General features: G+C 37.0%; 40 protein-coding genes and 1 pseudogene. 33 read left to right on the forward strand and 8 right to left on the reverse strand.

Translation table 11 applies throughout. The features are described from left to right. Positions 1-402 precede the first annotated feature (402 nt). The gene (locus tag GQY27_RS18555) at positions 403-1,224 is read left to right on the forward strand and encodes an HNH endonuclease (protein WP_160036745.1); all 822 of its coding nucleotides are present in this window, start codon (positions 403-405) and stop codon (positions 1,222-1,224) included. Between the two features lie 636 nt (positions 1,225-1,860). Here GQY27_RS18555 and GQY27_RS18560 read toward each other — a convergent pair. Then, positions 1,861-2,733: a hypothetical protein gene (locus tag GQY27_RS18560; RefSeq protein ID WP_160036746.1), complete on the reverse strand. Its 873-nt coding sequence runs from the start codon at positions 2,731-2,733 to the stop codon at positions 1,861-1,863. 1,251 nt (positions 2,734-3,984) lie between these two features. On the opposite strand from GQY27_RS18560, the gene GQY27_RS18565 reads away from it, so the two are divergent. Both GQY27_RS18565 and GQY27_RS18570 read left to right on the forward strand, forming a co-directional pair. After that, positions 3,985-4,437, forward strand: coding sequence for a hypothetical protein (locus GQY27_RS18565; RefSeq protein ID WP_160036747.1), 453 nt, complete (start codon positions 3,985-3,987; stop codon positions 4,435-4,437). A gap of 172 nt (positions 4,438-4,609) precedes the next feature. Continuing rightward, positions 4,610-4,837: a hypothetical protein gene (locus tag GQY27_RS18570; protein WP_160036748.1), complete on the forward strand. Its 228-nt coding sequence runs from the start codon at positions 4,610-4,612 to the stop codon at positions 4,835-4,837. A 704-nt stretch (positions 4,838-5,541) separates the two neighbouring features. Here GQY27_RS18570 and GQY27_RS18575 read toward each other — a convergent pair. Further along, entirely contained in the window at positions 5,542-5,910 is a 369-nt protein-coding gene (locus GQY27_RS18575; protein ID WP_160036749.1) for a hypothetical protein, read from the reverse strand. Between the two features lie 181 nt (positions 5,911-6,091). Between GQY27_RS18575 and GQY27_RS18580 the strand changes: the two genes are divergently transcribed. The 3 genes from GQY27_RS18580 (at position 6,092) to GQY27_RS18590 (ending at position 7,731) form a co-directional block, all read left to right on the forward strand. Then, positions 6,092-7,249 carry a hypothetical protein gene (locus tag GQY27_RS18580; protein WP_160036750.1) on the forward strand — a complete coding sequence of 386 codons (1,158 nt, stop codon included), beginning with the start codon at positions 6,092-6,094 and terminating at the stop codon, positions 7,247-7,249. Next, positions 7,236-7,472 carry a hypothetical protein gene (locus GQY27_RS18585; protein WP_160036751.1) on the forward strand — a complete coding sequence of 79 codons (237 nt, stop codon included), beginning with the start codon at positions 7,236-7,238 and terminating at the stop codon, positions 7,470-7,472. The genes GQY27_RS18580 and GQY27_RS18585 overlap by 14 nt, the downstream gene beginning before the upstream one ends. 103 nt (positions 7,473-7,575) lie before the next feature. After that, positions 7,576-7,731 carry a hypothetical protein gene (locus tag GQY27_RS18590; RefSeq protein WP_160036752.1) on the forward strand — a complete coding sequence of 52 codons (156 nt, stop codon included), beginning with the start codon at positions 7,576-7,578 and terminating at the stop codon, positions 7,729-7,731. 269 nt (positions 7,732-8,000) lie between these two features. Here GQY27_RS18590 and GQY27_RS18595 read toward each other — a convergent pair whose 3' ends face one another. Beyond that, on the reverse strand, positions 8,001-8,867 hold the full coding sequence (locus GQY27_RS18595) for a hypothetical protein (RefSeq protein WP_160036753.1): 867 nt from the start codon (positions 8,865-8,867) through the stop codon (positions 8,001-8,003). Positions 8,868-9,160: 293 nt separating this feature from the next. On the opposite strand from GQY27_RS18595, the gene GQY27_RS18600 reads away from it, so the two are divergent. Beyond that, positions 9,161-10,159, forward strand: coding sequence for a site-specific integrase (locus GQY27_RS18600; RefSeq protein WP_160036754.1), 999 nt, complete (start codon positions 9,161-9,163; stop codon positions 10,157-10,159). Between the two features lie 491 nt (positions 10,160-10,650). On the opposite strand, the gene GQY27_RS18605 is transcribed toward GQY27_RS18600, so the two are convergent. The 3 genes from GQY27_RS18605 to GQY27_RS18615 form a co-directional block, all read right to left on the reverse strand. Next, complete coding sequence (locus tag GQY27_RS18605) at positions 10,651-12,597, reverse strand: SH3 domain-containing protein (protein ID WP_160036755.1); 1,947 nt, start codon at positions 12,595-12,597, stop codon at positions 10,651-10,653. Between the two features lie 4 nt (positions 12,598-12,601). Then, positions 12,602-13,174, reverse strand: coding sequence for a hypothetical protein (locus GQY27_RS18610; protein WP_160036756.1), 573 nt, complete (start codon positions 13,172-13,174; stop codon positions 12,602-12,604). Between the two features lie 621 nt (positions 13,175-13,795). After that, positions 13,796-15,094: a hypothetical protein gene (locus tag GQY27_RS18615; protein ID WP_160036757.1), complete on the reverse strand. Its 1,299-nt coding sequence runs from the start codon at positions 15,092-15,094 to the stop codon at positions 13,796-13,798. Between the two features lie 984 nt (positions 15,095-16,078). On the opposite strand from GQY27_RS18615, the gene GQY27_RS18620 reads away from it, so the two are divergent. The 3 genes from GQY27_RS18620 (at position 16,079) to GQY27_RS18630 (ending at position 19,521) form a co-directional block, all read left to right on the forward strand. Next, entirely contained in the window at positions 16,079-16,930 is an 852-nt protein-coding gene (locus GQY27_RS18620) for a hypothetical protein (protein ID WP_160036758.1), read from the forward strand. 1 nt (position 16,931) lies between these two features. Beyond that, on the forward strand, positions 16,932-18,416 hold the full coding sequence (locus tag GQY27_RS18625; RefSeq protein WP_160036759.1) for a hypothetical protein: 1,485 nt from the start codon (positions 16,932-16,934) through the stop codon (positions 18,414-18,416). Positions 18,417-19,341: 925 nt separating this feature from the next. Then, a complete protein-coding gene (locus GQY27_RS18630) occupies positions 19,342-19,521 on the forward strand; it encodes a hypothetical protein (protein WP_160036760.1) in 180 nt (59 codons plus the stop codon). A 7-nt stretch (positions 19,522-19,528) separates the two neighbouring features. Here the strand turns inward: GQY27_RS18630 and GQY27_RS18635 are convergent, their stop codons facing one another. Further along, positions 19,529-20,782 (reverse strand): helix-turn-helix domain-containing protein, encoded by a 1,254-nt coding sequence (locus GQY27_RS18635; RefSeq protein WP_160036761.1) that lies wholly within the window; start codon positions 20,780-20,782, stop codon positions 19,529-19,531. Positions 20,783-20,908: 126 nt separating this feature from the next. On the opposite strand from GQY27_RS18635, the gene GQY27_RS18640 reads away from it, so the two are divergent. The 16 genes from GQY27_RS18640 to GQY27_RS18715 all read left to right on the forward strand — a co-directional run bounded on the left by GQY27_RS18640 (position 20,909) and on the right by GQY27_RS18715 (position 36,587). Continuing rightward, a complete protein-coding gene (locus GQY27_RS18640; RefSeq protein WP_160036762.1) occupies positions 20,909-21,145 on the forward strand; it encodes a hypothetical protein in 237 nt (78 codons plus the stop codon). A 128-nt stretch (positions 21,146-21,273) separates the two neighbouring features. Next, entirely contained in the window at positions 21,274-22,206 is a 933-nt protein-coding gene (locus tag GQY27_RS18645; protein WP_160036763.1) for a 3-oxoacyl-[acyl-carrier-protein] synthase III C-terminal domain-containing protein, read from the forward strand. Positions 22,207-22,225: 19 nt separating this feature from the next. Next, complete coding sequence (locus GQY27_RS18650) at positions 22,226-23,623, forward strand: preATP grasp domain-containing protein (protein ID WP_160036764.1); 1,398 nt, start codon at positions 22,226-22,228, stop codon at positions 23,621-23,623. Further along, on the forward strand, positions 23,620-24,906 hold the full coding sequence (gene lysA, locus GQY27_RS18655; RefSeq protein ID WP_160036765.1) for a diaminopimelate decarboxylase: 1,287 nt from the start codon (positions 23,620-23,622) through the stop codon (positions 24,904-24,906). Before GQY27_RS18650 ends, lysA begins: the two co-directional genes overlap by 4 nt. Before the next feature lie 30 nt (positions 24,907-24,936). Next, positions 24,937-25,197: an acyl carrier protein gene (locus GQY27_RS18660; RefSeq protein ID WP_160036766.1), complete on the forward strand. Its 261-nt coding sequence runs from the start codon at positions 24,937-24,939 to the stop codon at positions 25,195-25,197. A gap of 4 nt (positions 25,198-25,201) precedes the next feature. Then, positions 25,202-26,032: a hypothetical protein gene (locus GQY27_RS18665; protein WP_160036767.1), complete on the forward strand. Its 831-nt coding sequence runs from the start codon at positions 25,202-25,204 to the stop codon at positions 26,030-26,032. A 25-nt stretch (positions 26,033-26,057) separates the two neighbouring features. Further along, positions 26,058-26,996, forward strand: coding sequence for a 3-oxoacyl-[acyl-carrier-protein] synthase III C-terminal domain-containing protein (locus tag GQY27_RS18670; protein ID WP_160036768.1), 939 nt, complete (start codon positions 26,058-26,060; stop codon positions 26,994-26,996). A gap of 15 nt (positions 26,997-27,011) precedes the next feature. After that, on the forward strand, positions 27,012-27,740 hold the full coding sequence (locus GQY27_RS18675; protein WP_160036769.1) for a hypothetical protein: 729 nt from the start codon (positions 27,012-27,014) through the stop codon (positions 27,738-27,740). Continuing rightward, positions 27,737-28,894 (forward strand): acyl-CoA dehydrogenase family protein, encoded by a 1,158-nt coding sequence (locus GQY27_RS18680; RefSeq protein WP_160036770.1) that lies wholly within the window; start codon positions 27,737-27,739, stop codon positions 28,892-28,894. The genes GQY27_RS18675 and GQY27_RS18680 overlap by 4 nt, the downstream gene beginning before the upstream one ends. After that, positions 28,887-29,846 carry a hypothetical protein gene (locus GQY27_RS18685; RefSeq protein ID WP_160036771.1) on the forward strand — a complete coding sequence of 320 codons (960 nt, stop codon included), beginning with the start codon at positions 28,887-28,889 and terminating at the stop codon, positions 29,844-29,846. The genes GQY27_RS18680 and GQY27_RS18685 overlap by 8 nt, the downstream gene beginning before the upstream one ends. A gap of 31 nt (positions 29,847-29,877) precedes the next feature. Further along, positions 29,878-31,134, forward strand: a complete 1,257-nt coding sequence (locus tag GQY27_RS18690) for an MATE family efflux transporter (RefSeq protein WP_236570656.1) — start codon at positions 29,878-29,880, stop codon at positions 31,132-31,134. 14 nt (positions 31,135-31,148) lie between these two features. Next, positions 31,149-32,243: an arginase family protein gene (locus GQY27_RS18695; protein WP_160036773.1), complete on the forward strand. Its 1,095-nt coding sequence runs from the start codon at positions 31,149-31,151 to the stop codon at positions 32,241-32,243. A gap of 25 nt (positions 32,244-32,268) precedes the next feature. After that, a complete protein-coding gene (locus GQY27_RS18700; RefSeq protein ID WP_160036774.1) occupies positions 32,269-33,243 on the forward strand; it encodes an LpxL/LpxP family acyltransferase in 975 nt (324 codons plus the stop codon). A 37-nt stretch (positions 33,244-33,280) separates the two neighbouring features. After that, positions 33,281-34,600: an insulinase family protein gene (locus GQY27_RS18705; RefSeq protein WP_160036775.1), complete on the forward strand. Its 1,320-nt coding sequence runs from the start codon at positions 33,281-33,283 to the stop codon at positions 34,598-34,600. 3 nt (positions 34,601-34,603) lie between these two features. Continuing rightward, positions 34,604-35,857, forward strand: a complete 1,254-nt coding sequence (locus GQY27_RS18710; RefSeq protein ID WP_160036776.1) for a M16 family metallopeptidase — start codon at positions 34,604-34,606, stop codon at positions 35,855-35,857. Positions 35,858-35,885: 28 nt separating this feature from the next. Beyond that, entirely contained in the window at positions 35,886-36,587 is a 702-nt protein-coding gene (locus GQY27_RS18715; RefSeq protein ID WP_160036777.1) for a 4'-phosphopantetheinyl transferase family protein, read from the forward strand. A 300-nt stretch (positions 36,588-36,887) separates the two neighbouring features. On the opposite strand, the gene GQY27_RS22105 is transcribed toward GQY27_RS18715, so the two are convergent. Continuing rightward, on the reverse strand, positions 36,888-37,109 hold the full coding sequence (locus GQY27_RS22105) for a helix-turn-helix domain-containing protein (protein ID WP_160036784.1): 222 nt from the start codon (positions 37,107-37,109) through the stop codon (positions 36,888-36,890). Positions 37,110-37,635: 526 nt separating this feature from the next. On the opposite strand from GQY27_RS22105, the gene GQY27_RS21940 reads away from it, so the two are divergent. From GQY27_RS21940 to GQY27_RS18750, 7 genes and pseudogenes are all read left to right on the forward strand, one after another. Further along, the gene (locus tag GQY27_RS21940) at positions 37,636-37,770 is read left to right on the forward strand and encodes a hypothetical protein (protein WP_268893044.1); all 135 of its coding nucleotides are present in this window, start codon (positions 37,636-37,638) and stop codon (positions 37,768-37,770) included. A 663-nt stretch (positions 37,771-38,433) separates the two neighbouring features. Next, the gene (locus tag GQY27_RS18725; protein ID WP_160036778.1) at positions 38,434-38,910 is read left to right on the forward strand and encodes a DUF6843 domain-containing protein; all 477 of its coding nucleotides are present in this window, start codon (positions 38,434-38,436) and stop codon (positions 38,908-38,910) included. Between the two features lie 684 nt (positions 38,911-39,594). Next, complete coding sequence (locus GQY27_RS18730) at positions 39,595-40,326, forward strand: Fic family protein (RefSeq protein ID WP_160036779.1); 732 nt, start codon at positions 39,595-39,597, stop codon at positions 40,324-40,326. Between the two features lie 707 nt (positions 40,327-41,033). Then, a pseudogene (locus GQY27_RS22110) lies at positions 41,034-41,272 on the forward strand (MFS transporter). Positions 41,273-41,324: 52 nt separating this feature from the next. Then, positions 41,325-41,444 carry a LacI family DNA-binding transcriptional regulator gene (locus tag GQY27_RS18740; RefSeq protein WP_160036781.1) on the forward strand — a complete coding sequence of 40 codons (120 nt, stop codon included), beginning with the start codon at positions 41,325-41,327 and terminating at the stop codon, positions 41,442-41,444. A gap of 379 nt (positions 41,445-41,823) precedes the next feature. Beyond that, on the forward strand, positions 41,824-42,141 hold the full coding sequence (locus GQY27_RS18745) for a PadR family transcriptional regulator (protein WP_160036782.1): 318 nt from the start codon (positions 41,824-41,826) through the stop codon (positions 42,139-42,141). Next, positions 42,138-42,866 (forward strand): DUF2812 domain-containing protein, encoded by a 729-nt coding sequence (locus tag GQY27_RS18750; protein ID WP_160036783.1) that lies wholly within the window; start codon positions 42,138-42,140, stop codon positions 42,864-42,866. Before GQY27_RS18745 ends, GQY27_RS18750 begins: the two co-directional genes overlap by 4 nt. Positions 42,867-43,072 lie beyond the last annotated feature (206 nt).

Consider the following 43,072-nt stretch of genomic DNA (forward strand, 5'->3'; position numbering starts at 1 on the left):
TAACTTCATTCTACAAGAAAAGGTCTTCCTTTTTGCTATTTATCTATTTACACAAGATATTTTACGCTCTCAGAGTTAAAGCAAGAAAAATAAAAAAGCTAATTAAGGTTTTAGTGTATATATTAATCTTGATCAACAGTACATACATATAGGAGAATATATCATAGTAAAATTAAAGGTTGTCCTATCTGTGTAATATTCCTAATCTAAAATTGAACGACATTTAAGACAGAGATTACATGGTGATTGTGATATTCACAAGTTTATCATTTAGGTTGAGCGACGACCAAGCATTGAAATTACTAAATAAGTCGAAAGACGTATAAGAATAAGATCATTAACTGACATATCTCTCAAGTGTACTTATAATAATTGTAAATAAGTGTATAAGAGGTGTGCTGAATGTATGTTGAGAACTTGGATCAGCTAATAGCAAATATTGAAAATCTTCATAGTTGTAGAAGCACTGATAACCCAGAAGAGCTAGTTTTTTTTAAGAAGCTTATAGGGAAGGGAATATGTTTTGTTGCTTGCAAAGTTGATGGAGAAATAGTCTTTTCTCCAAGCCGTTTTGCGGGATATTTCAATAATAATTACGAAGTTCATAGTCAAGTAGACATTGAGAAAAATGGTGGGGGCACCAACAATGCTATAAGAAAATTGTTGGGTACAGAACTGCCAGACTTTTACTTAGAGGACTTATACCTGGAATATTGCGCCAAGTATGATATTAACCCAGACAAAAGACAGCGTAGGTATTGGAATATAGATATAGCGACCAAAAATGATGTGGAGATATTCCAGGAAATTAAAGATGCTTTAAATATAAATGTTAAATCAGAAACTCAGCAAGAAAGGATAATTCAAGAAAGGTTAGGACAAGGTGAATTTCGTAGAAATCTAATAAGATATTGGAAGGGCTGTGCAATTACGGGGATATCGAAATTGGAATTTCTTAGAGCATCTCATATTAAACCTTGGAGAGATTGTGATAATTTTGAACGTCTTGATCCATTCAATGGGCTATTATTGACTCCTAATTATGACGTATTGTTTGATAAAGGGTATATAACTTTCGATAATGAAGGTGTCATTAGAATTTCCAACTCGATTAGTAAAGAAGAGCGTATGATATTTGGAATAAACGAGAATGTATCAATAGAAATTGATGAGAAGCATGAAAAATACATGCAATATCATAGAGAAATCGTTTTTCAGGGCTGAGCTTATTACTCAGTTCTTCATCAATAAGATTTTCACAAAAGAGAAACAGCCCTTAAAGGTTCGCTTTACTTTTGTTAACAAAAGAAGGATCATTCGCAAGTGCAGATTCATATGATTCTAAAAAAGGAGTTACACGGAAAATTGAGTTATATATTTCATATACTGATAGTCTAAAAGATCAGTCTACAGATAAAATCGCCACAAGAGATTGCAGGACTTTACAGAAAGTGATCTTGAATTATATTAATGAATTAAATCCAGATTAAGTTAGTATGGAAGAAAATTATTATCGAGTTTCTGCAGAAGAAGGAGAACGGGTAATAAGCAAAGAAGAAGCGCTTTCGGAGGCGGCTTAACATGTAATGAATGGTTTGTTTATACTAGATACCAAGTATTTTTAGTAGTCTTAAAATAGATCCTATTCTATCAGAATTCATAAAAATACTTATTATTAACTAAAAGATTTTTAGCTTTTGGGAAAAAACAAAAAGATGATGTGTATAAAAGCGTAATTTTGGAATAAAAAACTATTCACAGCACCTTGGTACTCAATGTGTGAATAGTTGATAGGTAAGACTTATTTATCTAGGTCTGAAATCTGCACCATGGTCAAGTAGCTGTATACCAGAATTTAAATCAGTTATAAGCAGTAATAGACCCAACACCATGATGGTTGAAAGAATGGCCTTTTTCATTGGGAAGATCTCCTTTCATAATGATATTATTTAGAATATCATAGCATGTTTTAAGCTGAGAAATACTACCAAAACTTCTAAGTATTTCAAATAAAGCAACTGCTTTTTTAAAATATTTATCATTACTCAGTTTGTCTGCAGAAACAAGAATGTGAAGAGTAATGTCTATGGCAGTTTTATGATCCATTTTCTTATGGTTATAGAGAGCAAGCTGGTATTGGTAAGATAGATATTGTGAAGCTCTTACTTTGTCTGTATAGACAGCATAATCATCTTTTACATTCCTAGAAAGATGATCAACTACGGAATCGACATTATAGTCGAACTTATTAGCAGAGCGAAGGATGTTAATTAAACCTGGGATTGCTTGATCTGTGTTTTTATCTAGGAATTCTATATATTCTGAGAGCCTTTCCTTTTTACCCTCTAAGATATCAAGTTGCAATTCGTTTGCTGATGCAAAAAATTTGAAACTTTCAATGATATACTTACTTGTTTCTGACGAATCGGTAAGCCAATCTAGATTAGCATAAAATGATATGTACTCTCTAGATTTATCAAATTCGCCCAATTTTTGATATGATAAACCATTCATAAGATGACTATATCCAAAATAATAAACGATATGATCTTTAAAGGAATGAGTAGTAGTCCCCGTTTCAACAAGTTCTTTGTGAATTTTTTTTGCTAAAGTCATTAGCTCATCTGACAAGGATAAAACCATTTCCCAGTTTTCTACTGCATAATTTATTTGCATCAAATTCACAATAGTGTCCAAGTCTAAGGGCTCTTTATAGGGATGATGTACATTCATTAATGTCTCTCCTCGTCAATTTTATAGAAATATTTACTATATTTTACAGCGAAAACTGATAGATGGTCAATAAATTATAGAAAGGACTATGAAATTGTGACGAAATGGTTATAAGGAGCTACTAGCCACGGGTCTGAAATTAGTGTATTCAACCTCCAAAACATATGATTTATACAATATATGAAAAATTCATAATAGAACGCACACATATATCGCATACGAATTGAACTTAACCACACTTTTGAAGTCTCTCCATACGTTAGAGTGGAAAAAGGATCGTAAATAAGCTCCGGTATTAGTTTATCTATTCTACATATTAAGGCAAAGATATAGACAGTATTGGTTATGGGAGAGACTTGTTAAGTAGCTGGGGGATTTTAAATATATGAAGAGTTGATATATAAGGGAAGTAAAAAGAGTTAGCAGCTTTAAGATCATCTCTACATAAAGAGTGTGAAATATTAAGAGGGAGTGGAATAAAGCAGCTAGTGGTAGCTTTCCTCTTTTGATCTTTTGAAGAAAATTAGTCTGGATAATTCATTTCGTTTATTTCACTAAGTAATTAGTGAAGTGGGCTGATGCTACCCGCTCTAAAACGGCTACGCCGCTAAAGAGCGGATACGCACCGCTGGCGGGTTACTTCAGTCGATAACGAGAGCGCCTAAGCCGGAAAGTCGTCTTGGCTAAAGCGCTCTAGGTTCCTGTCTGTCGCTTAACACCGCGCCACGGAGCCAAAAAGCTAAGGGATTTTGAGGGTAGTTCAGAGAAGGCATGGCTGCATCATGAATGTTCCGCGCTGCTCCACTTATCATCAAGCAGCCACGCAAGGTGAAGCACCATGATCCGCTGCGCTCCTTCATCGTGCAAAGGATAAGAGATATAGAGAAGGAAAAGGGGAGAACCGGCAGCTGCCGGTTCTTTTTTTGCTCTAGCGTTTTACGCCTTTTGCCTTCCGCATGGTAACAAGGGCAAAACGACTAACCTTCCAGGAGGCCGAGCCTCTGGCTTCACCTCTCCACCTCCTGAAAGCTAAGTCGCTAAAGCGGCATGTTCAAGGGGCCGAAAAGTTTTTTCTTTTTCTACAAGAAAATGCAGATGAAAAAACTTTTCGGCTGAAACCCTTGATCATATCGCTATGCCCTTGTTTCCAAGCTACGCGTCAAAAGGCGAAAAAACGCCCTTTCGGGACCTGATCCCATGCGGTAGGCAAAAGAGTGAGTGCTACGTAGCACAAGAAAAGGAGAGGTGAAAATGATATTTAATAATGACTCCGTGAAATTTTCTAGTTTGTATCAGACAGTTGAACGCACCTGCGAATGTAATTCAGCAGAAGACTGTCCGATCTGTGAGGGAGAAGGGAAGGTTACAGTACTGGATGGGAAAGAAGAGTCTCAGTACTGGCACAGGATGCAAGAGGAATTGGTATACCGATTAGAGGCTGATTTTTATGAATCCAATTTCGTAACGGACATTTACCGAAAGGAAGACAAGCTATGTATTACTTATGTAGGCGGGGAATTTCATCCAGCCCAAACGTTCTGGTTTGATATTAAGTTTTTAAATAAACTAGCATGCCACAGTGAAAGTCAAGTACATCTATGGACGGTTACGATGGGTGAAATACATGCTTTGTCTTCTGATGTGTATAACGAGGTCATCGTTCCTTTTTTTAAAGATGAGTTAGCAGGAATAGGACATTTATAGAGTTTTTATATTTCACGATGGATGAGCTGAATGGATTCGCCTGGGGGGATGCTAGCTATTGTTGGGCGTAAGACGCTGTGATTTTTCGTCTAATAACGAGCCGCAGGTAAAAACTTTGAATTTAGTGCATTTAAATAGATTATCCAACTAAATGAAGAGAGGGAGAATAGAGATGAAGGAAAGACAAAAAGGTTATGCACGAAAAGCGCTGGATAAAAAGTTTGTTCAATTAGTGCCCGATGAGGAAGAGCAGCTAGATATCGGGTTTGCAGACGATATTGAAAGAGAAGATAGTTACAGCTGGGTATATGAGTATAAAGGCAAGTGGGTGATGCTCACTTACCATTTAGCTACAAAGGAAGTTATGGTGTCGGTAGCAAAAACTCGCCAGGCATTCTGATGAGTTTTATGCTAAAAAGATACCCCGCCTCTCCTGTAGAGTTTTCAATAATGATTAGAATTTTAATTGATTTAAGGAAGGCTCTTTTTAGCCCGTAACTCTTGACTATCGCTACTTGTAGTTCTAAAATGAAGTTAAGTTAGTCATTACTAGCCGAGTACTAGTCATTGTAAACTTAAAGGTAATACCGGGAATTCCCGTTATCTTCATATTTTTTCCAAGGCGAAAAGAACCCTAACGGCCAAAGTAAGGGTTCTTTTTGTTTTGTATGAATTATTCAGGTTAAGTGTAGAATAAGAATATAAAAAAGCCCCGGCAGGGGCATTCCTAGCTTACAGTGCAGCGGTCATATTTATGGCGGTCTTTTATACCTAGCTTAACGGCCAAGTAAAGCTAGGTATACGGCCGGACTTGCCTTTTCTGCCGAGTCTTTCTTATCTTACAGTGGGAATCCTAGTAGCAATGCAAACAACCGGATACCCCAGTAAAGTCCATAAAACACTGGTCCAAGTATAGCCACCCATTTGATGATCTGCTTTCCAACAGTTCGAATGGGGGCTATTTTGGTTTGTATCCAATTTTTTGCTTTTTTCGTTATCTTCTTCATATTTTTCCCTTGAAGCTTACGCTGTAAGCCCTACCGCCAGTTATGATTATACTAGATACCAAGTATTTTCAGTAGCCTGGATAGGAAATTTTTGTACTTATAGAATCTCGTAAAGCTGGTCAAGAGTACAATCCGCGGCCGTCTTTTGATCATCGCTTTGTCGTAGAAAAGCCTGATCCTGCAAAATTGGATAAATTATACAAACATAAATCTGAACTACTGATGAAACCATACCCAAGGTCTTATAGAAACATAAAGACTTCTCATTGGACAATCCCACATTCTCACAGTAGTGGGCCAGTAAAATCGTCATCAATCCAATTCCCGCTGCGATGATACCGGGAAGACTCACTACAAGCACATACAGAATGGCATATGTATTATCTGTAAAGATAGAGGGAAGACGATGTATTATCGATGATGAGGAAGTCTTCATAATAGAATAATGGATTTCAAGTATGTTCAATTACAGAGATCCTGAGAGAAGTAGACCACTTATCTTTTCTATTAAACAGCCCATTACAAAAGTTAAATCTCCATGGAGGATCTTTGTTATCTGTGTAATTAGTAGAGTTCAAAAAATCAAGCTGTGATTTATAAGTATATGCTACAATATGGTAGATTTTAGATTAAGGGAGGTACTATCTTTGCCTGGTGAAGATAAAGATCCAGAAAAACGAAGCGAGATGCTTTTTTGGCTAAATTTAATCGAGAGAAACTTTGATGCTCCTCTTTTAAAGGGCCGTAATCGTTTTAGTGAAGCCCAGGGATGGGTTGGAATTTGGTTGATTCGATCACTAATCGGAACAAGCTATAAAAAGGTTCCGGAGGATAGTGTAAATACAGTATTCTCTTTCTTCTCGAACCAATGGCAAACATGGATTACATATTTGGGTTTAATCGGTGTATGGGGTATTTCCGGAACGTTAAATCTGCAATTACCCGCTTGGCAGCCCGCAATAGCTTATGGAGTTATCGCCATTTCTTTGTTAATGTCGATGGTCGCAAATTTGATGCGTATGCTAAACCTTAATGATCCCTATTTTAACTCAAATGCATACAAGCTATTTAAGCGTCAGGAATACAACATGTTTCTTCCTTACTTCAAAGAACATAAGTTAACTTTTAAAGATGCTCAAGAATGGGTAAAGCTCATGTACAAAGAGAATAACCTTGATGAAGTGGTCGCTGAACACAAAGATATGAACAGACGATATCGAGGTATTATAGAAGATCTCAAGGTTTCCGTACAATCAAGTGATGATAATTTAAAAGAAATGGAAGAGCGGATAAATGAGCTTGACCAGCAAATCAAGCTTCTGCAGCGGCTTGCTAAGGTCAACGAAGATGGTTTTAATAACGCGATTAGCACGATATACCGCCTTCGCACTGAGGACCGATTATTCAACACTTCTGATCTTAGAGTGGTGACAGACTTTTCTTTATTTGAGTTAGAAGAGACTTTATTACGTAGACTTTGCGAGCTGGGGACAACCGAGACCCCAAGAGAAATAGACATATATGATTCAGATTATGAACATTACTCTTCTATTAAATTGGTACAAGGAGAAAACACAATTGAATATGCAACCAGTGATCGTGAAGGCAGGACTGTTGCTAGTTATTGGATTGAGTTGCCATCAAAAAGAATACTGATATATAATTTTCACTATGAGTCTACAAATATGAATATGAATGATATAATAGAGACAAAAGAGATGTATCGCTATATTAAAGGAATTTGTATGCATCTAGATGAAAGAGGACTTATAAATAAGGAGGGACGCCGCCATGTTGCAAACTAATGTTTCAACTAAACGCTCGACTCAAGGACTCAAAGCAAGTAATGAACGATTGCAAGCCATTACTAAAAATATTAACCGAATCCAAAAACAGAGCGCGCGGGCATGGACTTCCGCAGAAATGAATATGATCCGTACAAAAGAACTGCGGGAAGACTTGGATAAATTACTAATTGAACAAGAAGAGAGTCTTATCAGACTTACAACTCTTGCAGGTAGATCATAAATAGTACCATTTAAACAAAAAAGGAGCCTAGTAGGGCTCCTTTTTTGTTTAGTTTTCATAAATTCGTAAATACTGATCCTATTACCATAAAGGGGTAGAGATCATGAGGACGAAAAATAATAAGGTAATTCGTGGTAAGTTTCGATTAGGTGAAAATGCCTTTCCTTCCTCAAAAGAAAAAAGGGAGAAAATCGAAAGTGAAATCGCAAGTATTAATAAAAAGATAGCATCCATTAGAAAACAAAAAAGTAAGGAATAACAACAAGCTATATCTAATGAACAACTTTACTTTGAGGCTCTTGAGTTAAGAACAGCTAACTATGTTGATCCGCTGCCACTCTTCTATTCATGGGTCAATATTTACTTATCTCCATAGTAGCATTTGATTTCTAACTCCACACAATGCTTTTGGAAAGATTTCAGGCGTTCGCAGTCATCAGATTCTAGCATTTCTTGTATTCTCGCTTTAAATGAATATGAAGTTCGATAACAAATCATAGTGTGGATTAGATCTAATGGAACAACTCATTAAGCCTCATTTGTTTCTTCCTTCCCTGTTATTGCTTCATTACTATTTTCTTGTTTCTTTACATTATTTAATTCATATATTTTTTGAATTTTTTCTTGCCAATTCATTTTTTCTTCTAATATGGCTTCTTTCAAAGATAAAGCATGTTCTCGTTTTAAGTTCTCCGTAATTTGTTTGAATTCAAATTCCTTCCGGTCTAGTTTCTCTTCAGCCTCTCTAATTTGCATCTCATATTCTTTTTTACTTTGATTAAATTCCTCTTTTTGCTTACTCATGGTTTCCTCTAAAGACTTCATATCCTCTATATGTTTATCCTTCAGCTTCTGCATTTCAACTCTCATTTGCTCATTCTCTACTTTTAGTCCCTCATATGACTCTACATCTTTTTGCAGCATACGATTTTTATCAGTTAAAAGACGGTTCATTACTTCCAAGGTTTCTGCTGCTTTAACATGCTGATTCATTTTCACCTGAAGATCTTTATTCTCTAAAATAATCCGCTGTAACTCCTCAGTATATTTCTTGTTCTCTTTTGTCAGTTCTGCTACCTCATCTTTAAGGTCATTCAATTCATTTTTTGAAGCCTCAACTAACTTTTTAGCTTCCTCTTTACTCTCACTTACCGCCGTATCTCCGCGCTGATAAACCCTGATAAATAAATTGAAAATAATATTCATGTGTTTTTCTAGATCTTTTAAATCGTACTCCAGCTCTGGATTCGTTTCACGAATGTTATGGAGTGTTTCTAAAGTCATAAGTGTTTTGAGCCACTCAGCGCCTTCCATACCTGATTCTGCGATCTTCTCATTTACTAATTTTTTAAAATCACTATTCATTTTAAATGATTTTACATCATCTTTAGCCATCCTATATTCTCCTTTTGGTAAACCGGTAAACCCTTGATATATCGTATAGTTTACCGGTTTACCGTTATATTTAGTATAACTATATCATAAAAAATGAGGTGGATATAGCATGAAATGCGCGTTGAAAGATGGTATAATAACGATAGATTTCTAAGTTCCGATAAGATAAACGTATCGGAACTTAGGATTGAAAGAAAAAAGAGGGAGAAGAGAGAGAATGAAATGATGAAGAGGTAAGAGAAGTAATAATAGTAAAGTAAAAGATGAATGAGAGAAATAAGAGGTGATAAATAATGAACGACAATATACATAGTAATGGTTTTTCCTTAGCCAGAGATCAGGATAGCAGAATACAAGAAGCAAGCGAGGTATTGCATGCTCTTATGGATGAGGCAAATACATATGTCTCTAATGCAAAAGCGAAAAATACTGTGCGTTCTTATCAATCCGATTGGAGACATTTCACATCATGGTGCGAAAACTTTAGATTACCTTCGTTACCTACTACAGAGGAGGCTTATGCGCTCTATCTTACGAGTCTTGCTAAAGACGGATATAAAGCAAGCACAATCCAAAGGAGGATAAGCGCAATTACCCAAGCCCACACGGCTGCGGGTTATGAGTCGCCTACTAGCAATAAGATTCGTTTGGTTTGGGCTGGTATTAAACGTACAATCGGAACAGAAGAGAAAGGAAAAGATCCTATAATCCTAGATACACTTAAGCAGATTCTGGAGGTAATACCTGATCGGCTTTTAGGTATAAGGGATCGAGCATTACTTTTACTTGGATTTGCAGGTGCTTTTCGGAGAAGTGAACTTGTAGGTATTGATGTAAAGGATATTAAACCGGTTAAAGAAGGAATTGTGATATCTTTGAAGACTTCAAAGACGAATCAAGAAGGAAAAAAAGAAGTAGTAGCTATTCCGTACGGAGAGAATCAAGATACCTGTCCAGTTCATGCTATTAATAAGTGGTTAGATGCAGCGAATATATCCGAGGGTGCTATTTTTAGATCTATTAATAGACATGGGCAAGTTTCTGAAAAAAGATTATCTGATAAAGCAGTAGCTATTATAGTGAAACGATATATTGATGTAGTAGGTCTTAATGAAGAAGATTATTCAGGGCATAGTTTACGTTCTGGGTTTGCGACAACTGCAGCCATGCTAGGAAAGAGTGAAAGATCGATAATGAAGCAATCTCGTCATAAGTCGGATTATATGGTTCGTAAATATATTAGGCACACTTCACTGTTTGAAGAAAATGCAGCAACAGATATTGGGCTATAAAAGGAGCATTCTAAGATAGTAGTTTGCGTTCAAATAGACTATTTATAATACTCTATTTAAATACTTCTAGTAGCAATGCAACTAATAGGATAATCCAGTCGGATATCTTATTAGTTTGTATAACCACGTTAGTCCCTCTTATTTTTATGAGGCTTAGGAGTTCTTTCCTTACCTAGGCCGACTCGGTTGGTGCATAGCGTACGTTAAGACTTTCTTAGAACCATCTTCACGAGTCCCCCAACTCGCAATGTGTCGCATCTTAATAGACGCAAACATAACGCTTTGTTTGTGTACGCTTCATGTAAGCTTTTGCGTGTTCCACCATAATCTCTGTCATGATAAAGAAAAAAAGATCTCGCCATCGTTACTTCAGAAGTAACATGGCGAGATCTCTTGCTAATTATAAGATTTATTTTATCGTTTATCGTCAGTGAAGACTTTTAATAATAGAAATTACAGGGAACATGATTAGAAAAGGTCTATAACGTTTATTAATTCCACTGCACCGTTTTGCTGCTAATCCACCCAATTCGTCCATCAAGAAGAAGAACTTTATACCATAGGCGCCCATCAATATCTTGATGCTGCTCGTCTACATACTCAAGCTGATCCTGCTGATTAAGGATATAGAGGGACTCTGAATCAAGGGAAGGGTCAGACCGGACGTTGGCTTGAGATGTTGTTATCGTTAGATAACGAATTTCAGCTTTTTTGATAAATACTGAAGGAAAATCTTTCACAGTTTGCTTAAACGAAGTCATTCCCGATTGTATTTTCTCATGCTGTGAATACCCTAACCCTCCCACTAATATAAGAAGAAGGACAGCAAGTATGATTCCTCTTGTTTTTTTGTTATACAGAGGCAATAGTGAAATTTTTATTATTCTAACTGTTCTTCCGGCTATAAGTGGAAAGAACACTTTTTTAATATAACTATGAAATTTATCATTACGCTTAAATACAGTATATCTTCTTTCCATTTCCCTTAAAGAAGAAATACTTGGGGCATACTTTATTTCTAGATATAACTCCATTATGGGATGTGTATAGTGCTGTTTTTCTTCTACGAAAGTAGTAAGTATATATAATATGATTTCTAAATCAATTTTACAGTTCTCTCTTGTAAGCTCACCACTAAAAAACTCGTATTTTAAAATTCGTCCAAACATAATTTGTCCATAATCTAAAAGAACCGTAAGTTGATCTTCCTTGTTGTGTTTGAAACAAAGCTGAATCCATTCTAAAAGAATATCTGTCTGCTCTGTAACACCAAGTGCTTTTAAGTCTTCGTCATGGACCATATATGGCATTTGCTTATAAACTTCGGTAATCATCCCTAAAAATGAAAGTTCGTTTTCTGATTTAAGTTCATTAGCCTTCAGAACAAGTGCCGAATACTTGTATAGGTTTGCTAGATAAATCAGACTAAATTTTTCACCGAATGCCACCATTTTAAGAACAGGATTGTTTTGAACAACCTGGTAAAACTTATTTGAGGCTTCGAGTGCTTTAGTCGTGTCTTTCTTTGCTATATAACTTTTGATTTCATGAATAGAACTTTTAGCCCAAAGTTTTACTTCCTTAAGCTGTTGCTCTCTTAAACAGATCGTGAAGTTAAATTCAAGCATATTAAGTTGATTGATATATAAATTCGCCGACCGTATTTCTCTCTCGTAGTGCAGCAAAGTTCCACCAAATAACGTGGCAACCGTATGTAAATAGGCATACTCAAAATTTACTAGTAGATTGCTAAGTGTATTATCGTATTCATCATATTTATTTGCTATGCGATCTGTTGAACGAATAATTTTGTCCTCATCGCTCATTAATAAAGAGGCGATTCCTCTAGCAGCGAGAGAGCCAGCAATTCCTCCAACACTTCCGCCAAGAATAGAAGCTCCTATTTTAAAAAACCTTTTTTCTCCTACACTGTTCCTTATCCTATCAAGTAATGCTGCAAAATCCTCTACTGATTTTGCATATTCCTTAAGTACTCTTAAAGGCTCATCAGCTAATTTATATATTTCTGATTTAAGAAAAAGTTTCAAATGCGGATCAAGCTGATATTTTAAAAGAGCTTTGCCATATTCTTTTGAACCTAACCTCTTAATAAATCGTTCATACTCGTCAAATAACTGATCAAGGGATAACATTTTCTCCAGGTCTTTTGCTAAATCATTCGGTTTTAGTTTTTCAATGAAGAGCATGAATCTCGCTTTACGGTCTAACTTGGGATCTCCTTGTTTAACTAAATCATTTATCGGTCTAATTCGATTGTTTATTAGTTCCTCGATTAAGTCGAATTTATGATTTCGCATTTTGTAAACAAATGCACTGATCTCACTAGATACATCTGGTAAAAATTCTTTGTCAAATAAATCGAGTAATTCATAAAACTGTTCACGTGGTGAGTTATCTGTCTCAGCAATCGTACTCATCTACTTAAATCCATTCTGTAATCATATCTAAAATATCTGTAATCGTGTCTCCACCATCTACAGCAGTATCCAAACTTAAATCATATGTTTGGTCAACTAGAGAAAAGTCGGGAAATACAAAGTCAGATACATTTGTATCTAGAGAGGGGGTAGAGAGTGAGAAATCCATGGTTCCAAACTGATCAGGATTAGATATATTTGCAACTTTTTCATAATTCCCATTAAAGAAATCCATTCCGCCATCGATAGGGCTGGGCTTTGTATAACCAACCACGTCAGTATAACTATTGAAATTTTCACCACCATATATATTATCAACACTATTAATTACATCTGTACCCCCGAAATCAATTTTACTACCACCCATAACGTTCTCTGTAATGGTTGCTGTTTCATTACCTAGTGACATTTCATATTGTCCTGGATAAACACCACTATGAATTTCGCCAAGTACTTCTCCATTACTTTCTTTAAATTCCATGTCACCTGTTGCACTCTCTGATACGTAAATAGGTTGCGTAAACTGTTGATTACGTCTTAAGAACATTTCAGTTAAACCAGTAAATAATTCTGACATTGTTAGCCCTCCAAAAGCACATTTATGTAGTGGTCAATACTAAGATGATAGATTCAAAAACTAAAATTACCTATATAGGCATTTTGAACCAGAAAAGAAAAAGAATCAAGCTGATTTTAGAGAGAATTCTCAACCCCCCGTGATTATGTAAACTTCTTATCGAAGTTTCTAATAACTACTTTTAGGCGATAAGATCCCCTTAAAATACTCTCCGCAACAATTGATTTAGCACGTTCAGTTGAACCTATGCAAAGAGTCACACAGCTTACAAGACCTAATTATGAAACTTTTATTTTTAATGTTTGGAAGGAGTGGCAACTAAGGCGGAAAGTTCACTGCCAAGTCGTCTTGTTTCTGTCCGTCGCTTACACCTCACAGGAAGTAAAACGATGGAAGAGAATTGAAAGGATTCTAAGGCTACATACGAAGGATTCATCAAGAGACCTGCAAAGATAAATGGACCCATCGCGGTGCCAGAGTTTTGTCAGTTGCTACCAAAGAAGAGGGCCTACCTATCGAGCTAAAGTTTTGCCATGCAATTTAATTTATTGTGTAATGACATAGAGCATAAAACCACTATTTTTCGTTAAGACTTATAATTTATATTTCTTCATCTCTCTTTCAAAGTAAGGCCAGCTCGATCATAGCCTGTCGCAAACCTGGAGAGATTGGGTTCGGATTTCGGATAGGACCCATTACTAATCTGGCTTTATGCCGAATTTTCTCGATGCTTTCTTTTGAAAGGCGAGCCTTACTCACACGTAAAATCTCAATAATCTCCTGTGCTAGCTCAACCGATATACCGTTTGAAATTTCATCAATTAAAGATGAAAGGTCCTCAACAGAAACTAAAGCAGTGTTGGCTTCATATTTATGTTTGCTAGAAGTTGCTGCAACCACAAGTTGAGAATCTGTATGATTTTCTTCTTGAAACAGCCCACTTTTTTGCTCAACCTCATGCTGATATTTTATACTGAGTCTGTTCAAACACAAGCTCATAGCCTCGGATTCGTCATCTGCCCACCACTGAAATTCATTTCCTTCCTTTGAAAGAGAAACAGCCTTTTCCAAGGGTATTGCTGCACAGTATATGCTATAACCAAATTTATTATTTGAAGGAGTAAACCTTTGAATCCATGCTTTTCCTTCAGTGGGGTCCACATAAGCTAAACTAAACACTTTATAATTCTGAACCATAGACGTTTTATTATTTACACCAAACATTTCACGAAACACAAAAGACTCTCCAAACGTTTCTATAAACTCATTAACAAATTCACTCCAGTCTTGATCGATAGACGAGTGGACTTTCATTTGACTTTCTGCCAGATACAACGAAATCATTGATCGGTTGGGTACCTCTGCTATCCAAGATGCATCTATAAAATAATATGGTTTAAAGCCAGCAGCCAGGTAAGCTACTGTCCGTTTCTGAATATAGTTGTTATAAGACTCATCTTCTCTAGATCCTGTCACATAATCGATAGCCCACTTCTCTCCAGAAGGAAACACCAATATATAATCCGGAACAATATTAAGAATGGATCGATACATATATCCGTCTTCAACGCGAACTCCATGAGTCTTTACTTGTCCTTCGAGATAGGTACGAAGAATCGTGCGACCTATTCGATGTATTTGAGTACTCTCTTGTTTATTAACACGACGGATATACTTCTCGTAGTTGTCCGCACTAGGACAGCGTTTGCCTTCATGGCGAAAATGAGGAGACTCTTCTCGAAGGACTAAAATGACCTGCTGACTACAACACTGACAACTAAAGCTTTTCTTACGAGAATGAATACGATATTTTTCTTCTAGTAAATGAAGGATTGCACTCCTAGAAGATCCTTCTGCTTCTTCTTTTCTCCATTCCTTAGCGATATCTATCTTCTGATCAAATAGAATGGCAGTTTCCATAGAATCCTCCCCAGTAACATTTTATGCCCATTACTTCCTTATCGTCATATTAAAATCCTTTTATTAAGCAGTTAAGTAGCTTTCAAATAAAAATCAAGTTAAGCATAAATATTCACTCTAGTCATTTTTATGCAAGGTAGCTTTTATGTTTATGAAACAATGAGAGACAGAACTTTTTATGCTTTTTTCTATAATAGTAAGCAAATAACAAGTTCATTTTTTTATAAACTAACAGATAAGGATGATCCACTACTCAATCTATACGTTATGATCTGCAAGGCCAGTCTAAGGTTTCGTTAACCAGTCTATTCCTTGATTTACGAAGAGTTTTTGGTTCGAGAAAACACCGCTGCACATCGCCATTAATGCTAGATGTAATCTCCTATCAGTACCCTGTTCAAACATTTTAAATAGATACCTTGATCGTGGTAACGAATTTGCATAATTTTATGAACTAGAAGGTTGAATATGCTCAAGGAAATATCCTATGAACGGGAATCGGACTTGGATAAGTTAACTTATCTAAGATTATGCACCTGAGAGAATAGTCTTAGAACTGTAAGTTTTATTATGAGAGAAAAAACAGCCATTTTAAGTGGAATGTTTTTTTCTTAATTATAACTAATTACAGAGTCAAACAAATCAACAGAGAAGAAATATTACACCAATTAGACAAGCTTTGTCCTCCTCTATTGCATTTAAATTCCAGATACTTTATTCATAATTGACAATAGTTATATTTATTGATAATTTGTTCTAGGCGGATAGGACTATTGTCGAGATTCACCTCTAGCCCTAAATACCCACTCATTAGATGCGTTTATTTTTTTAAATGGATGACACTTATATAGACACACTCATATATAATCATCTTCTATAAGCATTTCAGAATTTAGGAATCCAAGATACTTACACGTCTTACAGATTTAGTATATAAACTCTGTCAATCTAGGGTTTGTCTAATTATAAAATTGAGGTGATTGTATGTTGAACAGTTCATTAAAAAAAGAGGCAGTAGTAAGATTAAAAAAAGAAGTAGTAAATTATGAAAAAACACAGAAGAATGTACAAGAAGTTGCGCTAAATCTACATAATTCCCGAACGTCGGCACTTGAAGTTATCCAGAATGTAGAACGCTATATTAACTCTATCGCTAATACACCGAAAGAGTTTGACAAGAAATTTGATGCTATTCGCATTAATACTGATAGTTTTAAAGCATTAAGTGAAATTAAATACGATGAGAAATTAATGATTAAAATTGCAGGAGGTGGATCGGCAGCCGGTGTAGCAGCTGGTGTAGCTACTGCAGCATTTGCACCAACAGCAGCAATGGCGATAGCTACTACTTTTGGAACAGCTTCAACTGGTGCAGCTATATCAGGATTATCAGGTGTAGCTGCAACAAACGCAGCATTGGCTTGGCTTGGTGGAGGTGCATTGGCGGCTGGTGGTGGAGGTATGGCTTCAGGTAGTGCGTTATTAGCATTAGCAGGTCCCATTGGTTGGGGCATAGGTGCTGCAAGTTTAGTAGCAGGTGGCGTATTCGCAAACAAGAAAAATAAAGAGGCTGCAATAAAAGCTGATAAAGAAAGATTAGAAATTATAAAAGAGCGTCGCAAAATTGAAGCCATTCAATACGAAATCGTTGAGTTAACTTCTATAACTAAAAAGTTGACGAGTGAATTATATAGAATGATCACAAATTTTAAGAATGTTGCAGAAAACATTACTTCGTTCGAACAATATTCATCAGACCAAGGGAAAGAGTTAATAGCAATAATTAATAATACTTCTTCCTTATCAAAATTATTTATAAAGGAAATAGGGAAGTAATATGACTGTTTGGAACGATTCTTTCATTGCAGCAGGCGTCGGGGGATTTAATCTTTGGAAAAGTCAATCGGTTGCTAAAGATTTAGAATATATTATAAGTAACTCATTAAAAGAGAAACAAATTCAAAATGAGAATTTTGAAAATGCATTACAAAATTATGCGAAAATACGCCAAATATTAAATTCACCTGAAAACATCCTAGGCTCTAACAAGACAAAACATGGCGAAATAGCTGAGTACCTTGAAGTATATATCCGGAACGCCAAAGCAGCTTTTAATGGTCAAGCGGAAGTCGCAACTTTCAATGGTGTAGGGAGGACAGCAGCCACAGATTTTTTTCTAAAAGGAGTAAAAACACAATCCAAATTCATTAATGGAGCAAGTAAATCACTGTCGAGTGTATTAGAACATTTCAACAAATACCAAGATAAGACAATAGACTATATAATTCCAAAAGATCAATACGATATCATACAAAGTTTAAGCAATGGTCAAAACCCTACAAATCTAAGTGAAAAGTCAATAAGATCTATATTAAAAAAAATAGACACAATTGAAGGTTTAACTGGACGTCCATTTAATGATGTTGTAAAACAATCTATCTCAAATTACGATGAAGTACAGATAGGAAAAGTACACGATACTCTTCAAAAAAACCAAGAACAAATGGTACATGACAATCAACAAATATTAAATGAGATTGATGAGAAAGCTGATCAAAATAGAGAATCAGTACATATAAATGCTGCTCCTTCATTTAGAGAAGGAATGAAGGTAGCGGGTACTGCCGCAGTAATTAGTACAACTGTGAGCGCTTGTGTGAATATATACTCAAAAGTGAAGTCTGGTACGAAGCTGTTCGATTTTACAACGGAAGACTGGAAAGATGTCGGTTTAGAATCAGTAAAAACGGGTACAAAAGCCGGAGTTACTGCTGCTTCAATTTATGGTATGACGAATTTAACTTCGCTTTCGGCTCCATTCGCAGGAGCAGTTACGAGTGCCGCAATGGGAGTTACTTCCCTTTTAGTAAATTACCAAAAATGTAAAATTGACTTAGATGAAGTTGTAACACAAGGCCAAATCTTATGTTTAGAAGCAGGTATTGCCGCAGTTGGTGGTGCAATGGGCCAAACACTTATACCAATCCCTGTACTTGGAGCAATTATCGGTACAGTAACCACAAATTTAGTTTGGGGTATAGCTAAAGGAAAACTAGGTCAGAAAGAAGAGGCATTCAAGCGTCATATGGACGATTATATGGCAGGATTATTAGCGAAAGTAGATAGTGATTATTATAAGATAATCCAAAAAATTGATAAGGCATATGCAAGGTTTAATACGCTAATTGATGCAGCGTTTGACGTTCATGCGAATAAAGCAACATTGGCTGCTGCTTCAATTCAATTAGCACGAGAAATTGGTGTTGAAGAACATAAGATTCTAAAAAACAATGATGATTTAATGACATTTTTCTTGAATTAAGTTTTATTTAATTCAGTTGGCAATCGTAGCTCTTTTGTTTCTTTTATCATACTAACTTGGCCGATATCTTAACGTACTATAATCAGTGCTTGTGCAGTTAAGGGAAAGTTTCATCATGTATCTGCTAATGGTTATGATGTAACTGTTACTTATGAAGAGGATTGCATCAACGCATATATTAGTGAAGTTAAATAAGAAAAGTTTTTGAGCTTAAAAGATTTTATCTGATAAAGCGGTTGCTATTATAGTGAAGCGATATATTGATGTAGTAGGTCTTAATGAAGATGAATTCGGGACATAGTTTACGTTCGGGGTTTGCGACAACTGCTGCCATGCTAGGAAAAAATGAAAGATCGATAATGAAGCACTCTCGTCATAATCTAATTATATGGTTCGGAAATATATAAGGCATACCTCACTGTTTGAAGAAAATGTTGAGAAGAACCCAAAATTTATCAGTAAAACAATACTAGCTAAAAACACAAGGACCTTCACAAGTCCTTGTGTTTTATATTTTTTCATATTATTTAACATATGCATATAATTCGGACTATGAACTATATGATAATAAAACATAATATTTCAGCATTGCGAACTTATATTGAGATAGTGATGATGCAGTCAGAATATTGAGAACAAATTTATAGCAAGTGAGTCAAAATAGTCAAGAGGGCATATCTCTTTTTCAAACAGTGGAGAGTGTTTTAGGTGAAGTTGATGATCATATTCAAAGACAAATGAATTTGCCTTGAGATCAACGTATGAATGACGCTGACAGAAAGAATAGCCAAGTCTGTCAACATATTATAATTTATAGAATTTTCCTTTTACCTAAAGGGTAAAAAGGGGTAAATGAGAATTTACAACTTCATTTAATATAGTAAAACATATTAAACTTAAGAAAAAGAGTAAGGAGTGAGATAGCATGAAAAAAAGTAAATTGCTTTCTTTAAATAATTTTGTATTGGCGATAATTATTGGATTGACAGTAAATGCAGGAAGTTCCTTCTTTTATCTTAGTAATGAAAAAATAGACAGTTTTGGTATAATAAGTTGCATTGAGAAAAATGATTTAAACTCTCCTAGACCCAAATACTGTAAATAATTGATCATTACTTTAAATATTGATTGTAATCATAATAACCCATGGCATCTTTGCGCTCGCTGAGCTCTAGAAGCTTATAGCTTGATTCTGCCTCACTTCCTGCATTTAACCTTTTTAAAAGATCGTAACTCATTCTAAGAAAAAAGTAAGCAAGCTCTGTGTTGGTCTGCTCATGGTATATGGCTCCCATTAACCTATATAGACGAGCGCGCTGTACTCCGTTATCTGTTATATCAAGCAAACGAATCGCTGTTTTGCACACCTGTTCAGCTTCTTCTGTTTGACCTTCCTCTAAATGCAACTTACTAATTTCCTCAAGTATAGAAGCTTTCTTATCCGGCATGTTACGTTCATCATAAATGGATGCACAGTCATGGAGGAGACGAAGGGCTTCTTTTTTTTCGTTTGAATTTAGCATAATAACGGCGAGATTATGTAACGCAAAAACATAAGATTCGCTGTCCCCTTGTTTAAGGCAGTCTACGGCCTTTTTTGTCCAGTAGAGACTTTCAGAGGACATCGGATCCGCTCTAAAATACGCCTTTCCTAACCCCATTGCAATTTCGCCGTAGACTTCAAGGTTTCCCGCCATTTTTGCTTCTTCTTCTGCTTTAATATATATTTCTATTGCTTGTTGAACTTCACCAAGTTCTAGATGTGATGTAGCTAAGAAGGTAAGGGAAGCAATATGTTCATCCTGCAAATTTTTAAGTTTACTGCTATAGGTATATGCTTGTTGATATAGCTTACGAGCCTGAACATAAGACTCCATATAAATTGCCGCTTTGCCCATCTCAAGATAAAAGAGTGTAAGTAGTTTGCGGTCACCGGAGCGAGTAAACAAAAATTCAGAAGATTCCCCATATTCGAATGCTTTAGAATATTGTTTACTTCTATTGTAGCTTTTAATAATGAGTAAATATGCCTCTGTCTTAACTTGATCTGATCTGGTTAATGTAAGCAGATGTTTGGTCATTCTGATGCAGGAATCATAGTCTTCTTCATTAAAACGTAGTTGCGCTTTGTCAAGTAAAGCCTCTGTAATTTCTTCTTGAACCCCGCTTACCTCGCTTTCATTACCAAGGAAGTACTCCACAGGCTTTCCTAATCTTTTAGCTATTATACGGAGCATGCGTGAAGAAGGAATGGCTCTTCCTTTTTCTATAAGGCTTATGTATGCCCGCGTCATTTCTTCACCGGCAAGTTGTTTTTGGGATAACCCTTTTTGTTCTCGGATTTCTCGTATTTTTTGTCCTAGCATGTTGATCAGCTCAGCCCTTTCAAAAATTCATTTGCGATGGTTTATAACCATTTACCCCCATTTACAGTTTAAAAAGTAAAAATAAGGATGTACAATGGGCCTATCACACGAAAGGAGGAGATAAAAATGGAAATCAAAGCGACACCGATTACACTTGAGCAGTTGAAAAACAAAGAGCGAGAGGTTGAGTCTCGCGCAGATGTAGCTACTCGTGCAGATGTAGCCACTCGTGCAGATTTTACTACTCGCGCAGATGTAGCTACTCGCGCAGATGTAGCTACCCGCGCTGATTTAGCTACCCGCGCTGATTTAGCTACCCGCGCTGATTTAGCTACTCGTGCTGATTTAGCTACTCGTGCCTAAGCATTATACTTCAAATATTAATACCAGGTTTCTTTATTGTAGTAGGAGGGAGAGCTTTACGGAGAAAAGCTCTCCCTATCCTCCTCATTACTTCTTCTGGCCAAGTGCTACGAGGTGATAATCGTAACATGATATTTATCAAAAAAATTTGGACATATATACCAGAGACAACATTGGAGATTCAGCAACTTAATGAACACCTCAGTTTAAAAAAAGCACAAGTTAAGGTGCTTGAAAAAATACACGGATTAAAACAAATCCGTAAAGATCAGCAAGGTAATCTCTTTTTTTTGTTAGACAGGATTTTTGAACAAATAACCGTTGACCCGGATTTAGACTTAACTTCCATAAAATATATAATTTATTGTCACACCATTCAGGAGATATTTCCTTATAACGTGAATGTAATCAGAGAATTAAAAATTAAATATGATCTTGAACATGCTGTCATCTTTTCACTTACACAGCAAAATTGCGCAACGGGCATTATGGCAATCGATATTGCTAAACGTTTACTCAATTCCATGTCAGAAAACGAACACGTATTATTGTTAACAGGTGAAAAAACATTCAGTCCTGTGGTGCAATTTATACCGAATACTACGGTAATGGGTGAAGCCTCTGCAGCCGTATTACTTGGTTTAAAAGATAAAGGAAATCAGCTCGTACACAGTAAACACCATACAATCGGAAAGTTTTGCAATGTGTTGACAGGTGATGAAGAGACATTGAAGGAATTTCAGGAAATATATGTTCCTACTTTATGTAGAGTCATTGAGGATACCTTGCAAGAAGCTGGACTGTCCATCCAGGACATTTCCTGGATCATTCCACATAACGTAAACATTTCATCATGGAAAAAAGTTGCAACGACACTCAGTTTTCCTTTAGATCGAATTTATTTAGACAACGTCGCTACGTTAGGACATTGCTTTTGTTCCGATCCATTCATAAATCTCCAAGAGGCCTTACTTCAGAGCAAAATACAAAGAGAAGATTATTATTTACTAGTATCCGTTGGACTAGGTGCAACGTTCAGTGTAGCCATTATGAAAAATTAATACAAAGGTGGCAGTACCGATGAGCAAGATGACACAAGAGTTAACGCACAACTTCTCGGTTAAGCTTAAGCAGGCGCTGACAGGTAGCCCTGAATCTGTTTTCATCTATATCAACAATTTTGAAGTAGAAGAGCAATGGAATCAGGATAATACCTTAAAACTACCTTCGATTTCTGTGGGTAACTCTACAGAGATTGTCAACCGCATGGAAGAACTAGGGGTTTTTCTAGCGGGTCAAGGTGACTATGTATTATTAAAAGAAAAACCTGATCCACACCTAATTGCAGATGCTCAGGATATTGGATTTGGGTACTCACTGCTTTTAACAATGGAAAATAACACCCCTAAGTTAAATATAACAGAAAATATATTAAACTGTGAAGCCACCTTGAAGAGGCTTCGGGAAATTGGAGAGCATGGAAAGGTTTATTTAGTTCCTTTCGGCGTTTCATCCAAGGAGGAGGAGCTTTCTCAGCGCGTTGGTATCCCGCTTGCAGTTCCTAGCTCTAATGTTTTTCAGCAGGTCAATGATAAAGGATACTCTCGAAGGCTTAACCAGCAACTTGGGATACGTCAGATTTACGGTAAGGAATGCAATACTATTGATGAGCTTAAGGATGGGTTTAATGAGATGTCTCATTTGCTCGATCAAGGTAATCTCATTGTCATGAAAGATGCACTTGGAGTTTCAGGAAAAGGGATTACCGTAATATCAGATAGACAGCGTTTCGACAAGGTGCTGAAAATGTTGGAGCGGCAGGCTAGTAAAAAGGGAACCCGAAAAATAAATTATGTTTTGGAACAGTGGATCGATAAAATCTGTGATTTGAACTATCAGTTTCTGATTGACCGTAATGGACAGGTTGAGTTCATCTGCGTTAAAGAATCTCTGGTCAAGCAAGGAGTACATCAGGGGCATGTCATGCCTTCTAGGTTGTCAAATAAGCAGGTTCAAACGCTAAAAGAATCAGCAGAGGCTATTGGGATGGCCATGTATAAAGATGGTTATTTCGGGATGGTAGGTGTAGACGCTATTTTAGACCTAGATGGGAATTTGTACCCCAATCTTGAGATTAATGCTAGGTTTAATATGTCAACATACCAAATTAATATCCAGAATCAATTGATTGGTCCAGGGAAATGGGGACTTGCTAAGAAATATACGATGAAACTTAAGGATTATCTCCCTTATGACAAATTGAAAAAAATGCTCTCTACTCTAAATTATAACCAAATGAAAGAACAAGGGCTTTTAATAAATAATTTTGCAACAGTAAATGCGGCCTTTAAGGAGCCAGGGGCCCTTTTCACCGGTAGATTGTATGGCATGCTGGTGGCGGATTCTCTGGAAGCACTATTTGAACTGGATGCATCAATTGAAAGTAAGCTGAAGGAATGGGAGGCAGAAAAGCATTGAGTCAGGAATATACCGTTCAAAACCATACAATTTCAAGTATAGCAAGTAAGTTCGGAACTCCATTTTATTTATATGATGCAAACATTCTTGAGGAAGTATATTTAGAGCTGCGTCAAGCAATTCATGATTCAGTAGAGATATTCTATTCCCTTAAGGCTAATCCAAACATTTCAATCTACAACTATTTGAGGAATTTGGGTGCATGTGCCGAAGTATGCTCTCATTCTGAACTATTAACAAGCATTAAGGCCGGCACAAGTCCAGAAAATATCATTTTTCTCGGACCAGGGAAAAGTGAGAAAGAAATTAGGGCTTGTCTTCAACACAACATATACGCAATTGTTTGCGAGTCCTTTCAAGAGCTCGAAATAGTTAATGACTTAGCGCAAAAATACAATCTTAAACCAAACGTTGCTCTTCGTATCAATCCCGCATTTTCGGTCAAAGGATCAAGACTTACTATGGGGGGGAAACCTCGGCAGTTTGGTATCGATGAAGCAGCTATATTAGACAATCCAGAATTGCTGTCCAAGTATACTCATATCAGAATTATGGGCATCCATGTATACATGGGTACGCGTATGCTAGAGATAGAACCAATAGTAGAAAATACTAGCCAAATTCTTAATCTGGCAGAGCGAATTGAGGAAGCATTGGGAATAAATCTCGAAATGGTTGATTTTGGCGGGGGACTAGGCATTCCTTATTTTGAAGGTGAGGAATCACTCAATATTATAGAGCTAGCCAAATGTTTGAATCCAATCATCTCATCCTTTAAAAATAGTCATCCTAAAACACGCCTCATTATGGAATTGGGAAGGTATTTGGTGGGAAAATCAGGTTTATTGGTAAGCAAAGTGCTTTATTTAAAAGAATCCTATGGGGAAACATTTGCTGTTACTGATGGAGGAACAAATTGTCACATGGCAGCTGTAGGGATAGGTTCCTATGTAAAACGCAATTTCCCAATTGCTGTACTGAACCGATATGGGGAACAGGTAACAGATGTCTATAACATTACCGGGCCACTGTGTACACCAAATGATGTCGTTGCTAAGAAAATCTCTCTCCCCAAATTGTTTCCTGGGGATTTGATAGGAGTGTTCCATTCGGGAGCATACGGACCAACAGCTTCACCCACACATTTCTTAAGCCATGGATATCCGGCAGAGGTCCTTGTGATGAGCGAAAAGGCACATCTTATCAGAGATAGGGATACGCCTAGTGACCTTCTTGGAAAGCAGCATCTTGTTGAAGTCCAACAAGAGTTTCCTGTTGTATAAAAATATATTTTAATGAGGAGGAATTGATCAATGAACGCAAACAATTTTTTAGATGAAATTAAAGGTGCATTAAGCGAAGTTCTTAATACTAAAGAGGAACTCCAGATCAATCTTACGACATCTCTTTTTGATGAACTGCACCTGGATTCGACCTCAGTACTAGAGTTACTGATGACCTTGGAAGAGCGGATTGAGGGATTGGAAATCGACCCTGATGATCTGGATCCCGATGTATTCAATACAGTTGGCTCATTAACAAATTATATTGAACGACAGCTAGTCGTGGTTTAATCAGATGGTTCTTGGCATCCAGCAGTTATCCGTAAAGGAGTTTGATTTAAAGCATCCCCCCTTTGAACACCCTGAACTAGAACAATTTCATTATGATTTATTATCAGGATTTGAAATGGTTCCTGATTATGAGCGGTTAAAGAAAGGAAACAATAATTCATACCATATTATGGGTGCTGCATTACTTGATGAGGAAAGATGGCAGCAAGTAATAAATGAGGTTGATCTATTTGTTATGGCGTATAGTTTCCCTAATATTAGACCTGATATTTCCATCGTTAATTATTTAATGGATCGATATGGGGGCAATTCTTTAAACTTTGCCATTAATGACATGGGGTTTGCTTCTCCTTTTATGGCCTTGCACATTATTAGGCAATATTTGGAGGAGCATCTTTTCCAGAAAGCTATTCTTCTTGTAATGGATCAAACCTCTTTAGCATACAAAATGGATGAGTTGCAGGGAGTAGATTGTGTGGATACTGGGGCTGTACTATTAATTGATAATCATCAGGGAAGCAAAGGAAATATTCTAGATATCCATATGGGTCATATCGGAAGCTTGGATAAACACAAACTTCATGCCAACGTAGATGAATTTCTAAAGGAAAAAGGGGTATCGGTCCAGGATGTTTTATTTCTTGCTCATCCTTCCCTTGCTACTTTTATTGACTCGTCATATGAGGTCATATACTACGAGAAGACCAGATGGAGTGCTGCTCCTTTTCTTGCTCTATCAACTTTAATGAAAAGTCACATTCCATTTGATCATGTATGTGTGCTTCATTATGAGAAAGATGACGACTATCTTTATAAACTGTTGCTTCGGATGTAACAATAATAGAAGGAGAATGAAACCGATGGGCCTTGCAATTAAGGATATCATTGTTTGTCTTCCGGAGCGTATTGAATCCCCAAGCTCACTCCTTGAAGATCAAGGATATAGCAAAGGAGAAATGCATTTATTGAGCAAATATCATCGGTTAAAGGGAATCCCAATAAGGGAAGAGCGGCAGACACTGGATCAATCTCTAATTGAATGTGTTCAGATTCTAAAAAAGAAGCAATCCCTTGATCAAGTTGATGTCGTGCTTTACGCACATTCTTCCCATGTTCAGGTTCCCGGGGATTACGGCTTGATGTATAACGTTCTAAGTCATTTTGGCATGGAACATTTACCCTCATATGGCATCTCACAGCTGAATTGCGCATCGTCCATTGCAGCTATGGATCTAGCCAAACGTATGACAGAATGTCAACCTGAAATTCGCCAAATCTTGTTGCTGTGTGCAGATCAATTCAATTTTCTTCCGAATTCATGGCGATACATCCGTAAATCAACTGTATTAGGCGATTCTGCCGTAGCATTGCTACTTGAAAACGGAGGGGAAAGAAATGTCATTCAATCAGTTAATATTATTAATGACACCCGGTTCCATGCCGGTTACTACGCTACAGAAGAAGAGATGGGAAAATTTAATCAAAATTATGTAAGCAATATTATTAGTGGAATGGAAGCGACAGCTCGAGCCTGTGGAATGGAGCTTGCTGATCTCGATTATATATTACCGCACAATGTGAACTGGACTACATGGAAGGAATTTTTGCATCGCACGGGATTTGATAAAGAACGAATCTATCTTGATATGATTTCGCGTATAGGTCATACCTTCTCTAATGATGCAATGATTAATTTATCAGAGGCGATGACACGCGGTTGGCTAGAGAAAGGCAGTAAATTTATGCTCACGAGTATAGGTCTAGGAAGTTTTTTTGGATTTGCCTTGTTAAAACATTGAAGGGAGGAAAGATAAATGAACCTAGTTGAAGGAAGTACCACCGATTGTATTAAGAATGTGAAATTAGACTTAACATCCTCCGCAACAATTGGAGCAGATGTTCTTCTTGAGGAGTTATCACATCGAATAAATGAAACAGTCGTATTACCAATAAGTAGCTCGGGATATGTGATGATTACACAGCGATTGTACCATGAGAAAAATTTCTTTATTTATAATGGAAAGGATCTTATTAATTTTGGGGAGGTAGCGGGTATTCAAGAAGTTACCGATCCTATTCTAGAAGGCGCAGGATTAAAACTGCTCCGTCTTCATCAGTATAAGTATCCTCAGAAACAAGAGGAAGACGCTCTGTACTATGCTCTTCTTGAGAGTATGATTCTCTACAGGACTACTTTATGTACGGTAGGATTGGAGCTTGCTAAAAAACATTTGTCCCCTCGAACATCAGGAGGAGGTCCGACAATACAAAATCAATTAGTTAAAGCCAATTTCACAGATATCGTATCAATATTGGAACTGATTAAAAGTACCAATCATGAAAATATAAAATACACCGGGCAGCAGATTGAAAAAAAACTCAAACACATCATGATTCATAACGAATTGGATCGTGCTTTTGGAATTCTTCAAAAGCTAGCTGGAGGTCATGGATTTGTGCACGGGCCAATAATGCAGAGCTTTTACATATCACAAGTGTCTAAAAATTTATTAATCCCTGACAAGGAGGGAATGAGTGTATGATAACCCCCGAAAAACTACAAATATTTGAGCAAGAAATGAGGGCTGTTGGTGAGGATTTAAGAGAATTTGGGCTATTAATAGACGAATGTCCAGATAAATTGCCGTTGTACTCGGAGAGACCTTCACTTCATCTTATAAATCGGATGATGATACCTCCGGAATTTGGGGGTGAACCAATAGTAACTATTGGTTCGGAGAAATATTATGGACTAAGCTGCATTGAAAGGGCAGCTGCCATAGAACAGCTTGCTTATGGTGATGCAGGAGTTTTTTTGGGCAGTCCTGGAGCCTCTATGTCCGGTATTATCATTAACGAGCTGGCGGATTCTCAACAGAAAGAAAGGTTTTACTCCAGATTTCTTAAAGCGCCTTCCTGGACTTTCTTTGCTCTCTCCGAACCTAGTAAAGGATCCGATGCAACGGCCATACAGACAAAAGCACTTCCAAATTTAGATGGGAGCTTTATCTTAAACGGAGAAAAATATTTTATCGGCAACGGTTGCCGAGCAGATATGGGGTTAGTTTTTGCCCAAACCAATCAAACCCCCCTTGGTATTCAAGTGTTTCTGGTAGATACCTCAGTGGCAGGATTTAACGCAGTACCCTTAGATACGATGGGTGTTCGAGCTGTGCAGCTCAGCCACCTAACATTTGCTAATCTTCATATTAAGGAAGAACAAGTACTTGGAAAACACTTAAGCAGGGCTAAAAGAGGCTTTTGGGGGGCACTACAGACGTTCCATCGGATGCGTCCAGGCGTGGCTGCTCTTGCTCTTGGCGTTGCGCAGGCTGCGTACAATTACCTTCTAACGCAACGCAGGAATTTTAATACTCTGGAGAAGCACCAATTGGAGCAGTTGGAACTACGTTTGATTATGACTCGCTCTCTAATTCGATATGCTGCAATGGAAATTGATACCGACACAAATAAGGGTTATCTTGCTTCACTTGGGAAGGTTCAGGCTTCACAGCTTGCTGAAGAAGTCACCCAGGTTGCAATTGATTGTCTAGGTCCTGGATCAATGTATGAACATCCTTTATTGAATAAATGGTATCGTGATGCTAGAGCATTTGAGTTTATGGAAGGAACAACTAACATACAGAAGGTGAACTTATTTCAAGCGTATATTACTGGGAAGATGAGTTATGCGTGAAACAATGAAGCTTGCCTCGCTTTTTGTTGATAGTATCAGTTGGCTGACCATTCGAGATGAAGACTATGTAAATGAAGAATTGCCGAATGATTATCATTTTATTTCCCCTTATCTTTTTGCAGAAAAAACATATTATGGTAATCCACTAGCATCTAGTGTCCGTACGTATATCCATAATGGACAGCGCTTGACTAGTGGAGATATGGCAAATAAGGTCCTAGATCATAGTAAGGGGATAAAATGGGATGCTTTTATTGTGGCACAGTCCTATCCAGATAGATATTCACTGAATCCTCCTTTAGCCCGTTTGCTTGAGGAAGGCCCTATTCATTGTGAAAAGTATTTTGGGTTATCTCACTTGGGATCGCTCGCTTCAGTTGAATTTATCCCGGTTTTACAGTGGTCGATGTATCATCAAGCTCTGATTGTCTTTACGGAACAGCGAATTTTGCCGCCTATATATGAAAATGGGCTGTGTCCTCTAGTGGATATGGCAGTTTCTCTAGAATTGAAAGCAAAAAAGGGAGCACTTGAGATTCAATACGAAGGGAAATATAAAATAAATAAGTTACAAGCTAACACTGTAATAGAATCTCTAAAGGTTAAATATAAGCCAGATATAACTATAGTCCAGTCTCGTCTAAGTTCCTTTTTAAATATTACAGAGAATAAGTTAATAGCTGATGCTCAAAGTGGCGATATTTGGGTTCAGCTTGCAGAATGGTTAACCGTAAACCAGCCCTGTGCAGGGACCAAGATCATGCTTGTGGCATGGGATTATAAAAATCAGCTTTCGGTTTGCTGCGTAATTGTACATTCTCAACCAGTCTTGAATCGGATAACCTTTACGGAAGGAGAGATTTGCCCTGAAGAGTCTAGATTACACAACTGGGGAAATTGGGGGGCTACTGTTAAAGACAGCAGTACCAATGTTACTTGCTTCTATAGTTAATATCTTATCCCAGATGGCAAACGTGTTTTTCATGGGGCATACGGGACAGAGTGTGCTTTACGTACTTTCCCTTTATATTCCCGTATCTTTTCTTCTGATAGCTCTAGTAGAGGCTATTCAGTTGTCTACCCAAGTCACTGTTTCCCGCCAGCGTGAATCAGGGTCGAAGGAATTATCTAGTCTATTTGCTCATTATGCAGGAGGAGGACTTATACTAAGTATTTTTATTGGATTAATCGTCTTCCTTTGCTTACCCATACTTCAGTACTTTTATAAAATTCCAGATGATATTACTCCTCTTTTTTCCTCCTACGTAATAGGAATGATGATTGCAGCTGTTCCCACAGTTCTCGGAGCGATAGCCAATGCCTCTCTGCGAGGGTTAGGAAGGGCAAAACACGCCTCTTTTATAGCTGTATGTACAGCTTTGGTTAATATTTCGCTTGTATATATACTGGTAAACATGATTGGTTTGAGTTTGAACGGAATAGTTTATGCCAACATCATCAGTAGTCTTTTATCTCTTAGTGCTGCTATCACTATTCTAATTAAGGGTGGCGATCTTCGGTTTCCAAATCGAAGTATTAATATGTCCAAATTGATACTTTTACGGTATGTTGGAATTCCCGTTTTTGCATCGTATTGTCTCATCTTTATAAGTACGTTTTTCTATAATCGAATTGTCAGTCCTTTTGGTGAAAGTGTTATTGCTGGGTTTGGGGTTGGGTATCGAATTCAAACCATGGCTATCCTGCCTGGGATTGTCATCGGTTCAGCTATAGGTATCTTAATTAATCAAAACATGGCTAGCAAAAAAAGTATGCGTGCTTATGAAGGTTTTAAAAAGGGGATGTTGCAATCCTACGGCACATATTTATTTATTGCTGCATCAATTTGGCTGTTTAAAGACCCCATCGTTTCCTTTCTTATTGCTGATAAATATTCTCAAGTGGAAGCCATTCGATACTTAAGTATTGTCGCCCCTTCTTATTTACTAATGGGGCCAATGATGACTGCCTTGCTGACGATGGAACAAACAGGGCAGGGTTACAGGGCTTTAGTGCTGAATGCCATTTATTTTTGTCTAATTGTTGCTGGGGGCTTTGGCATAACATCAAAGTTTAATAGTCCTGAGGCATTTTATTGGTGTATTTTTGCTGCGAACATTGCTGGGGCCACCATCATTTTCCCCATTTTCCGTATGTATAAAAAACGTTATGTTCTAGCACGGCAAGTTACAGATGAGGGAAAGAAAACACGAGAGAATGTAATCTCACCGCAGCCCTAAGGAGGTTTATGGTTATGAATCCTTATTATTTAATGCAACGTTTTGATGATTCGTGGGTAGCTGCTGATGAAAATTTCACTCAATTCTACGAGGTAGAACATGATTCCTGGAATGTTGAAAGGAATACTCCCTTATTGCAAAATATCAAACCACCTTTAATTCCTTTTTTCAATTTTAATCCTCTCCTAGGGCAGCCAAAACCTAATGTATATCTGCTTGGTATTCCTAATTCAGGAGGTACTAGCGTAAACGACTCACCCGTCAGCTATTTTGAAGAAAGTCTCCGGGCTGAATCATGGAAACGAACAGTGTATCCAGCTGTTGTTCCTCCATTCACTTCCGGATTGTTTGATATAGGAATGGACCGACGCTTGATGCAAGGAGTTATTTCGCAGGATTTGGGAACATGCGAACAAGACAATTTGAATTGTGATAGAAATTCAGATTCCTTCTCAGTTGGAGTTAACGAAGTTATGAAACTGGCGATAAATGAAAACGCAGGTCTGTTCAGTATAGGAGGGGACCACTCTATCACACATACGCTGATATCGGCATTTATCGAAAATGCTAAAAAGCCAATAATTTTAATCCAGTTTGATGCTCATCATGATTGTGGTACAGACGCCGTTCACAATGATCGTATTACACATGCCAACTTTGTCCGCCACCTTCTAGCACATGAGGGTGTTTCTGCAGTGGTACAGCTGGGGCTAAGAGGTATCAGATCGGTTGATCAAATGTATATTCATGATAAGTTAATCCAAGTGACAGGAGAAAAGCTAGAACCGAACAATATTAGAAAGTTGTTGTCAGATTTACATGAATCCTATCCTGATTCTGTTGCTTATATTTCTTTCGATATGGACTGTCTTGATCCCGGTTCTTTTCCACATGTTGATTTCCCTATTAGTGGAGGGCCATCATTTCAAATAATATTGCAAACGTTGGAAACAGTTTTTCAATCTGGTCTAAACTTCTTCGGAGGAGATTTGGTAGAGGGTCATGGTGTATCCCTATCAGAAAGACTACCAGGACATATGGAGCTTGCTTTACGACTGATGGCATATATTCTGGAAGGCCTTCACCGGAATCGAATTTCCATGGTGTAAGTTTATATTAAAAGGAGTGCCTGCAATGGATTTTAGAAAGAATTTTGAATTACATCGGTACGAAGTTTCAAATGATATTGAACGACAGCGAAACTCAGGAGGCTTAAAGCTCGGTTATTTTTATGCTCTTATGAACATTGCAAAAGAATTAAATTCATTAGTTGGGCCAAAAAAGGCTGAGGAAACATGGATAAATTATCTTGCGTTTTTAAGGACGGTTGATGATCATAAAAAAACACCGTATTCATTTTTGGAATGGGATGAAGTCTCAGGACGCGAGCATTTACAGTCTACTCTGCAAGAGGGCGGGGCATTTCTTACTTTTCACTATGGTTTTGTAAGACACAACATGGTGACTATCGGGCAAGAAATACGCAAAGGCTACTATCGAGGGGGTCTTCCTTTTTACCTGGTAGCAGAGAAGAATACTGTATCTCAAGAAAAACAGCTAGACAAGTGGGAATCTATTCGCAAATATTCAAGAGCAGAATTGCTTAACTCTCAAGATGAGCTAATAGGATTAAAGCTGTATTCGCATCTAAAAAAAGGGGGCTGCTTCAGTCTGTTTGTGGATGGTCAGACAGGATTTAATACAGATAATTATTCGCTGGAGTTACCATTTCTGACATCTAAAATCAAGACAAGAAGCGGTATATTTCGTATTTTAGCCAGAGCCAAAAAACCGGTTTGCTTGTATTTCATGACAATGACGGAAGATTATAAAAGCAAGATTGTTTTTCTTCCTCCGTTTGAAGCTAGCAACGATATTCAGCATATGGCAGAACAGGTTTATACGCCTTTTAGGAATCAATTGATGCTCCAGCCGGAGCAATGGCGATTTTGGGACCGTCATCATGCACAAGTTCTTTCTTGGGAGAACGAGGGTATATATAATCCTCATGGTGAGAAAACTCAGCTTGATTGGATCAGTAAACCAATTGGAGGATTTGGCCAACTTGGGATGAATTTGCAACAAAGTTTAGTATACAGTCTATCTTGATTAAAGAGTTCCAGGAACTCATGGAGGTGAAACAGAGGTGACTGAACGTTTCATATCGACGAAAAAACGCAATGTATCGCTTCATCTTCTACCGACCACAAAGTATTATAATGCTTATTTAACTTTGTCCATAGTTAATAAGGGAATGGTTATTGATCAATATATTTTTTCCTTTATTGCACGCCTTTTAGGCAAAGTAGGGGGCGTAGATTTGAATGATTTCGAAAAGAGAGAAAAATTGTGTCAGTTATATGGTGCAAGTTATACCTTTAGTATAAACCAAAAGGGAATGGATCAGATCGCTTCTTACTCAATAAAAGTCGTTCAACCTCACTTTTTAAAGGGTAAGGAATCTCCCTCTTGGAAAGCACTTAAGCTGTTGTCTGACTTGATATTCCATCCTTCTCGCCAGGATGGATGGGTTTTTGATAGCAAAAGAATTAAAGAAGAAATTGAGACTTTTCGGCATACCATGAAACGGACGTACTCTGACCCAAGCTCTATATTAAAGAGTCGATGTCTATCTTATATGGGCTATGATTCTGAGAAGATTGATTTCTCTTCTGTTAGTCAAGAAAGTAAATCTCCTATACAAGAGGACCATATATATGAAGCCTATGAAAAAATACTCCGTTTGCCAATACACATTCATATTATTGGCGACGTAAATCCGAACGATTACTCTGATGAAGTACTTTCTTGGTTCACATCTCCGTCACCAAAAAATTCTCTTGAAAATTCCTTTGAATCTCTTGATAGAGCAAATTCAAAATTATTAAAAAACAAACAGCATTCACTAATGATTGAACATGGGAACTTTCATCAGTGCAAATTAAGCATTGCCTATAAGACGCACGTCACTTATGGTTCTCCTAACTTTGCAGCTTTGTTTGTATTTCACAAGTTATTTGCTTCCGGTCCGATGTCTAAACTGAATTTTGAGCTTCGGCGAAGGAAACAATTAGTATATGAAGTTATGAGTGAATTAGATCGTTTCAGACAACTTATTCATATAAACACGAGCACAACGGTAGGGAATACCGCTGATATTTTATTAATCATTGATAAAGAACTTAAACTAATTGCTGAAGGAAGGTTGGATAAAGAAGAAGTCACGCGAGCAGTTGAAGGAGTTCTTCACTATATGAAGGTTGGAATGGATCTCCCGGAGCAAGAGATTGATGTCCACCTGGACCAATGCCTAACAGAAACTAATATGAATTCTGCAGATTTCATAGAATTAATTAATACCGTTACTGTAGAAGAGATAACACAAATAGCGAACAATCTCGAAAAAGCTATCACATGGGTCCTTTTTCCTAATGAACCGGTAGATAAAAGTGGGAAGGGGGCATAATTTATGAAGTTTTTGCTTGATCAAGAAATGATGGTTTATCGTTTATCCAATGGGATGCGAGTTCAAATTCTACCTAGGCCATATCATGTTCATACATTCTCTGCACTGAGCATTTCATATGGCGCAATACATGATAGTATAGGAAAAGATTACAATGTGGATCTACCATTTGCTCCTCATCCTTACGGAACAGCACACTTTTTGGAGCATATGATGTTCTACCAACCGGGAAAGTCTGCTAAACAACAGCTTCATGACCGAGGTGCGTCTACTTCCGCACTAACTCGATATGATGTGACGACATATCAGCTGGCTTCTACGGAGTGTTTTCAAAGTAATCTCTCTTTGTTTTTAGATTTTATTTTTACTCCTTACTTTCAAGAGGAACATATTCAAGCAGAAAAATCAATTATTAAACAAGAGCTAGGCAATTATACGGATGAACCAGTATGGTTATGCATGCAGCAGCTCCTTTCTATGCTATATGGAGAAAATCATGTCTTAGCCAAGGATGTGGCAGGGACCGAGATTAGTATAGAAGAGATAACCCCTTTTGTATTACAGAGTGTATATCAACAGTATTATACGCCTAGCCAGATGGCTTTGACGATAGCAGGCCCAGTAAATGCAGACTTCATAGTTGACTTTTTGGAGAAAAAGTTGCCTTTAAATATTTCATCGACGTCAAATGAAACATGGAAACTTCCTATATCATGCTCTGAAGACTTTTATAGAGAAATACCTGGATTTCAGGCAATTCCAATCGTCCAATTTGGCTTTCGAGGTAACTTAACTCATACGTCGGAAAGAGAGCTAGTTACACTGATGATAGGGATTGAAGCTCTACTTGGAGAAAACTCATCATTTTTTCAGAATGCCGTTCACAGAGGTTTGATTAATAAAACAGCCTCATGGGAGCATTATTATCGATCTTCTTTTGCATTTTCTATCATGAGTGGTTTTTCAATTGATCCAAGAGAGCTTTATAATCAGGTTATTTCTTGTCTTGAAGCGTTACCACGCAAGGGCATAGATAAGAAGATTATAGATATGAGCCGAATGAAATGCATCGGTCTTCATTACTCAGAGTTAGACTCGCTAAAGTATGCGTGCATGAAAGTATCCGAAAATGCATTAATTGGTTTGAATCATATAAAGTTGGGTGAATTGCTTCTTCAGCCAACATATGAAGAAATTAATAGTTTATTATACGAATATGCTGTCCCTGAGAAGCTTAGGATGTCTGTCATTACTTAGTGCTCTCTCTCAGAAGGAATGAAATTGTATGAAAAATAGTATACTTGATATTTGGATTAATTACACATCCAGAAAGAGATGTCTAACGTTAGATCCCGAACCGAGTGAAGTGTTAAACGAGGCAGAAATAAAGAGGATGCTTAAATACAACTCGATGGAGAGCAGGAAACAGTTTACTGCCTCAAGATCATTTTTAAAATATGTACTCGGTCAATATATGGGATGTCCTCCGAATGAAATACAGATAAGATATCAACAAAATGGAAAACCCTATGTTTGTGAAGGACCAGAATTTAATTTATCACATACTAAATTCCTTACTTCAATCGTTGTTGCAAGTTGTCCGGTCGGTATCGATATCGAAAAGATTCGTAAGATGCAGCATGTGAAACGTATTGCATCTCGGTTTCTGACCCCATTTGAGCAAACATACTGTTTATCCTCAAGTAATAACAGAGAACAAACAATATCACTATTGAACATACTGACTCGTAAGGAGGCATTTGCTAAAGCCACCGGATTAGGGATTGGAGGACAATGGCTTAAGTTTAATACAATGGAGGATAACTATTCCTGGATTCGACACCCTAAATCAGAACATGGAGAGCCGTACACAACTCGATCGCTGCATTTCTCAGATAACTATATTGGAGCAGTCTGTTACAAAGGCACAGGGTTTATGCGACTTAAATACCATATTTGTAACGATTTGAAGATATTTAATCGTTAAGATTGACCCCGTATCTATTGTTGGACGTCAACGCATATATACTGCGGTTTTTTATTTATTGTATAGAGGTTCTTGTCGTCTACTCAAGACAAGAACTTCTATACGACGTAAATTACCCAGATTAATTTACATTATATACATATAGTCTCACTGTTTGAAGAAAACGCAGCAATAGATATTGGCTTATAGATTCAGTGTCCCGAACTTGAAATAGTCGTTTCTAAAAGCTTCCTTCTCCATGCACAATCTTTTCAAAGATAATCACTTCGGACTGAACAATATGTGAAGCAACGGCAACAATCAAATGTTCTTTCTTGGGAAATAGCGGAATACAGTAGCTACGCCAAGGCTTGCAGCCTTGGCGATTTCCTGCATGGTAGCCTTTTCGAACCCTTGCTGAGAGAAAATAGAAATGGCAACTTCAATGATGCTTAAACGGCGTTTCTCTCGGAGCTCGCTTCGTTCATTTTCCTGTCGTTGTCGGGGTTGAATAGAGATAACCTCCTTGTCTCTGTAACTCAGGTTATGCTAAGAATTGCAATTCTATTTGTCAACGAAGCAAGGCATTAAACGATTTTTTACTCAAATATCCCTAATCAGAACACTAGCCAAGATAAACTATAAAGGGAGAAGACTTCATTATAAATGAACAAACAGAATGGTTATTGCTGCAACATATGAGAACCAGAACAAAGATTATTATCTCTGTACTTATCATTGTATGCATAACAGCCTAGACGTCAGCCTAAGCATTAAACGCCCGCATGAATGCAAAATCTACAATATTAATCGAATAATATGGTACAAAAATGCTTGAATCATAACTATTAAAAAATTTTGGGTTCTCAGAACTAAAATCGACAACAAATATTAAACATTAGATTCAGTTAGGTTTGAAAATATAGGGGAGGAGTTAGAGGGAGGTTCAGGGAAGATTTTACAAAGTAGTCTCATAGACCTACAAAATGCCTTGTAAGTAGGTCAAAAGAAGTATAGAATATTTAGGAGGAACTGATTATTTTTGAAAAAATCGTAAGGAGGAGCCCTAATGTCTTACATCGATCTATCAGCAGAAGAGCTACAAAGATTAATTTCTCTTTTCCCGCCCACATTAGATCTAGAAGATCGTACTCTTTGTAATAAGCTAACATTGATCCTTGAAAGAGATAAGGAAAAAAAATAAATATGATTATCTTATTGAACATTACTCAAATTCTCGGTTATTAGAAATATTTGCTCTACCAGAATCACTTATGAATTTAGATGTAGAGACTTACTTTGGACAATATGAGGGGAAAACTTATAAGAGTGTTATCAAATACTTAAAACGTAATAAGTATTTTAATATGAGAGACTTAATGGACCTCACAATTTATAAATTAGGTAACATCCGGTACATTGGCCCTGTAGGAAGAGTGGCTGTTTTTGATGCGTTAGGCTCTTATATAATAGATATAGCCAAGATTAATGAAGCAGAGAAGATGGGTAATACAAACTTATAGAAGAGATCTTTATCTGAGAAACAACAGATACCTATACAAGATTTTTGCTTATGTTAAGATTTATACTATGATTTAGCATTAATGAAGAAGTTCGAAATCATATTTACATTGAAAATAATTAAAAAAAGTATTACTACATAACACCAAATTATATATACGTTTGTTAGCTCAAAACTTTTAAACTTGCCCAAAATAGGTTCGGTATCGTACCGAACTCATTCATACTTTAGAGCAGGGATTAGGGTTACATTAGCCCAAATGGTGGCGCCATGATTCTACTAACGAGCTCTTTATATATAAGGGAATTTTATAATGGCTTTTAACAACTAGAGAGGGTGTTTTTTTTGAAGAAGTTATCTATTTTGCTTATGGCGATATGTTTTGTTTTCGTTGCGGCAGGTTGCAGCAAGGCGAATGGAAAGTTTGAATTTCTAATTCCAGAAGATTACGTTGGATGGGCTTATATCATATACGATCAATCAGAGTATTCAGAGATTAAGAAGGAGGACGGAGTGACTACCTTCCGAATCGGAGAGGATGGCATCCTTAAAACATCTAACAAAGATGCTTTTTATGGTACTTCGACTGACAGATACTTTTATGTAGACGAAGAAGGAAATAAGGTAAAGGAACTTGACCAAATAGAGGATATTCATAATAAGGGCGCAGGAAAGATGGACGGAGGAGGCGGAGTCAAGAACGGTGTAGAATATACTATCGAAGCACTTCCAGTTGTCGAGTCCTTTTTTGTAGGGGACATGAGTTTGATGAAGAACTACAAAGAAGTTTATCCAGAAGACGAAATGGAACAAATAAAGTAAACAACTAAAGCAAGAGCAGCGGCGATATGTCCGTTGCTCTATTTTAATTAACGATGTTATAGATAAAAGCAAAGGATTTCAATTTTCAGACCATTTTATAACTAAGTGTCGCACTTCATGTTACAATCCGTCATTAGAAAAATAAATTCATGTTTATAACTCCAGAAAATTTGTACAAAGTAGCTGGTGAGCTCCAGATTGACCCCCGTGTAAGCCAGGAAGTTCCATCTGTAAGGATAATATTAAAAGAGAAGGCCTCCGCTCCGGATGGAGTGTTCCGCATCCTTCACTTGAGGATGGTGTTCTTTATATCAAAAATTTAGAAGAAAAATATTACTTAGACCTTGCAAATAATCAACTATCAAGGATCAAAGAAGAAAAATACATCCATGAAGATGATGCCGTTATAAAACTTCTTGGATTCGATTATAGTGCTTGTGAAGATACATTATTGGACAATGGCAGGAAAGCTCGTGACCCCGTTTTTGTACAATTCTCATTCGTACGTTTAAAGCTGGCTTAAAGCCAGCTTCTTATATTTATCTAATACCCCTTCTTCAGCAAAACGAGAACGTTTAGTTCTTATGCAGTTCATAATTTCATAGGAAAGATGCTCGCAGTAGTATTGATAGGAGTTTATTTTGATATAATGCTAGTAATACGAAGTAGGAAGGAAAATGGCTAATGTTTAATCAAATTGATGCTCTTCGAATAGAGGTCGATAAAAAACGCCCGATCAATCCCAAGCTTATGAACACCATTGCTCAAAAATTCCGTGAAGAGTGGACTTATCATACGAATGCAATTGAAGGCAATACATTCACTTATCGTGAAACAGCATTCTTCTTAAGAGAAGGACTGACCGTAAAAGGGAAATCATTAAGAGAACATTTAGAAATAATAAACCATGCAGAAGCTATAGATTACCTAAATGACGCAATCAAACAGAGAGATCTAAACGAAAGCATTATTAAAGATTTTCATGCCATTCTATTTCAGGGAGTAAGGGACATTGACTTTTCTCCTGGAGTTTATAAGAAGATGGATAATCATGTGCTAACTATGTCCGGTAATATCCATCAGTATACTCCTGCAGTACAAGTGCCGTATGAAATGGAACATCTCATTGTATGGTACAATGAAAACTTAGATATGCATCCTGTCAAACTAGCAGCAGTACTGCATCATAAACTCGTTGCTATCCATCCATTTACAGATGGAAATGGTAGGGTCAGTCGGCTTGCTATGAACTTTATACTACTTAAAAACGGTTATCCTCCTGCTATCATTCGTAATGAGAAACGTGAAGATTACTATGTTGCCTTGGAGCAAGCGGATAATGGAGATTTAGAGCCAATTATTAATCTAATTGCATTGGAAGTTAAGTCCAGTCTTGAGATGATGCTATCTGTATAATAGCAAGTAGCGTCATTTATTACACAAATTAAGAAAATAAAAAAAGAAAACCCTAGTCCAAAAAGACTGGGGTTCTTATCATTGCTCTCTTATTTACCTATCGGTCACATTTGTTAAACTGAACCATTAACTGATGATTCAGATCAATCCAAATAGAAGTATGGAATTCTCAAAGTCTACGGTGAGTGAGTTATGGAAAAGGAGGGGCAGGGTAAAAATATATTATTTATGTTAACAATGCACTTCATCCTTACAGGTTTCTTTTTTAAGGAACTACCTCTAATTGACAATGATGATCTCAGAACACTAAGTTTGTTTATGTCTCAGGACAAAAACATTGTCCCCTTTGAAAAAAAGTCGCCATTTTAGCGGCTTTTTTGTGTTATCGGTACAAGTTCTTGTCTCGAGTCGAGGACAAGATTAGACCAGAATTCGCAGGATTTCTCCTTAATCGAAATGAGAAAAACGAAAGAATAGGAGAATCAGGTAGCCAAAGACGACGTAAAAGGGCATGCGGAAACAAAGGTATTTACCTAATACCCATAACATTCCATACGCACGTCTCCACTTCACCTTAGCGATTCTCACTCACCCGTGATCTATGCTGGATTTATCATGTTAGTTAGGTTCCAGTATTGCAGATAGACCTGTTGGGATCAGTTGTTGAAATTGATGCACGTGGCTGAAGTGAAATTTAGCTAGTAGGCATATTTAAATATATCTCAGCTAATTTCGATATGAGACTATCCGCCACGGTTTATTTGATTGGATTTCAAGCAAAGAGGTGCCATTTTCCCATTGCATTGCTGGAAATATGTACGACACGATTGGCTTCAAAAGTGCTTACTTGTTCTTAGATATTGTTGTATTAATTTTTACAGTCGTAACCATGTTCACACTGTTTCGTGAAGAAAAGGATGAATTAGGAAATCTAAGTCCTGGTTAGGCTCCAGTGATTTATGATTTAAGTAAAATTAACTAAAGGCATAGTTGATACCATGGTAACCATTAAGGATATAGCGAGACATTCTAGCGTTTCAACTACAACGGTTTCAAGAATATTGAGTAATGATCCGACACTTTCTGTTTCTGAGGAATTGGTCTTATTATATCAGTAGCCAGGGTAGAACGTAACTGCACGTGGGGCTTCGCCCCCGTCAGCTAAACGGTTCGCCCCTACTTGTAGAAACATGATTGAGGCTGGTTGGGACTAAGATCTCGTATAACAAGCGAAGCTGTGACACTGCAAGGAGGAATTAGGGGTACTGGCAAATCACTAGTTTAGTTGTAGAAGGATGATGGACAAGAACATCATGTTGTTTTCCGATTTGGCGTAGAGCCCATTTTGTAAGGATTTTTTTGATTATAAAGGATAAATATCATTCATTGATGTATCACAATGTGATATAACTCTTGATGTATATATCACATTGTGATATATTATTTTCAAATATATCGTTTTGTGATATATATTAAAGAGATATAGAAGGTGATGGGTTGAAAAAAACTGAGCAATTAACGGATTCAGTGTTTTATATTATGGCTGCTTTAACTAAACCAAGGCATGGTTACGCAATTATGAGCTTAATTGAAGAATCAACAAATGGGGCAATTACTATAGGTCCTGCTTCAATGTACACGATTATAAAAAAGTTATTAAAACAAGAATGGATTTATTTGCATGATGGGTCGGATTCAAGACGTAAGACGTATTTGCTTACCGACAAGGGCAGAACTGTATTAGAGGAAGATGTGAAAATAAGAAAAATGATGATTCAATTAGCAGAAACAGGATTAAAGGAGGGTAAAAAATGAGACAAACAAAGTACATTATGTCAGGTGGGTTAGCTTTTTCTGAGGATAAGGACATGGAAAAACTACGCCGATTTTCTTTGGAGGGTTGGCATGTTAGCAATTTTACATTTATGGGATATACGCTAAAAAAAGGAGAAAGCACCGATTATATCTACAGTGTCGATTATCGTTCATTAAAAAAAGATGAAGAAGAAGAATACTTTGACTTTTTTGCATCTTCTGGATGGGCGCATATTACCTCAAAAGGAGATATTCATTTATTTCGAGCACAACCTAATACAAAACCGATTTATAGTGACCGTGACACATCCGTAGAAAAGTATGGAAATCTAGCCCGTTCTATGAATTATTTTGCCATTCCGTTCGCTCTAATAACAGTACTAGCATGGGTTGGATCAATCATAAGCTCTGGTACATTCAAATCAATAATGTTAGCAATAGCAGTTATTTTCACTGCCATTGCACTTCCAACAGCTTGGACTGTAATCGCAACATACAATAACAAATGGAAGGTACAAGAAAAAAAAGGCTTAGTTAATCTTTTGAAAACTATACTAGCCTTTCTCTTCTTAATAGCTGTTTTTATATTGTTATACGTCTCTGTCAGTGCAGTGAACATTTTAGCGTCTATGATCATTGGAGCAATAGCAGGAGCCATTGCACTTCCAACTGCTATTTGGGTTATCATGTCTCTTTGTCATAAAATGAGGGGGAAGAAAGCTTAGCATAGGATTCGAATAAGAAAGTTTTAGACGTTGTTATTGAGCTCCCTTGAAATGATTTAAATACCACTCAGGCTCATGAATTCGCAGGACTTCTCCTTAGTCAAATGGAGAAAAATGAAAGATTAGGAGAAGTAGGTGGCCGAGACGACGAAAAAGGGCATAGGAAAACAGAGGTATTCGTTGAATACCCATAACATTCCATATAT

Source organism: Paenibacillus sp. An7 (assembly GCF_009870785.1).
In the GTDB taxonomy this organism is placed as follows: Bacteria; Bacillota; Bacilli; order Paenibacillales; family Paenibacillaceae; genus Paenibacillus.

Coding starts and splice junctions, on each gene's coding strand:
- GQY27_RS18715 (WP_160036777.1), top strand. CDS start 35,886: ATGAAAAATAGTATACTTGATATTTGGATTAATTACACATCCAGAAAG.
- GQY27_RS18570 (WP_160036748.1), top strand. CDS start 4,610: ATGAAGGAAAGACAAAAAGGTTATGCACGAAAAGCGCTGGATAAAAAG.
- GQY27_RS18605 (WP_160036755.1), bottom strand. CDS start 12,597: ATGAGTACGATTGCTGAGACAGATAACTCACCACGTGAACAGTTTTAT.
- GQY27_RS18620 (WP_160036758.1), top strand. CDS start 16,079: ATGTTGAACAGTTCATTAAAAAAAGAGGCAGTAGTAAGATTAAAAAAA.
- GQY27_RS18630 (WP_160036760.1), top strand. CDS start 19,342: ATGAAAAAAAGTAAATTGCTTTCTTTAAATAATTTTGTATTGGCGATA.
- GQY27_RS18750 (WP_160036783.1), top strand. CDS start 42,138: ATGAGACAAACAAAGTACATTATGTCAGGTGGGTTAGCTTTTTCTGAG.
- GQY27_RS18710 (WP_160036776.1), top strand. CDS start 34,604: ATGAAGTTTTTGCTTGATCAAGAAATGATGGTTTATCGTTTATCCAAT.
- GQY27_RS18625 (WP_160036759.1), top strand. CDS start 16,932: ATGACTGTTTGGAACGATTCTTTCATTGCAGCAGGCGTCGGGGGATTT.
- GQY27_RS18685 (WP_160036771.1), top strand. CDS start 28,887: ATGCGTGAAACAATGAAGCTTGCCTCGCTTTTTGTTGATAGTATCAGT.
- GQY27_RS18695 (WP_160036773.1), top strand. CDS start 31,149: ATGAATCCTTATTATTTAATGCAACGTTTTGATGATTCGTGGGTAGCT.
- GQY27_RS18560 (WP_160036746.1), bottom strand. CDS start 2,733: ATGAATGTACATCATCCCTATAAAGAGCCCTTAGACTTGGACACTATT.
- GQY27_RS18610 (WP_160036756.1), bottom strand. CDS start 13,174: ATGTCAGAATTATTTACTGGTTTAACTGAAATGTTCTTAAGACGTAAT.
- GQY27_RS18615 (WP_160036757.1), bottom strand. CDS start 15,094: ATGGAAACTGCCATTCTATTTGATCAGAAGATAGATATCGCTAAGGAA.
- GQY27_RS18565 (WP_160036747.1), top strand. CDS start 3,985: ATGATATTTAATAATGACTCCGTGAAATTTTCTAGTTTGTATCAGACA.
- GQY27_RS18690 (WP_236570656.1), top strand. CDS start 29,878: ATGGGGCATACGGGACAGAGTGTGCTTTACGTACTTTCCCTTTATATT.
- GQY27_RS18665 (WP_160036767.1), top strand. CDS start 25,202: ATGGTTCTTGGCATCCAGCAGTTATCCGTAAAGGAGTTTGATTTAAAG.
- GQY27_RS18650 (WP_160036764.1), top strand. CDS start 22,226: ATGAGCAAGATGACACAAGAGTTAACGCACAACTTCTCGGTTAAGCTT.
- GQY27_RS18585 (WP_160036751.1), top strand. CDS start 7,236: ATGTTGCAAACTAATGTTTCAACTAAACGCTCGACTCAAGGACTCAAA.
- GQY27_RS18600 (WP_160036754.1), top strand. CDS start 9,161: ATGAACGACAATATACATAGTAATGGTTTTTCCTTAGCCAGAGATCAG.
- GQY27_RS18555 (WP_160036745.1), top strand. CDS start 403: ATGTATGTTGAGAACTTGGATCAGCTAATAGCAAATATTGAAAATCTT.
- GQY27_RS18640 (WP_160036762.1), top strand. CDS start 20,909: ATGGAAATCAAAGCGACACCGATTACACTTGAGCAGTTGAAAAACAAA.
- GQY27_RS18730 (WP_160036779.1), top strand. CDS start 39,595: ATGTTTAATCAAATTGATGCTCTTCGAATAGAGGTCGATAAAAAACGC.
- GQY27_RS18590 (WP_160036752.1), top strand. CDS start 7,576: ATGAGGACGAAAAATAATAAGGTAATTCGTGGTAAGTTTCGATTAGGT.
- GQY27_RS18635 (WP_160036761.1), bottom strand. CDS start 20,782: ATGCTAGGACAAAAAATACGAGAAATCCGAGAACAAAAAGGGTTATCC.
- GQY27_RS18660 (WP_160036766.1), top strand. CDS start 24,937: ATGAACGCAAACAATTTTTTAGATGAAATTAAAGGTGCATTAAGCGAA.
- GQY27_RS18680 (WP_160036770.1), top strand. CDS start 27,737: ATGATAACCCCCGAAAAACTACAAATATTTGAGCAAGAAATGAGGGCT.
- GQY27_RS18595 (WP_160036753.1), bottom strand. CDS start 8,867: ATGGCTAAAGATGATGTAAAATCATTTAAAATGAATAGTGATTTTAAA.
- GQY27_RS21940 (WP_268893044.1), top strand. CDS start 37,636: ATGTCTTACATCGATCTATCAGCAGAAGAGCTACAAAGATTAATTTCT.
- GQY27_RS18645 (WP_160036763.1), top strand. CDS start 21,274: ATGATATTTATCAAAAAAATTTGGACATATATACCAGAGACAACATTG.
- GQY27_RS18700 (WP_160036774.1), top strand. CDS start 32,269: ATGGATTTTAGAAAGAATTTTGAATTACATCGGTACGAAGTTTCAAAT.
- GQY27_RS18675 (WP_160036769.1), top strand. CDS start 27,012: ATGAACCTAGTTGAAGGAAGTACCACCGATTGTATTAAGAATGTGAAA.
- GQY27_RS18740 (WP_160036781.1), top strand. CDS start 41,325: ATGGTAACCATTAAGGATATAGCGAGACATTCTAGCGTTTCAACTACA.
- GQY27_RS18670 (WP_160036768.1), top strand. CDS start 26,058: ATGGGCCTTGCAATTAAGGATATCATTGTTTGTCTTCCGGAGCGTATT.